At 63.6% G+C, this 55,550-nt stretch carries 57 protein-coding genes and 2 pseudogenes (1 of these 59 cut by a window edge); 28 read left to right on the top strand and 31 right to left on the bottom strand.

From position 1 onward, the window contains the following. From FXV83_RS14360 to FXV83_RS14315, 10 genes are all read right to left on the bottom strand, one after another. A protein-coding gene (locus tag FXV83_RS14360) for a hypothetical protein (protein WP_148739945.1) crosses the window boundary here: on the bottom strand, window positions 1-380 show its 5' portion. The gene continues 271 nt to the left of window position 1, outside the view; 380 of the gene's 651 nt are visible here — the first part of the coding sequence; the start codon lies at window positions 378-380; the stop codon falls past the left edge of the window. 45 nt (window positions 381-425) lie between these two features. Then, a complete protein-coding gene (locus tag FXV83_RS14355) occupies window positions 426-623 on the bottom strand; it encodes a hypothetical protein (RefSeq protein WP_148739943.1) in 198 nt (65 codons plus the stop codon). Between the two features lie 166 nt (window positions 624-789). Beyond that, window positions 790-1,506 carry a hypothetical protein gene (locus FXV83_RS14350; RefSeq protein WP_148739941.1) on the bottom strand — a complete coding sequence of 239 codons (717 nt, stop codon included), beginning with the start codon at window positions 1,504-1,506 and terminating at the stop codon, window positions 790-792. A gap of 173 nt (window positions 1,507-1,679) precedes the next feature. Continuing rightward, a complete protein-coding gene (locus FXV83_RS14345; protein WP_148739939.1) occupies window positions 1,680-2,468 on the bottom strand; it encodes a fumarylacetoacetate hydrolase family protein in 789 nt (262 codons plus the stop codon). Next, complete coding sequence (locus tag FXV83_RS14340) at window positions 2,465-3,484, bottom strand: 2-dehydropantoate 2-reductase (protein WP_148739937.1); 1,020 nt, start codon at window positions 3,482-3,484, stop codon at window positions 2,465-2,467. Before FXV83_RS14340 ends, FXV83_RS14345 begins: the two co-directional genes overlap by 4 nt. 99 nt (window positions 3,485-3,583) lie before the next feature. Further along, the gene (locus tag FXV83_RS14335; protein ID WP_148740064.1) at window positions 3,584-4,009 is read right to left on the bottom strand and encodes a CBS domain-containing protein; all 426 of its coding nucleotides are present in this window, start codon (window positions 4,007-4,009) and stop codon (window positions 3,584-3,586) included. 183 nt (window positions 4,010-4,192) lie between these two features. Continuing rightward, window positions 4,193-5,515, bottom strand: a complete 1,323-nt coding sequence (gene oxlT / locus FXV83_RS14330; protein ID WP_148739935.1) for an oxalate/formate MFS antiporter — start codon at window positions 5,513-5,515, stop codon at window positions 4,193-4,195. 260 nt (window positions 5,516-5,775) lie between these two features. Further along, window positions 5,776-7,062, bottom strand: coding sequence for an oxalate/formate MFS antiporter (gene oxlT, locus FXV83_RS14325; RefSeq protein WP_148739933.1), 1,287 nt, complete (start codon window positions 7,060-7,062; stop codon window positions 5,776-5,778). 247 nt (window positions 7,063-7,309) lie between these two features. Beyond that, complete coding sequence (locus FXV83_RS42660; RefSeq protein WP_187435905.1) at window positions 7,310-7,477, bottom strand: hypothetical protein; 168 nt, start codon at window positions 7,475-7,477, stop codon at window positions 7,310-7,312. Between the two features lie 187 nt (window positions 7,478-7,664). Then, entirely contained in the window at window positions 7,665-8,060 is a 396-nt protein-coding gene (locus FXV83_RS14315) for a DUF2147 domain-containing protein (RefSeq protein ID WP_187435892.1), read from the bottom strand. A 140-nt stretch (window positions 8,061-8,200) separates the two neighbouring features. Between FXV83_RS14315 and FXV83_RS14310 the strand changes: the two genes are divergently transcribed. From FXV83_RS14310 to FXV83_RS14300, 3 genes are all read left to right on the top strand, one after another. Continuing rightward, a complete protein-coding gene (locus tag FXV83_RS14310) occupies window positions 8,201-8,767 on the top strand; it encodes a DUF2975 domain-containing protein (protein WP_148739931.1) in 567 nt (188 codons plus the stop codon). Window positions 8,768-8,778: 11 nt separating this feature from the next. Continuing rightward, window positions 8,779-9,021 (top strand): helix-turn-helix domain-containing protein, encoded by a 243-nt coding sequence (locus FXV83_RS14305; RefSeq protein WP_148739929.1) that lies wholly within the window; start codon window positions 8,779-8,781, stop codon window positions 9,019-9,021. 141 nt (window positions 9,022-9,162) lie between these two features. Then, the gene (locus FXV83_RS14300; RefSeq protein ID WP_148739927.1) at window positions 9,163-10,494 is read left to right on the top strand and encodes an Hsp70 family protein; all 1,332 of its coding nucleotides are present in this window, start codon (window positions 9,163-9,165) and stop codon (window positions 10,492-10,494) included. Window positions 10,495-10,526: 32 nt separating this feature from the next. Here the strand turns inward: FXV83_RS14300 and FXV83_RS14295 are convergent, their stop codons facing one another. The 5 genes from FXV83_RS14295 to FXV83_RS14275 form a co-directional block, all read right to left on the bottom strand. Then, window positions 10,527-10,970 carry an SRPBCC family protein gene (locus tag FXV83_RS14295; protein WP_148739926.1) on the bottom strand — a complete coding sequence of 148 codons (444 nt, stop codon included), beginning with the start codon at window positions 10,968-10,970 and terminating at the stop codon, window positions 10,527-10,529. 159 nt (window positions 10,971-11,129) lie between these two features. Then, complete coding sequence (locus tag FXV83_RS14290; RefSeq protein WP_148739924.1) at window positions 11,130-11,819, bottom strand: hypothetical protein; 690 nt, start codon at window positions 11,817-11,819, stop codon at window positions 11,130-11,132. A gap of 115 nt (window positions 11,820-11,934) precedes the next feature. Beyond that, window positions 11,935-12,519, bottom strand: a complete 585-nt coding sequence (locus FXV83_RS14285) for an amino acid synthesis family protein (protein ID WP_148739922.1) — start codon at window positions 12,517-12,519, stop codon at window positions 11,935-11,937. Window positions 12,520-12,526: 7 nt separating this feature from the next. After that, entirely contained in the window at window positions 12,527-13,390 is an 864-nt protein-coding gene (locus tag FXV83_RS14280) for a fumarylacetoacetate hydrolase family protein (protein ID WP_148739920.1), read from the bottom strand. 102 nt (window positions 13,391-13,492) lie between these two features. Then, on the bottom strand, window positions 13,493-14,194 hold the full coding sequence (locus tag FXV83_RS14275) for an FCD domain-containing protein (protein ID WP_148739918.1): 702 nt from the start codon (window positions 14,192-14,194) through the stop codon (window positions 13,493-13,495). Window positions 14,195-14,300: 106 nt separating this feature from the next. Here FXV83_RS14275 and FXV83_RS14270 point away from each other — a divergent pair, with 106 nt between their 5' ends. The 7 genes from FXV83_RS14270 (at window position 14,301) to FXV83_RS14240 (ending at window position 18,746) form a co-directional block, all read left to right on the top strand. Then, window positions 14,301-15,293, top strand: a complete 993-nt coding sequence (locus FXV83_RS14270; RefSeq protein ID WP_148739916.1) for a zinc-dependent alcohol dehydrogenase family protein — start codon at window positions 14,301-14,303, stop codon at window positions 15,291-15,293. An 89-nt stretch (window positions 15,294-15,382) separates the two neighbouring features. After that, window positions 15,383-16,213 carry a VOC family protein gene (locus FXV83_RS14265; protein ID WP_235939560.1) on the top strand — a complete coding sequence of 277 codons (831 nt, stop codon included), beginning with the start codon at window positions 15,383-15,385 and terminating at the stop codon, window positions 16,211-16,213. Window positions 16,214-16,295: 82 nt separating this feature from the next. Next, the gene (locus FXV83_RS14260; RefSeq protein WP_148739914.1) at window positions 16,296-17,276 is read left to right on the top strand and encodes a Bug family tripartite tricarboxylate transporter substrate binding protein; all 981 of its coding nucleotides are present in this window, start codon (window positions 16,296-16,298) and stop codon (window positions 17,274-17,276) included. Window positions 17,277-17,306: 30 nt separating this feature from the next. After that, the gene (locus FXV83_RS42655) at window positions 17,307-17,447 is read left to right on the top strand and encodes a hypothetical protein (protein WP_187435891.1); all 141 of its coding nucleotides are present in this window, start codon (window positions 17,307-17,309) and stop codon (window positions 17,445-17,447) included. Window positions 17,448-17,923: 476 nt separating this feature from the next. Next, window positions 17,924-18,133: a cold-shock protein gene (locus tag FXV83_RS14250; protein WP_148739912.1), complete on the top strand. Its 210-nt coding sequence runs from the start codon at window positions 17,924-17,926 to the stop codon at window positions 18,131-18,133. A 94-nt stretch (window positions 18,134-18,227) separates the two neighbouring features. After that, a complete protein-coding gene (locus tag FXV83_RS14245) occupies window positions 18,228-18,470 on the top strand; it encodes a transcriptional regulator (RefSeq protein WP_148739910.1) in 243 nt (80 codons plus the stop codon). Window positions 18,471-18,524: 54 nt separating this feature from the next. Next, the gene (locus tag FXV83_RS14240) at window positions 18,525-18,746 is read left to right on the top strand and encodes a hypothetical protein (RefSeq protein ID WP_148739908.1); all 222 of its coding nucleotides are present in this window, start codon (window positions 18,525-18,527) and stop codon (window positions 18,744-18,746) included. A 289-nt stretch (window positions 18,747-19,035) separates the two neighbouring features. On the opposite strand, the gene FXV83_RS14235 is transcribed toward FXV83_RS14240, so the two are convergent. The 5 genes from FXV83_RS14235 to FXV83_RS14215 all read right to left on the bottom strand — a co-directional run bounded on the left by FXV83_RS14235 (window position 19,036) and on the right by FXV83_RS14215 (window position 24,293). Then, a complete protein-coding gene (locus FXV83_RS14235; RefSeq protein ID WP_148739906.1) occupies window positions 19,036-19,236 on the bottom strand; it encodes a hypothetical protein in 201 nt (66 codons plus the stop codon). 406 nt (window positions 19,237-19,642) lie between these two features. After that, window positions 19,643-19,825, bottom strand: a complete 183-nt coding sequence (locus FXV83_RS14230; RefSeq protein ID WP_148739904.1) for a hypothetical protein — start codon at window positions 19,823-19,825, stop codon at window positions 19,643-19,645. A gap of 619 nt (window positions 19,826-20,444) precedes the next feature. Beyond that, window positions 20,445-21,722, bottom strand: coding sequence for a formyl-CoA transferase (gene frc, locus FXV83_RS14225; protein ID WP_148739902.1), 1,278 nt, complete (start codon window positions 21,720-21,722; stop codon window positions 20,445-20,447). Between the two features lie 64 nt (window positions 21,723-21,786). After that, complete coding sequence (oxc, locus tag FXV83_RS14220) at window positions 21,787-23,520, bottom strand: oxalyl-CoA decarboxylase (protein WP_148739900.1); 1,734 nt, start codon at window positions 23,518-23,520, stop codon at window positions 21,787-21,789. 77 nt (window positions 23,521-23,597) lie between these two features. Next, complete coding sequence (locus FXV83_RS14215; RefSeq protein WP_187435903.1) at window positions 23,598-24,293, bottom strand: GntR family transcriptional regulator; 696 nt, start codon at window positions 24,291-24,293, stop codon at window positions 23,598-23,600. 348 nt (window positions 24,294-24,641) lie between these two features. Between FXV83_RS14215 and FXV83_RS14210 the strand changes: the two genes are divergently transcribed. The 5 genes from FXV83_RS14210 to FXV83_RS14190 all read left to right on the top strand — a co-directional run bounded on the left by FXV83_RS14210 (window position 24,642) and on the right by FXV83_RS14190 (window position 30,932). Then, window positions 24,642-26,771, top strand: coding sequence for an acetate--CoA ligase family protein (locus FXV83_RS14210; RefSeq protein ID WP_148739896.1), 2,130 nt, complete (start codon window positions 24,642-24,644; stop codon window positions 26,769-26,771). 253 nt (window positions 26,772-27,024) lie between these two features. After that, a complete protein-coding gene (locus FXV83_RS14205) occupies window positions 27,025-27,867 on the top strand; it encodes an IclR family transcriptional regulator (protein ID WP_148739894.1) in 843 nt (280 codons plus the stop codon). 115 nt (window positions 27,868-27,982) lie between these two features. Further along, entirely contained in the window at window positions 27,983-28,951 is a 969-nt protein-coding gene (locus FXV83_RS14200) for a Bug family tripartite tricarboxylate transporter substrate binding protein (protein WP_187435890.1), read from the top strand. Beyond that, window positions 28,948-29,433 carry a tripartite tricarboxylate transporter TctB family protein gene (locus tag FXV83_RS14195; protein WP_148739891.1) on the top strand — a complete coding sequence of 162 codons (486 nt, stop codon included), beginning with the start codon at window positions 28,948-28,950 and terminating at the stop codon, window positions 29,431-29,433. The genes FXV83_RS14200 and FXV83_RS14195 overlap by 4 nt, the downstream gene beginning before the upstream one ends. After that, entirely contained in the window at window positions 29,433-30,932 is a 1,500-nt protein-coding gene (locus tag FXV83_RS14190) for a tripartite tricarboxylate transporter permease (protein WP_148739889.1), read from the top strand. The genes FXV83_RS14195 and FXV83_RS14190 overlap by 1 nt, the downstream gene beginning before the upstream one ends. Here FXV83_RS14190 and FXV83_RS44025 read toward each other — a convergent pair. After that, a pseudogene (locus FXV83_RS44025) lies at window positions 30,929-31,090 on the bottom strand (IS5/IS1182 family transposase); the annotation flags it as partial. The gene FXV83_RS14190 and the pseudogene FXV83_RS44025 overlap by 4 nt on opposite strands. Window positions 31,091-31,170: 80 nt before the next feature. Next, window positions 31,171-31,280, bottom strand: a pseudogene (locus tag FXV83_RS45420) (IS5/IS1182 family transposase); the annotation flags it as partial. Between the two features lie 201 nt (window positions 31,281-31,481). Here FXV83_RS45420 and FXV83_RS14180 point away from each other — a divergent pair. From FXV83_RS14180 to FXV83_RS14145, 8 genes are all read left to right on the top strand, one after another. Beyond that, window positions 31,482-32,294 (top strand): FTR1 family iron permease, encoded by an 813-nt coding sequence (locus FXV83_RS14180; protein WP_148739887.1) that lies wholly within the window; start codon window positions 31,482-31,484, stop codon window positions 32,292-32,294. A 63-nt stretch (window positions 32,295-32,357) separates the two neighbouring features. Continuing rightward, window positions 32,358-34,502 carry a heavy metal translocating P-type ATPase gene (locus FXV83_RS14175; RefSeq protein ID WP_235939555.1) on the top strand — a complete coding sequence of 715 codons (2,145 nt, stop codon included), beginning with the start codon at window positions 32,358-32,360 and terminating at the stop codon, window positions 34,500-34,502. Window positions 34,503-34,643: 141 nt separating this feature from the next. Beyond that, window positions 34,644-35,444, top strand: a complete 801-nt coding sequence (locus FXV83_RS14170; protein ID WP_148739885.1) for an NYN domain-containing protein — start codon at window positions 34,644-34,646, stop codon at window positions 35,442-35,444. An 85-nt stretch (window positions 35,445-35,529) separates the two neighbouring features. Further along, complete coding sequence (locus FXV83_RS14165) at window positions 35,530-37,332, top strand: adenine deaminase (RefSeq protein ID WP_148739883.1); 1,803 nt, start codon at window positions 35,530-35,532, stop codon at window positions 37,330-37,332. Window positions 37,333-37,483: 151 nt separating this feature from the next. After that, window positions 37,484-39,274, top strand: coding sequence for a glyoxylate carboligase (gene gcl, locus FXV83_RS14160; protein ID WP_148739881.1), 1,791 nt, complete (start codon window positions 37,484-37,486; stop codon window positions 39,272-39,274). Window positions 39,275-39,286: 12 nt separating this feature from the next. Beyond that, entirely contained in the window at window positions 39,287-40,072 is a 786-nt protein-coding gene (hyi, locus tag FXV83_RS14155; protein WP_148739879.1) for a hydroxypyruvate isomerase, read from the top strand. A 241-nt stretch (window positions 40,073-40,313) separates the two neighbouring features. Continuing rightward, a complete protein-coding gene (locus FXV83_RS14150; protein WP_148739877.1) occupies window positions 40,314-41,201 on the top strand; it encodes a 2-hydroxy-3-oxopropionate reductase in 888 nt (295 codons plus the stop codon). A gap of 112 nt (window positions 41,202-41,313) precedes the next feature. Further along, window positions 41,314-41,697: a DUF1236 domain-containing protein gene (locus tag FXV83_RS14145; RefSeq protein ID WP_148739875.1), complete on the top strand. Its 384-nt coding sequence runs from the start codon at window positions 41,314-41,316 to the stop codon at window positions 41,695-41,697. 42 nt (window positions 41,698-41,739) lie between these two features. Here the strand turns inward: FXV83_RS14145 and FXV83_RS14140 are convergent, their stop codons facing one another. The 3 genes from FXV83_RS14140 to FXV83_RS14130 form a co-directional block, all read right to left on the bottom strand. Next, window positions 41,740-42,117 carry a VanZ family protein gene (locus FXV83_RS14140; protein WP_148739872.1) on the bottom strand — a complete coding sequence of 126 codons (378 nt, stop codon included), beginning with the start codon at window positions 42,115-42,117 and terminating at the stop codon, window positions 41,740-41,742. 76 nt (window positions 42,118-42,193) lie between these two features. Beyond that, window positions 42,194-42,802, bottom strand: a complete 609-nt coding sequence (locus FXV83_RS14135) for a thiamine pyrophosphate-dependent enzyme (RefSeq protein WP_148739870.1) — start codon at window positions 42,800-42,802, stop codon at window positions 42,194-42,196. A gap of 11 nt (window positions 42,803-42,813) precedes the next feature. After that, entirely contained in the window at window positions 42,814-43,380 is a 567-nt protein-coding gene (locus FXV83_RS14130) for a thiamine pyrophosphate-binding protein (RefSeq protein ID WP_148739869.1), read from the bottom strand. Window positions 43,381-43,642: 262 nt separating this feature from the next. Between FXV83_RS14130 and FXV83_RS14125 the strand changes: the two genes are divergently transcribed. Together FXV83_RS14125 and FXV83_RS42650 are read left to right on the top strand one after the other, a co-directional pair. After that, on the top strand, window positions 43,643-44,692 hold the full coding sequence (locus tag FXV83_RS14125; protein ID WP_148739867.1) for a hydroxyacid dehydrogenase: 1,050 nt from the start codon (window positions 43,643-43,645) through the stop codon (window positions 44,690-44,692). 156 nt (window positions 44,693-44,848) lie between these two features. Beyond that, window positions 44,849-45,061 carry a hypothetical protein gene (locus FXV83_RS42650; protein WP_187435889.1) on the top strand — a complete coding sequence of 71 codons (213 nt, stop codon included), beginning with the start codon at window positions 44,849-44,851 and terminating at the stop codon, window positions 45,059-45,061. A gap of 3 nt (window positions 45,062-45,064) precedes the next feature. On the opposite strand, the gene FXV83_RS14115 is transcribed toward FXV83_RS42650, so the two are convergent. From FXV83_RS14115 to FXV83_RS14090, 6 genes are all read right to left on the bottom strand, one after another. Beyond that, entirely contained in the window at window positions 45,065-45,643 is a 579-nt protein-coding gene (locus FXV83_RS14115) for a GNAT family N-acetyltransferase (protein WP_187435888.1), read from the bottom strand. A gap of 6 nt (window positions 45,644-45,649) precedes the next feature. Further along, window positions 45,650-48,007, bottom strand: coding sequence for an Orn/Lys/Arg family decarboxylase (locus FXV83_RS14110; RefSeq protein ID WP_148739864.1), 2,358 nt, complete (start codon window positions 48,005-48,007; stop codon window positions 45,650-45,652). Window positions 48,008-48,108: 101 nt separating this feature from the next. Next, window positions 48,109-50,313: a xanthine dehydrogenase family protein molybdopterin-binding subunit gene (locus FXV83_RS14105; protein ID WP_148739862.1), complete on the bottom strand. Its 2,205-nt coding sequence runs from the start codon at window positions 50,311-50,313 to the stop codon at window positions 48,109-48,111. A gap of 7 nt (window positions 50,314-50,320) precedes the next feature. Next, the gene (locus FXV83_RS14100; protein ID WP_148739860.1) at window positions 50,321-51,337 is read right to left on the bottom strand and encodes an FAD binding domain-containing protein; all 1,017 of its coding nucleotides are present in this window, start codon (window positions 51,335-51,337) and stop codon (window positions 50,321-50,323) included. Then, on the bottom strand, window positions 51,334-51,825 hold the full coding sequence (locus FXV83_RS14095; RefSeq protein WP_148739857.1) for a (2Fe-2S)-binding protein: 492 nt from the start codon (window positions 51,823-51,825) through the stop codon (window positions 51,334-51,336). Before FXV83_RS14095 ends, FXV83_RS14100 begins: the two co-directional genes overlap by 4 nt. 157 nt (window positions 51,826-51,982) lie before the next feature. Further along, window positions 51,983-52,462 (bottom strand): Lrp/AsnC family transcriptional regulator, encoded by a 480-nt coding sequence (locus FXV83_RS14090; protein WP_187435887.1) that lies wholly within the window; start codon window positions 52,460-52,462, stop codon window positions 51,983-51,985. Between the two features lie 142 nt (window positions 52,463-52,604). Here FXV83_RS14090 and ald point away from each other — a divergent pair, with 142 nt between their 5' ends. From ald to FXV83_RS14075, 3 genes are all read left to right on the top strand, one after another. Then, window positions 52,605-53,720 (top strand): alanine dehydrogenase, encoded by a 1,116-nt coding sequence (ald, locus tag FXV83_RS14085; RefSeq protein WP_148739853.1) that lies wholly within the window; start codon window positions 52,605-52,607, stop codon window positions 53,718-53,720. 298 nt (window positions 53,721-54,018) lie between these two features. Further along, window positions 54,019-54,237 (top strand): hypothetical protein, encoded by a 219-nt coding sequence (locus FXV83_RS14080; RefSeq protein ID WP_148739852.1) that lies wholly within the window; start codon window positions 54,019-54,021, stop codon window positions 54,235-54,237. A 129-nt stretch (window positions 54,238-54,366) separates the two neighbouring features. Next, window positions 54,367-55,425: a YeiH family protein gene (locus FXV83_RS14075; protein ID WP_148739851.1), complete on the top strand. Its 1,059-nt coding sequence runs from the start codon at window positions 54,367-54,369 to the stop codon at window positions 55,423-55,425. Window positions 55,426-55,550 lie beyond the last annotated feature (125 nt).

Below are 55,550 nucleotides of genomic sequence, written 5' to 3'. Positions count from 1 at the left end.
TAGCTTGCGCCGGTCTCGGATGGCACCCAGGTGAGGTGACCGAGTACGTATGCAAGCGTGTCACCCGCGGGCGTAAGGCCGGCGACCTCGACGGCCTTCTCGCTGGTCTTGCCGTACCAGACGAAGGCATGGCCCCAGCTCGCGGCCGTACGGGCGCGGAAGTCGACGTAGTACGGACCTTTCTCCACGCGCGCGACCGGGCGCCTCGTCGATTGCGGCGCCGGTCGTGATGCGGTGTCGGCCGGGACAAGCGCATTTGCCTCGGCAATGCGCTTGTTCGCTTCGTGGGCCGAGGCCGATGGCGTCGTGCACGCGATCATGGTCGCGAGGGCGAACCCTGCGAGCAGGCAGTATCCCGATCGATCAGGTTTGTTATTCACGTCGTGCCCCTCGACTGTCGGTCGTTCACACAACCAAGTTGCGCGTCAGTAGCGCGACACGACCGGGCCGGGCGCCTTGCCGATCGGGCTCTTTCCGATCGGGCTCTTGCCAATCGGCATCTTGCCGATCGGCGCCTGCTCCTGGGCATAGACGGGCTGCCGGCGCGGCAGATCCGCAGCGTTCGCAGCCGTCACCAGAGCAAACGTAGCACCCACGACAAATACAATCTTCTTCACAGTCATACCCCTGAAGGTTTGGTCCAAACACGGCAGTGCCGTGCCCCCAGACACGCCCAACAGATGGGCGTCGGAATGCGTCTACAGTGCGGCAGACGCGGGACATGTTGGCGGCATCTGTCGGGCGTGCGGCAGATGTGATGTGCGTCCAGATGTTTCCGCCGCGCGCTCGTCAGCGATCGGCGCTCAGGCGGAAATGCATCTCGATCTTTGTGGGCGATGCTTCGCTGGCAACGTACCAGGGCGAATAGGCGGGCGTGGGATCGGGATCGGAGGAAAGATCAATCGGCCAGGTTTGCGTTGGAATGCCCGGGAGCGTGAGCCTGACGAGGCGGTGGCGCGTCTTGTACGTCAACGAGGCGGAGCCAATGATCGCCCGACGGTCACCATCATGAGCGCGCCAATTCGCGGCCGGCGATGCCATCGCATGTCCCCGCGCTTCCTCGACCTCGATCCGCACGTCGTCCTTGTTATCCGGCAGGGTCATTCCGGCAGGTAGCCGGAATTCAAGCTCGAGCGTCATGAAGCCGTGGCTGAGATAAGGAGAGCGGATCAATTCGTACCACGCCCACCAGGCCAAGCCTGCTGTAATGACCAGAAGCGTGACGGCAAAGGGGAACGACAGCCGCGTCTCGGTGCGAATTGCGGCGCTGGATGTGTCCGCAACGGACGGAGCCGCACTGTTTCGAGCGAAGCCAATGCGCGTGAACAGCCAGATGCCAGCGATCAGGCCGACCACGCCGCCTATCGGGCCGACGTCGAAGAATGCACCCATGGCGATGCCGCCATCGTGGCCCGGCCCCGCCAGCATGATCACCAGCGCTGCAAGCGCGGACCAGCCGGCGAGCATTCCGAGCAGAGCGGAGAGGAGGCCGAGGACGAAGCGCATCCGGAGTTGGTCGCACCGATTTGGATCGCGGTTCGAACCCCGGTGCGTGTTTCAGCCAATCCGGTTCAAGCTGTTTCCGATCGTCGAGAAGATGCCGCAGTCCTTGCCGCCCGATGGATTCCGGGCTCGCGACGTCGTCGCGCCCCGGAATGACGGCGGTGCTTGGGAAAGCCCTACAGCCGAAACTCGTTGGTCAGCTCGCCGATGCCATCGATCGCCACCGTCACAATATTGACCGGCTCTTTCATCACGCCGACACCGACCGAGGTGCCGACGGCGATGAGGTCGCCGGGAAGCAGCGTCATGTCGTGCGAGATTTTGCTGACCAGCTCCTCGGCGCTGAAAATCATGTCGGCGATCGGATAGTTTTGACGCTCCGCGCCGTTGAGAATGGTGCGGACCGTGAGCTTGGCCGGGTCGAGGCCGGTCGCGATCACCGGACCGAACGGGCCGTAATCGTCGATGCCCTTGGCGCGCGCCCATTGGGCGAAGGTGGGATCGCGGGTGAGGATGTCATTGGCCGTGATGTCGTTGACGCAGGTGTAGCCGAAGATGAAGGCGCGGGCCTCGGCGGGAGAGGCGCGGGCGCAGGTCTTGCCGATGACGATGCCGAGCTCGCCCTCATAGGTGGTCTTGCCATCGTAGGAGGTGGGGCGGCGGATCACGGCGCCGGGCGCAGCGATGCTGGTGGTGGCCTTCAGCAGATAGAGCGGCTCCGGCGGCTCGGGCTGGTTGAGCTTTGCGGCGAGTGCGTGAAAATTGTTCCAGAGCGCGACGATCTTGCTCGGCGCGCAAGGTGCCAGCAGCTCGACCTCGGCCAGCGCCAGCGTTTTTCCGTTCGCCGCGTTGCGGCCGAACATCTCGCCCTCATGCACGCTGATGCCGTACGGCGTCAGCGTGCCGAAGCCGGTTGCGCCGCCGTGGCAGAAGCGCAGCCATTTGGTCACTTCGCCAGCCATCATGCCACCGCCAATGCGCGCGGATCCGCCGGCGTCGAGACGCCGTCATAGAGCCCGGCGATGCGGGCGCGCTGGGTCACCATCGCCAGCACCGAGTCCAGCGCAGGCGTGGCGATCCCGGTCAGGCGGCCCATCTCCTGCACGACGGTGACGAGCGGATCGATCTCCATCGGGCGGCCGCGCTCGAGGTCCTGAAGCATCGAGGTCTTGTGCGCGCCGACCTTGCGGGCGCCTTCGATGCGGCGTTCGACATCGACGCGGAATTTGACGCCAAAGGTCTCGGCGATGCCTTGCGTCTCCACCATGATCGCCCGCGACAGCGCCCGCGTCGCGGGATCGGTGCAGATCACGTCGAGGGTCGCATGGGTCAGGGCGCTGATCGGGTTGAAGCAGACGTTGCCCCACAGTTTTAGCCAGATCTCGTCGCGGATCCGGTCGAGCACCGGTGCTTTCATGCCGGCAGCGACGAAAAGATCGGCGAGGCGCTGCACATCCGGCGTGATCTCGCCGGAGGGCTCGCCGAGCGGGAAATTGTTGCCGTAGACATGACGGATCACGCCGGGCGCCTCGATCTCGGTCGCGGGATAGACGATGCAGCCGATGGCGCGTTCGGCGCCAAGCTCGCGCCACTGCCGCCCGCCGGGATCGATGCTCTCCAGCGTCGCGTTCTCGTAGGGGCCGCCATGCTTGTGGAAGTACCAATAGGGAATGCCGTTGACCGCGGTAACGATGCGGGTGTGGGGCCCGAGCAGCGGCTGCATCTTCTCGATCACGCCGGTGATCGAATGCGCCTTCAGCGTGATGATGACGTAGTCCTGCACGCCAAGCTCGGCGGCATCGTCGGTGCAACGCGGATGGACGGTGTGCTTCTCCTCGCCCGCAAGCAGCGTCAAGCCGCGCTCGCGCATCGCGGCAAGGTGCGCACCGCGTGCGATCAGGCTGACATCGGCTCCCGCGCGTGCAAGCTGAACTCCGAGATATCCGCCGATGGCGCCGGCGCCGTAGATGCAGATCTTCATGAAATCCTCGCGAGAGACCGGATTTTGGGGACGAAAGCTCCGGTCCGGCTCGGAAGAATCCGAGTCGGGGCCGGCAGTCGCAGGGGAAGGTCTTGCCGCTTAGGCTGCTTGCGGAGTGCCGTTGATCGCTTCGTCCATGGCAGCGGCGATGTCGCGCATGCTGATGACGGAGACGAGGCTGTAATCGTCGATCACCGGCAGATGGCGGATGTGATTCCGGTTCATCAAGTGCCGGACGTGCTCGATCGTGTCGCTTGAGGTGCAGGAGACGAGTTGCTGTACCGAGACGAGCTGCGAGACCTTGACGTTGACGGCGCCCGCGCCGTGCTCGGCGACGGCGCGCACCACGTCGCGCTCGGTGAACATGCCGACGGCGGTGTTTCCTTCCGAGCGGACCACGTCCTTGACCACCAGCGCGCTGATGTTGTTGGCGCGCATCAGCTTGGCGGCGATACCCACCGTTTCGTTCATTCGCACCGTGACAACGCGCGGCGTCTTCTTGCGCAGAATGTCTCCGACCAGCATTGCAACCTCCCTGGGTGAAATGATGCGAGGGAGTGTGGTATACATAATGCCAATCGTCAAGCGCTGGATTTGGTTGATCCGAAAAAATCTTCCGGCAGGAATGCTGACGTTTATCGCCAGTCCCAAAACAAAAGGGGCGCATTGCTGCGCCCCTTTTTTCAACTGTGCAAAGGCCTGTGGCCGCTACGCCGTCTCGGTCTTGGCGTTGCCCGTCGCGGGGCTGGCGCGTTCGGCTTCCTTGCCGAGGATGAAGGAGCGGCGCAGCGGCTTGATGACGAACAGCGCCATCAGCGCTGCCGTCGCGTTCAGCGCGACCGCCACAACGAACACGGCTTTCCAGCCATAGGCGGCCGAGATCACGCTCGCCAGCGGGACCAGGAGCGAAGCGGTGCCCTTCGCGGTGTAGAGCATGCCGTTGTTGGTGGTCGCGTATTTCGAGCCGAAGGTGTCGCCGCAGGTAGCGGGGAACAGCGAGTAGATCTCGCCGAACACGCCGAAGTAAATTGCGGTCGCGAGCACGAAAACGATCGGAACGTGACCGTAGGTCGATAGCGCCAGCAGCATCAGCGCGGCCGTGCCGAAGGCGATGAACATGGTGTGCTCGCGGCCGATCGTGTCGGAGACCCAGCCGAAGAACGGCCGGCCGAAGCCGTCGAAGATGCGGTCGAGCGAGATCGCAAAGGTCAGCGCCGCCATCTGAAAGCCTGCCAGCGTCACCGGTGTGTTGGCGATCTTGAAGTCATGCGCGATCGGCGCGATCTGTGCCGCGGTCATCAGACCGCCGGAGGCGACCATGACGAAGACCAGATACATCGCCCAGAAAATAGGGGTGCGCAGCACCTGCGGCGGCGTGAAGTCGATCTTGGTCTGCGGCAGATTGAGCTGCTTCTTCTTGGGCGGGATCGCGAGCCGCGGCGGCTGGATGAAGAAAGCGAGCACGAACACGATCAGGCCTTGGCCGATGCCAAAGGTGAAGAACGCGCTCTGATAGCCGCTGGCGACAATCATGCCGGCGATCGGCACCACGGTGATTGCGGCGCCTGCGCCAAAGCCTGCGGCAGTCGCGCCGGCGGCGAGGCCGCGGCGATCCGGAAACCATTTCAGCGCGTTGCCGACGCAGGTGCCGTAGACGGCGCCTGCGCCCATGCCGCCGATGATTGCGGCCGCGTAGAGCAGCGTGAGCGAGTCTGCATAGGAATTGAGAATCCAGGACAGCGCGATCATGACGCCGCCGAACATGATGACGATGCGCGGGCCGTATTTGTCGACGAACCAGGCTTCGATCGGCACCAGCCAGGTCTCGGTGACGACGAAGACGGTGAAAGCGAGCTGGATTGCGGCGCGTCCCCAATGGTGGGCCGCATCGATCGGATCGACGAACAGCGTCCAGCCATATTGCAGGTTGGCAATCATCGCCATGCAGACGATGCCCATGCCGAGCTGAAGCCAACGGAAACCGGTTCGAAGGGGCGCAGCGGTCACGGCGCCGTCCGTGCTGGAAATCATCAACAACCTCCCAAGGCGCCTGTTTGGTCGCGAGCACTTCTGGCAAGATGACCTAGTGTCGCAAATATTGTGGCTTATCGTCGCAAGCGCTCGGGGACCTTGGTATACCATATTCCAGAATGCAAGATTTATCTGCGGCCCGATGCAAGAAAGTGCTCGGTTCCGTTCGGTTTAAGAGAATTGAGAGAGCGTCGCGCCAAACGAAAAACGCCCGGCCGTGAGGCCGGGCGTCATGTGCGAGACAGCGCTGGTGATACGCGTCAGACGGTCGATTGGGCGACCACGATCTTGCGCCAGGGTTTCAGCACCGCGATCGCGAGCAGCGAAGCCAGGATGTTGGCGCCGGCCGCGATCATGAACACGTTGTCCCAATGACCCGAGCCCTGCTGCATCAGGTTTGCGACCGGAACGAGCAGCGCGGCGGTGCCCTTTGCGGTGTAGAGCAGGCCCGCATTGGTGGTCGCGAATTTCGCGCCGAAGGTGTCGGTGCAGGTCGAGGGGAACAGCGAGTAGATCTCACCCCAGGCGAAGAACACGAAGCCCGACAGGATCACGAACCAGATCGGGTCGTGGCCCCAGAGGTAGAGCATCCAGATGCCGATGCCTTCCAGGCCGAAGGCGATGAACATCGTGTTCTCGCGGCCGATATTGTCGGAGATCCAGCCGAAGAACGGCCGCGTCAGGCCGTTCAGCACCCGGTCGATGGTCGCTGCGAACGTCACCGCCGTCATGGTCATGCCGATCAGCGTGACCGGGATGGCATCGACCTTCCAGTCGACCGCGATCGGCTTCAGATTCGCCGTCACCATCAAGCCGCCCGCGCCGACGATCACGAACATGAAGTACATCAGCCAGAAGATCGGCTGACGCAGCACCTCGGTCGGCTGGTAGTTGCGGCGCGTCTGCTGCAGCGTCGCGTTCTGCACGGCGGGAGGCGTTTGTCCGGCTTTCGGTGCAATCAGGAAGAAGGCAAGAATCGCGACGATGATGCCTTGTCCGAGGCCGAAATAGAGGAACGTGGCCTGGAATCCACTGTCCTTGATCATCGCCTGGATCGGCGCGACCGTCAGTGCCGAGCCTGCGCCGAAACCTGCGGCCGTGATGCCGGCAGCCAGGCCGCGCTTGTCGGGAAACCATTTCAGCGCGTTGCCGACGCAGGTGCCGTAGACGCCACCTGCGCCGATGCCGGCGATGATCATGCCGAGATAATAGCCGTTGAGGGACGTCGCTTCCGCATTGATCGCCCAGCCGATGGCGCAAAGGATGCCGCCGATGAGCACGACGACGCGCGGGCCGTATTTATCGACGAACCATCCTTCGATCGGCACGAGCCAGGTCTCGAACAGCACGAACAACGTAAAGGCCCACTGGATCGAGGCGCGATCCCAGCCAAACTTCTTCTGGATGTCGGGGACGAAGAACGTCCAGCCGTATTGATAGTTGGCGATCATCACCATCGCCGCTACACCGACCGCCAGTTGCGCCCAGCGATACGTGTCGCTGACGCGCGTGGCGGTAGGGGCCGTTGCTTGCACCATGTCCGTCATAAAGCCTCCCGTGGCGCCTCTCATTTTTCTGCGAGCGCTGGAACGGCATTCTTGTATTCATTATGCCAAGGTACAAGCGCTGGTCCGGCCACCGTGCGCAAATGCCGCAGGCCTTCTGGTTGCGGCTCTGACTCGGGACAACGCAAATAGAAATGGCCCCGTCGTGCGGGGCCATTCACCAAAAGTCGTATGTGGACGATTTTGAAATCGGCGCGGCGTACCGCGCTTGCGGTGCAGGAAGCGCTGGTTACAGGCCGAAGCGGGGCAGGTCGCCATTGTGATTCGAGATCTCGGCGCTCGCCATCAGGAGGCGGTCCACCGCGGCCATAAAACGGGCGAACAGCGAGGAGGAGGGGGCGAGAGCGACGGAAGCGGTCTTGGACATCGGAATTCCCTTTCTTGAGACGGTCAGCATTGCTGTCTCATTTCAAGGGGCAATCTATGTATACCAGATGCCACTGTCCATGCATGCCATTGCATAGCAGCATGCGACGTATTGCATTGCAGCAAAAGGCCGCCGATCCTGGCGGCCCTGTCATTCCACGGCCGGCTTTCGCCCCTCACCGCGTCCAGTCTTCGCCCGCGCAGAGGGTTCCCACGCATCACTGGACGCTGAGATTGCCGGACGGCACCAAGGTCACGGTGCTCGCATAGGTCTTGCCATCGTCGGCATTGTAGATCTTGCCAGACCATTTGTTGGGGCCGGCCGCCTGCATGTTGATGAACAGGGAGATCCCGATGATCCGCCGGCCACGCAGCGCCGGGTCTGCATTGCGGTCGTCGAGCTGCGGCTTTCCCGTCTTCTTGTCGAGTGGTTCTTTCAGCCAGACGACGCGCCCGCAAAGCGCGGTGCCGCAATGGCTGACCTTGATCTTCGCGTCGCCAGACTGGGTCAGCCAGACACCGGCGGCATCAACGGCCTTTGCCGCCTCGGCATTTCCAAGGGGCGCGATCGACAACAACGCGGCAAGCAGGTGACGCGCGAGATGGGAACGCATGCGCTGGCTCCATATTATTCCAATGATCATGAAATATTTCATGATAAACGATCAATAAATAGCGTTTAGAGTTGAGTCAAGCACGACAACGTGCATATTGGCCGCTCGCCCCGTGGGCGGGATCGGCGGAGACATTCAGAATGACGATGGTGGGAAAATCGGTTCGCGAAGCCCGGCAACGCTGGTTTCGCCGGCTTGATCTTGCCTTCTGGGCGATCTGGGCGGCCTTGCCGGTGATGGTATGGCTCGCCTATCGGGCGAACACGACGGCGTCGGCTGCGATTGCGGCGAGCCTCAGCCCCGACCAGGCGCCGTGTGCCGGGATCGTCGCCAACCCCCTTCACATGTCGCTTCCAGGCAAGCTGCTGTTCTGGACGCTGTTTACGCTTCAGCTCTCGTTCTTCGCCGTGTTGATCGGCATCCTTCACCGCATGGTGCATCGATTCGCGCGCGGTCGTATCTTCGTCTCCGAAACCCTCCAGGGCGTGTGGTGGATGGCGATCATTCTGGTGATATGGCCGTTCGTCGACGTGATCACCAGCAACGCGGTGGCCTACGCCTTGTATGAGATCGGCGACGTCAAGTTCCACCTGCCAACCTACAATATCGACGTCGGCACGATTGCAGGTGGCGTGTTCCTGATGGCGCTCAAATTCGTCATCGAGCAAGCCATCCTGCTGCAGTCCGAAAACGAGCTGACGATCTGAGGTGATCGCTGGTGCCCATCGTGGTGAACCTCGATGTCATGCTCGCGAAGCGGAAGCGTCGCCTCGGGGACCTCGCTGATGCGATCGGCATTTCCATTCAGAACCTGTCGATCCTGAAAACGGGCAAGGCGAGGGCGATGCGGTTCTCGACCTTGGCCGCGATCTGCCGCGAGCTCGACTGCCAGCCCGGAGATATCCTGGAATATGTCGGGGGTGACGAGGTCGGCGAAGGCGAGGCCGGCGAGGGGAGCTGATGCGTGGGGTTGGTTAGTTCCCTTGCGAGCCGGCGGTTGGCCGCGAAGTTCGACCGCTCCGCAGTTCGACGGGGTCTTGGCAGGGCAATGCAAAGCCGCTAGTGGTCTGCCCCCTTTTCCAATCATCTGCCAGAGTGGTTCATGTCGAGCGCCTCGCCCGCCGTCTCGATCGGCATCGATTTTGGGACCAGCAATACGGTCGTCGCGCTCGCGGCGGACGATCGCCGGGTCGAGGCCATCCGCTTCGATCATGGCGGACAACGGCACAGCGTTTACGTATCGGCCCTGTGCTTCTGGGAGGACCGTCCGGGAGCCGGAGCCCAGGCTGAAGGCGGCCCGTGGGCGATCGAACAATTTCTCGAAGGACGCCACGTCAACCGCTTCCTGCAGTCGTTCAAGACCTTCGCTGGAAGTGCCAGCTTCAATTCCACCCAGGTGTTCCGGCAGCGCTACAGCTTCGAGGATCTTCTGGCGGCCTTCCTGCGCACGCTGGCGCGCCATGGTGGCGACAGGTTCGGCTTCGAGGCGTCGAACATCACGGTCGGCCGTCCCGTGCGCTTCGCCGGCGGCAATCCGGACGAAGAGCTGGCGATGCAGCGTTATCGCGCCGCGTTCGAACGCCTCGGCGCCGGCCACGCGCGCTATGTCTACGAGCCTGTGGGAGCAGCGTTCTCGTTCGCCCGCCGGCTCGAACGCGATGCCACCGTGCTGGTTGCCGATTTCGGCGGCGGCACCAGCGATTTCTCCGTGATGCGTTTCTCGCACGCGGGCGGCAGCTTGCGTGCCGAGCCGCTCGGCCATGCCGGCATCGGAATCGCCGGCGACACGTTCGATTACCGCATTGTCGACCACGTGGTGTCGCCGCGGCTGGGTAAAGGCTCCAGCTTTCGCTCGTTCGACAAGGTGCTGCCGCTTCCCAACAGCCACTACACCAATCTCGCGCGCTGGCATCAACTCGCGTTGATGAAGAGCAACGGCGATCTGCGCGAACTGCGGGAGCTGTCGCGCACCGCACTGAAGCCGGCCCTGCTTCACGACTTCATCACCATCGTCGATTTCGACCTCGGCTTTTCGCTGTACCGCGCGGTGTCCGACGCCAAGGTTGCGCTGTCGGCCCGCGATGAGGTGGACTTCCATTTCAAAGGCGGCGGGGTCGACATTCGCTCGACCATCGCCCGAAAGAGCTTCGAAGCCTGGATTGCCGACGATATCGCCCGGCTCGGTGCCACCGTCGACAAGGTACTTGGCGAGGCCGGCATCACCGCGCGTGAGGTGGAGAAGGTGTTCCTGACCGGCGGCACCTCGTTCGTGCCCGCCGTCCGAAAGCTGTTCGCCGAGCGGTTCGGCAACGAGCGATTGATGTCCGGGGACCAGTTCGAATCGATCGCCTACGGCCTCGCCTTGATCGGGCACAGCCCGGACCCGGACCGCTGGACCGCAGCCGGCGGGCTGAAGTCGAGGGCGGGCGCGTAGCCCCGAGATACGCGGCCGCCCGTCCTGAGAGCCTATTGGTTGATCTCGGGCTCGACCAGCCGCGCCAGGTTCCGCAGCGATTCCTGCCAGCCGAGATAGCAGGCTTCCGGCGGAATCACGTCCGGTATGCCGGTCTGCGTGACCTCCAGCTCGGTGCCGACCGATACTTTCTTCAACGTCACGGTCACCTGGATTTCGCCGGGCAGATTGGGGTCCTCGAATTTGTCGGTGTAGCGCAGCCGTTCGCCCGGGACGAGCTCGACATATTCGCCGCCGAAGGCGTGGCTGTTGCTCGTGGTAAAATTGCGGAAGGACATTCTGAATGTGCCGCCAACCTTGGGCTCGAGATGATGCACGGTGCAGGTAAAGCCATTGGGCGGAAGCCATTTCGCAAGCGCGTCCGCCTCGAGGAAGGCGCGATAGATTTTCTCTGGGGTGGTCGTCAAAACGCGGTGCAGGCGGACAGTGCTGGGCATGTTCTTTCATCCTCATGTATTGATGGTGCGGCGTCGATGTCCGTGGCCGATCCATGCCCCGAGGACGAACGGCACATTGCCGGGCCGACACGACATCGCGGATTTTCTTGCCGGATTTTGTTGAGAGCGCGGCCGGAAGATTGTTCCGCGACAGGGCGGCTAAACTGCCGACACATCCAGCGGCGTCATCGTGAACGCAAGCCGATAGTGGTTGACCGTCGGATTGTCCCGCGCGCCCGCGATGCGAAGCGCTGACGGCGAAATCTGGCCGGCGACCGCGCGCTCGACCACCTCGGCATCGTAGCCGGAGAGAAGGACGATCCAGTCGGCGGCGCCGTCCTGCCCGCGGATCTGCTGCTCGGTCGTGGGCGAACTGGTCCTCGGTGTGTCGGTCAGGAGGAGGTGGGCGCCTGTCAGTCCCGGTTGCGGCGCCAGCGCGCGCAGCGTGTCGGAGAGATGTGTCTGTAACTCAGTCTCTCGGCTGGTCTCCGGCGAAAGTCTGATGGTGGCAAGCGCTGTCGCGACGCCGCCGCCAAAGCTCGCCACCACTCGGCACTGGCTGCGGACCATGCCGAGGTGGTGCGGCATCATCTTGGTCGACCATGGTGTCGGCGCGTTGAGCCGATCGAGATATCCACTTGATGTGAGGACGTCGTACTGCTCGAGCTCGTAGAGCACGAAGAAGCCATCAGCACCATCGGTGCCGGTCCACCGCGAGCCGCGCCGGAAGCCGGGAATGCTCATGCGTTCCGGAAAGTGCTCGTGCGAATGCCAATCGCCGAATTCCGCGCGCTGCTCGGGGCGGACATTCCACCACATTGCGACGGCTGCCTTGCCCAACAATGACATGCTGACCTCGACTGCTTCCCCGGCGATTTCTTTACAGCAGCGCCGCCGAGATCGAAAGGTCGGCTGCGAAACGCCGCGGGCCTCGCCGATCCAGGTTATCCCAAGTCCAGGTGTCTTAACGCTGCCCGTCGTGGACCGATATCTCCGACACGGAAAGCCCACCGATCCGCGCATGCGGCCGTCCACCGGTTGCCATGACAAGGCCAAAAGCGATTTCGTCGCGCCGGGGCGCATCCCACAGCGTCATCTCGGCCGTGCCGAAATGACTTCGGACATAAGCAGCATGAATGTGCCCGAGCGGCACCATGAGGCGCGTGCCTGCACCGCCGATGGTCTTTGCCGCCGGAACGATCGCCTTCGGCTGTCCGAGCACCTCGCGCATGCCCTGTCCGCCTGCTTCGTGCCAGACGGCGCCGTGCTCGAGCTCGCCGTCTTCGCCGACGATGATGCCCTTGCCATAGGCCTCGATGTGCGATGCGCCGCCAAGCTGCGCGAGCAGCTTCGTCGCGAGTTCGCGCCCGAGCTCACGCAAGGCAGCCTGAAACGGCATCAGGTCCGGCTCGTAGCGCCCCGCAAACGGATTGCGGATCACGGCAATGGCGGTGCCGACGAGGACGGGCTTTTCTAGCCGGGGACCGCGCTCATGCCAGACGGTCTCGATGCTGAGCGCGGTCTTGCGAACGTCGTAGCTGGAGGTCATCCGACGTCTATGCCTCGTCGACTACGGGGTTGCGCAGCACGCCGATGTTCTCGATCTCGACCTCGACGATATCGCCGGGCTTGAGAAAGATCGGCGGCTTGCGGGTGAAGCCGACGCCGGCCGGTGTGCCGGTGGCGATCACGTCGCCCGGCACGAGGTCGAAAATGGTCGAGCAATATTCGATCAGCCGCGGAATCGAGAAGATCAGCATCGAGGTGGTGGAGGACTGCATCGCGGTGCCGTTGACGCGCGTTTCTAGCTTCAGATTGGTGGGATCGCCGATCTCGTCGGGGGTGACGAGCCACGGCCCGAACGGACCCGTGCCGACGAAGTTCTTGCCGGAGGCGATCTGCTGCGCGTGCCGTTGCCAGTCGCGAACGCTGACGTCGTTATAGATCGAGTAGCCCGCCACATGGTTCCAGGCATCGGCCTGGCTGATATGGCGGCCGCCTTTGCCGATGATGACGGCGAGTTCGCCCTCCCAGTCGAAATTGTCCGACACTTTCGGCCGGATCACGGGCGCGTCGTGACCGACCTGGGAGCGCCAGACCCGAAGGAAAATCGGTGGAAATTCCGTGATCTCGCGCTTCATGCCGAACGCCACTGCTTCTTGGTGGTGGTCGAGATAGTTGCGCACCGCACAGACGATTTTCTCGGGCCGTGGGATCACGGGAAGGTATTTGATGTCGTTAAGCTTCAGGTCGGGCTTGTGCTGGCCGACGATGGCGTTCCGGCGCTCGTAATCATTGCTGCCGACGAAATCCGCAAGCGTCGGATACTGGGGCAGGGCGCGGCCCAGATCCACGACACCGTTTTCGACAACGGCCCCCCAGCTTTCCCGATCTCTATCGGCAAACGACAGCAGTTTCATGGTCCGGCCTCGAGATTTGGCAGAAGGTGACAGTTTTCGATCTTGTGCATTATTTTCGAAAATTTGTCCGCACGCAAGGCCGTGGCGAGAGAAATCGGACGCCTATCCCGCTTCGAGCAGGTGCCCGGCGTATTTGGCGACGTTGTCGGCGGTGCTGCGGATGTGGGTCTCGATCAGCTCTGCGGCCTGCTCGGCATTGCGTGAGATCGCCGCCTGCATGATCGCCTGATGCTCGCCGGCCTTGTCGCGCGGACGCGGCCGGAAATTGGCAGAGAGATACCGGTAACGCTCGGCGCGGTCGAACAGTTCGGCGCGGATCGCCAGCAGCGTCGCGGAGCCGCAGGCCGAGACCAGCGCCTGGTGGAATTGGCGATGGGCGATTTTCCATTCGGCATCGCGCAACGCTTGCTCGGGATCGCGCTGCTCGATGCGCTTCAATCTATGCAGTGTCGAGATGACGGCGATTTCCCAGTCGTCATCGCCTTTCTGGATTGAACGTCGGATCAATTCGACGTCGATGAGAACGCGGGCATCGGTCACTTCCACCAGATCCTGGCCGGAGACCGGCGCGACCCGGAATCCGCGCTGCTCCTGCGCATCGACCAGCCCCTCCGCGGACAGCGCGGTCAACGCCTCCCGCAACGTGGTGAAACTGGCGCCGAACCGTTCGCGCAGCACGTCGAAACGCAAGGGCTCGCCCGGCAGCAGGCCGCAGGCAATGATCTCCTCGCGCAGTCGGTGCGTGATGTCCGCGGCGATGGTCTTACCGAATTCCTTGCGGGGGCGAATAGCTCTGTCAGGCATGGTTCTGCCAATGAATCGATCCCGCAACATGCCGTGCAAACGAGCAGCTTGCAATAATTTTCGTAAACGATATTATTTTCGAAAATAAGGGTGAGGGAATCAATTCATGAAGGCGGTTCTGGTGCGTCAGCCGGGCGGGCCGGATGCACTCGAGATGGTCGAGCTTCCGGAGCCATTGCCGGCGGCGGGGCAGGTGCAAATCCGTGCCGAGGCGTTCGGCGTGGGGCAACCCGACGTTCTGATCCGCCGCGGCGTCTACAAATGGATGCCTCCGCTCCCGGCCAATCCCGGCAATGACGTCGCCGGCCGCATTTCGGCGATCGGCCCCAGCGTCGAGGGCTTTGCCATCGGTCAGAAAGTCCTGCTCAGCGCGCGGGACCTTGCCCAGCGCGGCGGCTGCTACGCCGAGTATGTCGTTGCCCCCGCAGACGCTGTGCATTTGCTTTCCGAGGATGTCGATCTGCATGCGGCTGTCTGCCTCTCGAACTACCAGGTGGCTTACGCCCTGCTGCACGAGTGCCGTCATCCGCGCGCGCCCGCAAGCGTGCTGGTGATTGGAGCGGCCGGCGGCGTCGGAACGGCGCTGGTGCAACTGGCCAAGCTGGCCCAGATGACGGTCATCGGCACTGTCTCAACCGAGGAGAAGGCGGAGTTCGCGCGCCGCAACGGCGCCGATCACGTCATCTTCTACCGCCGTGAAGATGTCGTGGCGCGAACCCGCGAACTGACGAAGGGCGAGGGCGTAGGCCTCGTGCTCGATCACGTCTGCGGGCCGGAGTTCACAGGCTATCTGGGTGCGCTCGGCAAGTGGGGCACGCTGTTGTCCTACAACGCATTTGCCGGACTGCCGGAAGAGAACCTGATGGCGGCGATGCGCAATCATCTCGATATCTGCCCCGCGGTGCGCTGCTTCTCCTTCCATATCTACGATCACGACCGCGAAGGGCGCCGTGCGCTGATGCGCAACGTGATCGATGCGCTGAGCCGCAACGCGATCAGGCCCGCGATATCGGCGCGATTGAAGCTTGACGACGTCAGGAATGCCCACGCGCTGCTCGAGCAGGGCTCCGCGCTGGGCAAGATCATCATGACACCATGAGCGGCAGCAAGGCGATGACGACACAGGCTCCCATAGCGCGATTCACCAGACTCCGGCATGCGACCTTCGCTTCACCGGATACGGAACGAATGCTCGACTACTACCGGGCGGTCATCGGTCTCGGCCTGGTCGGCCGGGACAAGGATCGCATCTTTCTCGCCAGTGATTCAGAGCAGCTTTCGCTCGTGATCGGGGCGGGCGATGCGGCGCTCACGAGCGTCGCCTTCGAGATATCTCCCGATGTCGAGCTGGAGATTCTCGGTGTTGCTCTGAAGCAATCCGGCTTGCGGCCGGAGTTCCAAAGCGATCCGCTGCCCGGCATATCGAGGCTGCTCTCGTTCGTCGACCCCGAAGGCACGCGCTTCGAGTTGATCCAGGGCTGGACGCCGACGCCGGCACAGGAACGGATCGGCGCACTCGCCGTCACCAAGCTTGGCCACGTCGCGCTTCGCACGCCTGATCCGCTCGCGACGTCGAAGTTTTGCGCAAGCGTGATGGGCCTGCGGGTCTCGGACTGGGTGGAGGACCGCTTCGTCTTCATGCGCAGCGGCTACGAGCATCACACCCTGAACTTTGTGCGTGCTCCAATGCGCAGCCTGCATCACCTGGCATTCGAGATGCGCGGTGCCGCCCACATGCAGCAGGCCTGCGACCATCTCGCCCGGCACAAGCTCGCAATTCTCTGGGGACCCGTTCGCCACGGTCCCGGGCACAACACTGCCGTCTACCACCGCAATCCCGATGGGCACCTGATCGAGCTGTTCTACGATCTCGATCGCATGATCGATGAACAGCTCGGCTATTTCGATCCACGCCCATGGCATCGCGATCGTCCGCAGCGGCCAAAAGTGTGGGTCGGGTTGCCGCGCGATATCTGGGGGCTGCCGCCGTCGCCGGAATGCGTCGAGTTCGCCCGCTAGGTGCTTCGACGATCGAAAGACTTCCGCATCGCTGCGGCCAAGAAAAAAGACCGAGAAAAAAACAGTCAGGGAGGATGCGTCCATGCGGTGGATGAAGCGGCTTGCTGCGGCGACATTTCTGGTCGGCACCTTGTTTTCAGCCGGGCCCGCGGCGTCGGCGGACAACTATCCATCACGCCCGATACGGCTGCTGCACGGCTTCGCGGCCGGCGGCGCCGCCGACACCTTGTCGCGCATCATTGCCGATGGGCTCTCGAAAAAGCTCGGGCAGCCGATCATCGTCGAAGCCAAGCCGGGGGCGGGCGGAAACCTTGCGGCGGATGCTGTCGCGAAAGCGGCGCCCGATGGCTACACGATCGGGCTCGTCACCGGCGCTCACGCGATATCCGCGGCGACCTACAAGAGCCTCAGCTACCAGCCGGCTGCAAGCTTCGATATGATCTCGACGATGGTCTATTACGCGCTCGTCATCGCGGTGCGTGACGACCATCCGGCCAAATCGCTGGGCGAACTCATCGCCGTGGCCAAGCAGAAGCCCGGCTCCTTGAGCTTTGGATCGGTCGGCTTCGGCAGCACGCATCACCTCGCCGGCGAGCTCTTGAACGCGATGGCCGGCATCGACATCGTGCACGTGCCTTATCGTGGAGATTCCCAATCCATCACTGCGCTGCTGGGCGGAGAGGTGCCGGTCATCGTCGGCACGCCCGTCCTGCTCGGCCCGCAGATTGCGAGCGGGGCAGTCCGCGGCCTCGCCGTGACCTCGCCAACACGGACCGCCCTATTGCCCAACGTTCCGACGGTGCAGGAAGCCGGAATCAAGGACTACGACGTGCGCACCTGGGCGGGATTGCTGGCGCCCAAGGGCACCGCGCCCGCCATCATTGCCGCGCTCAATAGGGCGACGCTCGAGGCGCTGCGGGATCTCGAGCTCAGGCAGCGTCTGGAAACGGCCGTCGGCGGCGAGGTCAGCGGAAGCACGCCGGAGGAGATGAAGAAGCTGATCGAGACGGAAATCACCAAATGGTCCGCCGTGGTGGACAGAGCGAAGATCCCGAAGATCTGAGCCATCCGGACGACGGCCGAGCCCAGGGCTATGACCGACAAACGCCAGGATCGACTGCGCTTATTGATCGAGTCGAATCTGCGCGGTTTTGACAATGTCCTGCCAGCGCGCGATCTCCTCGGCCATCCGCCGCTTGAGCGGTTCGGGGCCTCGCTGATCTGGTGGCAATAGCGGGAATTCGCGATCTCGCCAACTATGATCGTGTTGGGTTGCAGGTCGGCAGTTCGTTTCAGGCGCGGCGACCGCATGCGAGGCTGGTTTCGATATCAACACGCGTGCATCTGCACAGACGCGCCCGCAGGATTCGACCGGGCAGCTTTTCACGCGAGTTCAACGCGACCGTCGTGCAGCTCTTTCGCGAGCAATTCGCGAGCGGTGATCGTTGAGCGCACTCTCGCAAACGCGCGCGAAGGCTCATTTGCCTCGCTTTTAAGCCTTCTGGGCACGTTCCGGCGACGCCTCGGCCCAATTAAAACCGGGCAAGCCTTGCAAATGACGCTGATGAGGTATACGTTGATGCCGTTCGTTCAGCCGCTGTGCCTTGTTGAATGCGCCCGCGGGCTCCTTTTCCATAGACATCGACGAATTGAATCGAGTTCTGCGTGAGTGTCACGCGGAATGCGCGCATGTGCGCTTTGGAGAAGAAAATGACGACAGGTACTGTGAAGTGGTTTAACGGCCAGAAGGGCTTTGGATTCATTCAGCCGAACGACGGCGGCAACGATGTGTTCGTTCACATCAGCGCGGTCGAGCGGGCTGGTTTGGCGGGTCTCGCCGAAGGCCAGCAGGTCAACTTCGAGGTCAAGACCGACAAGATGCGGGGCAAGGTCAGCGCTGAGAATCTCTCGCTGGCTTGAGTTCCCTGTGCCGTTTCACGGATGTACTGAAACGGCTACGCTGCCCGCTCATTCTCCGGATTGAGCGGGTTTTGTTTGTTACGGAGGGTGAACGATGAGCGCCAGGAAATCGGCAGAACCGTCACCCGAAGGCATCGCGCGCTCCAATCGCCAGCGTCTGGCGTCTGAAGAAGGTGCGCGGGCCATGGCCGATGCCGAAAAGCAGGCCGTCGACGTTCGCAAGAACATGGCGCGGCTTCGAGAGCTGCGCCAGGCCAAGGAAGCGGCCGACGCAACCCTTCAGGCATCGTTGCCGGCGTCCACTCCGACGAAGCGCAAGAAAAAGCTGCCGGAATAGTTGCCTTCAATAGCGCCGACGATAATCTGGAGAGGGCCGATCACATGCCAAAGAGTGCGGGTCGTGCCTAGGGGCAAGCCGGACGGCGGCACAATCACCTTCTTTCTCGCGCTTGGCGCGGGCCGGCAGATGTGCCGCCTTGCGACCACGTTTCAGACGCAGAAGCAGGCCTTCAGCTATCTTCAGAAATATCGGACGGAGTTCGAGCGCGTCGCGCGGACACGGCTGGCTTCGGGCGAGCTCGAAGACGGGATCGTCGTGCTCTCGATGCACTAGGTCGGGGGCCGATTTGGCGCGATCCTCAATCGCCCGGATGGGTAGTGTCTCAGTTTGAATTTTTGCGTGGCTGACCGCTCCAAAACCGGATGCACGCAAATGAATGCGTTCTCAAAGAAGTTTGAGAACCACGGTCACGGGCTGGCGCTCTATTTCTTCTGGTACAATTGGTGCCTGCAATGGCGTCCGGCCTTGTGGATCACGTCTTGAAGATGGAAACGTGCATTGCGCTGATCGATGCGACGCAGGCTCCGAAAGTGCGGGGACCTGACAGAAAGAAGCTGGCAGCCTAGCCAGCTTCTTTCTTGTCTTTCTGCTGCTGCTCAACTTCCCTGTGCCGCGGATGCGGTGCAGTTGGCGCACCAATAGTTTCGCCGAAGCCGTGAATCAGGCCGACGACAGGCGCAAAATATCGGTGAACGGAATCCGTGATGTCATTCGTGATTATCCGGTACACGTCTTTGGAACTGTATTTCTTCCACTCTGACATCGGACAATCCTCAGGGTTTCCAGGCGTTAGCTATGATCTCACGGACTAGTTTGTAGGCCTCCGCAATCACGAACACACCAAAGCACGCAACGTCTATCCAGAAGACAAGTTCAGAAACCGCGTAGCTCACGAACGCTATTTCATCAGGCGCTCCAAGCCCCTTGATCCATTGCGTGAACTACCAGAGACCTAGTGCAGCTAAGGTGACCACGCCGAATAGAAACGAGGCGACCATTAACCATTATATGTATTATAACGAAGTGAATGATTAGTTTTACCGAATCCGGCACTTTTAGGCCGCCCCCCGCCGCCCTACACGTGCGCGCTTTGCTGGCAAGTTCCGCAATTAGGTCCGCATCGGACCTATATTTCAAACTGAGACACTACCCCCGGATGCAAACCCTTCCTATTCGGAGCGGCTTCCCGATTTGGCCTCGCGGGCCAATCGCTCCGCTTTCAGGCGCTCGCGGTTCTCGTGGAAGGAGCGCTGCTCTTTCGCATAGTCATTCATCGGCTTCTGCGTTTTGTCAGGCTTGAACACCTTGTTGGCTTCACGCTTGGCTCGATCAGAGGATTGATCTCTCAACATTGTCGACCTCCATTTGATCAACGAGCGTGGTCCCGGCAAATGCTGGACGCAACGTCTCCCGCTCGCACGCTGATGCGTATCGACTTGTCCCTCGGGGCAACAAGGCGGCCACTTCTTCAGCGTTGGCAGGTCTTGTGCGAGGCGCTTGGTCACTCGCCGTGGGGCGGCGCACTAGCATTTCCGAGCGCGCGCCGGTCGAGAGAGTAACGGCCGGCCAGAGCAGCTGTTCCTCGGCGCCAGTCTTTAATTGCGGAACCGTGAAGCTTAAGGTGCGGGGATCGGACCTCAGGTTGCGGCTTCCGATGGAAATGAAGTGCTGGCGAGAGCAGGGATAGAGGGGGGCGCCTACGGCTCTCAGCGGCGCGCGGCTGCGTCAACGCGCACTCCAATGGCCCGGACATTCGCTTTTTCGAGTCATGGCATAATACCCCTGTTTTGCCCGACGGGTCAAAAGGGATTTCGCAGAATGCGAAATTCTTTTGAAGCCAAAGGGTTAGCTACTGTGCATGGGGTTGATCTTCAGCTTTTTGGTCAGAGCCTGCGGCCGCGCGCCATTCTCGCGCAAAAAAAAGGGCCGCCTCGGAGGGCGGCCCTTCTGTCTCACTCGTTGTGGTGTCGCTTACTCCGCGGCCTGCTTCTGCGGCGGATCAAGCGCGCCGGACTTGTGGATCTCGGCGACCTGATGGTCGCTGAAGCCGAGCACGCTGCGCAGGATTTCGTCGGTGTGCTCGCCGAGCAGCGGCGAGCGCTCCACCTCGCTCGGGGAGTCCGACAGCTTGATCGGGTTGCCGACCGAGATGTACTTGCCGCGGGTGGGGTGATCGACCTCGACCACGGTGCCGGTGGCGCGCAGCGACTGGTCTTCGGCGATCTCCTTCATCGACAGGATCGGGCCGCACGGGATGTCGTCCTTGTTGAGGATCTCCATCGCCTCGAACTTGGTCTTCGTCATCGTCCACTGTTCGATGCGCCCGAAGATCTCGTTCAGGCGCGGCAGGCGCGCCGCCGGCTTGGCGTAGTTCGGATCGGTCTTCCAGGTCGGCTCGCCGATCACGTCGCAGATCTTCTCCCAGACCGGGGCCTGGGTGATGAAGTAGATGTAGGCGTTGGGATCGGTCTCCCAGCCCTTGCACTTCAGGATGCGGCCGGGCTGGCCGCCGCCGGAATCGTTGCCAGCGCGCGGCACGGCGTCGCCGAACGGCACGCCTTCGCCGAACTGGCTGTATTCCCTAAGCGGACCATGGGCGAGGCGCTGCTGGTCGCGCAGCTTGACGCGGCAGAGGTTGAGCACGCCGTCCTGCATCGCGGCGGTGACGCGCTGGCCCTTGCCCGAATGGGTGCGCTGATAGAGCGCGGTGACGATGCCGAGCGCCAGGTGCAGGCCGGTGCCGCTGTCGCCGATCTGCGCGCCGGTCACGAGCGGCAGGCCGTCGCGGAAGCCGGTGGTGGAGGCGGAGCCGCCGGTGCACTGCGCGACGTTCTCATAGACTTTGCAGTCCTCGTAGGGCCCGGGGCCAAAACCCTTGATCGAGGCGACGATCATCTTCGGGTTGATCGCCTGGATCTTCTCCCAGGGGAAGCCCATGCGGTCGAGCACGCCGGGGCCGAAATTCTCCACCAGCACGTCGCACGTCTTGATCAGCTCGGTGAGGACTTCCTTGCCCTTGGGGTTCTTGGTGTCGAGGGTGATCGAGCGCTTGTTGTGGTTGAGCATGGTGAAATACAGGCTGTCCACGTTCGGGATGTCCTGCAGCTGCCCGCGGGTGATGTCGCCGACACCGGGCCGCTCCACCTTGATCACGTCGGCGCCGAACCATGCGAGCAACTGCGTGCAGGTCGGTCCGGACTGGACGTGGGTGAAGTCGAGAATGCGAACGCCCGTGAGCGCTTTGGTCATCATGTTGCTCCGTACTCTGTCTGCCCCTGCTAACCACAGGGAATAAATGGTTGAAGGGGTGGACTTACTTTTTCTTCTGCAAGACGCTCTGCGGATTGAGGTTGCCAATGCGGCCGCTCTCCGAGCCGGCGGCCGGATCGATCACCGCGTTGATGAGCGTCGGCTTGCCCGACGCCATCGCCTCGTTGACGGCGCGCTTGAGCTCGTCGGGCGAGGTGGCATTCACGCCGACGCCGCCGAAGGCTTCCATCATCTTGTCGTAGCGCGCGCCCTTGACGAACACGGTGGTCGCCGGATCGGCGTTGGCGCTGTTGACGTCGGTGCCGCGATAGATGCCGTCATTGTTGAAGATGACGATGCAGATCGGCAAGTTGTAGCGGCAGATGGTCTCGACCTCCATGCCGGAGAAGCCGAAGGCGCTGTCGCCTTCCACCGCGAGCACGGGGTGGCCAGTTTCCAGCGTCGCCGCGATCGCCTGGCCCATGCCGATGCCCATGACGCCCCAGGTGCCGACGTCGAGACGCTTGCGCGGCTTGTACATGTCGATGACACCGCGGGCGAGGTCGAGCGTGTTGGCGCCCTCGTTGACGAGGATGGCGTCGGGATGTTCCTTGATGACGTTCTTCAGCACGCCGAGCGCGCCGTGATAGTCCATCGGCGATTTGTTGTTCATGAGCTTCGGCGCCATCTTGGCGACGTTCTCTTCGCGCTTGGACACGATGGCGTTGGTCCATTCGGCCGGCGGCGCGGTCCAGCTCGCACCCATCGCCTGGTTGAAGGCCGACACGACCGAGCCGATGTCGCCGACGACGGGCGCGACGATCTCGATGTTGGAGTCCATTTCCCTCGGCTCGATGTCGACCTGGATGAACTTCTTGGGCGCCTCGCCCCAGCTCTTGCCCTTGCCGTGCGACAGCAGCCAGTTCAGCCGCGCCCCGATCAGCAGAACGACGTCGGACTCTTTCAGCACCGTCGAGCGGGCCGCGCCTGCGCATTGCGGATGCGTGTCGGCAAGCAGGCCCTTGGCCATGCTCATCGGCAGGAACGGCACGCCGCTCTTCTCGACGAAGTCCTTGATCTCCTCATCGGCCTGCGCGTAGGCCGCGCCCTTGCCGAGGATGATGAGCGGGCGCTTCGCGCTCTTGAGCACGTCGAGCGCGCGCTTCACCGAAGCGGGCGAGGGGATCTGCGCAGGTGCCGCATCGATCACCTTGACCAGCGACTTCCGGCCGGCATCGGCGTTCATCACCTGGCCGAACAGCTTTGCCGGCAGGTCGAGATAGACCCCGCCCGGACGACCCGAGACAGCGGCGCGGATGGCGCGGGCAAAACCGATGCCGATATCCTGGGCGTGCAGCACGCGATAGGCCGCCTTGCAGAGCGGCTTGGCAATCGCGAGCTGGTCCATCTCCTCATAGTCGCCCTGCTGGAGGTCGACGATTTCGCGCTCCGAGGAGCCGGAGACCAGGATCATCGGGTAGCAGTTGGTGGTGGCATGCGCGAGCGCGGTGAGACCGTTGAGGAAGCCGGGCGCGGAGACGGTGAGACAGACGCCGGGTTTCTTGGTGAGATAGCCGGCGATGCCCGCCGCGTAACCGGCGTTCTGCTCGTGGCGGAACGAGATCACGCGGATGCCGGCGGCCTGTGCCATGCGGCCCAAATCCGTGATCGGGATGCCCGGCACATTATAGATGGTGTTGATGCCGTTCAGCTTGAGCGCGTCGATGACAAGATGGAAACCATCCGTCAATTCCTGCTCGGTGCCCGGTGCTTCGGACTTGGTCGCGGTATGCAGCATGGGCCTTGTCTCCCTGGTCTCAAGGTGCCGTTTAGGCTTTGGGGGGGCGAATGGGTTCGCCCTTCTGGTGAAAATTGTTAGCCAAACAGTTCCTGGCCATGCGCTTCGACATAAGCCGCAAGGCCAAGGGTGTGGTCGCGGGCGCGCTTCTCGGCGAGCTCGGTGTCGCGCGCCTCCAGCGCTTCGATGATACCGAGATGCTCGGGCAACGAGGTCGCGGTGCGGTCCTTGCGTCCGATCGTGAGTTGCCGATAGCCACGCACGTGCAGCAGCAGGTCGTTGGTGAGATCGACCAGCACGGGCGATTCCGACAGCGAGATCAGCGCCTGGTGAAAGGCGATATTGGCACGCGAATATTCCTCGACGTGGTCCTGCGGCAGGCGGTCCTTGCCGAAGTCCTTGAAGAAGTCGCGCAGCGCCGTGATGTCCTTCTTGCGTGCCGTGGTGGTGATCAGGCGTGCCGCCATACTCTCCAGCGCCGCCCAGGCGCGGATCATGTCGACGATCTCGCTCTTGGTCCTGCGCACCACCATGATGCCGCGGCGCGGAACCGTCTTGACGAAACCGTCCTGCTCGAGCATCGCGATCGCCTCGCGGATCGGAGTGCGGCTGACACCGAGGCGCTCGGACAGCGCGCGCTCGTCGAGCATCACCGGCTCGGGCGTCGAGTAGATGTCCATCTTGAGGATGGCTTCTTTCAAGGCGTCATACGCCTTGTTCTTGAAGCTGCTCTCCGGGGCAATACGAACGATTGCGATGTCTGCCTCGGCCATGTTCGGCAACGCCTTGGTTGGTTTCCGCAGTGACACGACGATTCTCCTCCAATGGGGAGTCGTCTTTTACAGGAATATTAACTGGAAAGTTTTTGGCATACCACATGCCAGCGTGTCAAGCTGCCTATTTTTTGCAGCGTTCTAGAAGGCGTCGCGGCTTGACAAGTTGGCTTCTGGCATACCAAATGCCATCGCCAGCCATTTTTGATCCAAGCCGGCGGGGTAATCTCGGCTTTATGCCACTCCGTTCCGCGCTGCGGAACAAGGCGCGGCGCATGGCAAGCATGACAGGCAGCCGCAACACGCGCGCTTTGCAAAGCAAGAATTGAAGGTCAAGGGAGAAGCCACATGTCCAATTCCAAAGACGTCGTCCGCAAGGTCCTTGACCAGGTCAAGGCGGACAACCGCACCAGCCTGACGGCGCCTGAGGGCAAGCTCGTCTGCGATGCCTACGGCATTCCAGTACCGAAGGAGGGCGTGGTGAAATCGGCAGGCGAGGCCGGCAAGGTCGCCTCCTCGATGGGCTTTCCCGTCGTCATGAAGATCGTCTCGCCGGACATTCTCCACAAGACCGAGGCCGGCGGCGTCATCGTCGGCGTCAAGACGGTGCAGGATGCCGAGAAGGCCTACGAGACCATTCTCTCCAACGCCAAGAAGTACAAGGCCGACGCCAAGATCGAGGGCATCCAGGTGCAGCAGATGCTGGCCGGCGGCACCGAGGTGATCGTTGGCTCGATCACCGACGGCTCGTTCGGTAAGCTGGTCGCCTTCGGCCTCGGCGGCGTTCTGGTCGAAGTCCTGAAGGACGTCACCTTCCGCCTGGCGCCCGCGACCAAGGAAGATGCGCTCTCGATGCTCGACGGCATCCAGGCGCATGAGATCCTCAAGGGCGTACGCGGCAGCGAGCCGGTCAACCGCACGGCGCTGGCCGACATCATCGTGAAGGTCTCCCAGCTAGTTACGGATTTTCCCGAGATCGTCGAGCTCGACCTCAACCCCGTTTTCGCGACGGCGAAGGACGCGACCGCCGCCGACGTGCGCATCGTCGTCGATTTCGCCTACAAGCCCAAGCCGAAGCCGCGCCCGACCGAAGAGATCGTCGCGGCTATGAGCCGCATCATGCAGCCGAAGGCGGTCGCCGTGGTCGGCGCCTCCGCCGAGGACGGCAAGATCGGCAACTCCGTGATGAAGAACCTCATCAACGGCGGCTACAAGGGCGATATTTATCCGATCCATCCGAAGGCCGCCGAGATCCTCGGCTACAAGGCCTATAAAAGCGTCAAGGACGTGCCGGGCGTGATCGATACAGCGGTGTTCGCTATCCCTGCGAAGTTCGTCGCGGCTGCGCTGGTCGAATGCGGCGAGAAGAAAATCCCGGGCGCGGTGCTGATCCCGTCGGGCTTTGCCGAAGCGGGCGCGCCGGAACTCCAGGCCGAGATCGTCGAGGTCGGCAAGAAGTACGACATCCGCCTGATGGGGCCGAACATCTACGGTTTCTATTACACGCCGGCAAACCTCTGCGCGACCTTCTGCACCGCTTACGACGTCAAGGGCCATGCGGCGCTGTCGTCGCAGTCGGGCGGCATCGGCATGGCCATCATCGGCTTTTCGCGCTCGGCCAAGATGGGCGTCTCCGCGATCGTCGGCCTCGGCAACAAGTCCGACATCGACGAGGACGATCTGCTCGCCTTCTTCGAGCAGGATCCCAACACCAATCTGATCGCGCAGCACTGCGAGGACCTCAAGGATGGCCGCGCCTTTGCCGAAGCCGCAAAGCGCGTGTCCAAGAAGAAGCCGGTGATCGTGCTCAAGGCCGGCCGCACCTCGGCCGGCGCGAAGGCGGCCTCGTCGCACACCGGCGCGCTCGCCGGCAACGACAAGATCTACGAGGATGTCCTGGCGCAGTCTGGCGTGATCCGCGCTCGCTCGCTCCGGCAACTGCTCGAATTCGCCCGCGGTGTGCCGGTGCTGCCGACGCCGAAGGGCGAGAACGTGTTGATCATCACCGGCGCCGGTGGTTCGGGCGTGCTGCTGTCGGACTCCGTCGTCGACAACGGCCTGTTGCTGATGTCGATGCCGCCGGATCTCGATGCGGCCTTCCGCAAGTTCATCCCGCCGTTCGGAGCTGCCGGAAATCCTGTGGATATCACCGGCGGCGAGCCGCCGATCACCTACGTCAACACCGTGAAGCTCGGCTTGTCGGATGAGCGCATCCATTCGCTGATCCTCGGCTACTGGCACACCATCGTGACGCCGCCGATGGTGTTCGCCCGCAACATGGTCGAGGTGAAGAAGGAGATGGAGGCAAAGGGCTTCGTGAAGCCGATCGTCGCCTCGCTCGCCGGCGACGTCGAGGTCGAGGAAGCCGCCGAATATCTCTACCAGAACGGCATCCCGGCCTATGCCTATTCGACCGAGCTGCCGGTCGAGGTGTTAGGGGCCAAGTACAAGTGGGCGCGCGGGGCAGGGCTGCTCTGAGCGGACGAAAAGGAAATGCCCGCCTCGGAGCAGTCTGGAGCGGCGTTCCGATCTAACGCATGACGAGTTTGAAATGAATTGCTGTCGTATCGGCGGTGCTAAACGTCTCCCATAGGGAGAGGTCGGCGCGAAGCGCCGGGTGAGGGGTCTGCTCTATCGAGGGACCTGCACCCCTCACCCGATTTGCTGCGCAAATCGACCTCTCCCCGACGGGGAGAGGTGGACGGAGATCGCGGACGAAGGGCAGGTCGCGATGAGCAAGAACGTGATCCGGCGCAAATCGCTCGAGCCCAGATCGCCTGCCGAGGCCGATCATGAGGCGCGCGACGGCGGCGTGCAGTCGGTCGACCGCGCGCTGTCGATCCTGGAAACGCTGGCCGAGGACGACGAGGGTTATCGCCTCAGCGATCTCGCGGTGCGCACCGGCCTGTCGGCCTCCACCGTGCACCGCTTGCTGGCAACGCTGGAAAGCCGCCGCTTCGTGCAGTTCGACCGCGCCGAATCCAAATGGCATGTCGGCGTGCGCAGCTTTACTGTCGGTGCGAGCTTCGCGCGGCGTCGTAATTTCACCGCGCAGGCGATCCCCTACCTGCGCAAGCTGCGCGATCTCACCCGCGAGACCGCCAATCTGGCGGTGGTCGACGACGAGTTCATCATCGTGCTCACCCGCATGGAGAGCCGCGAGATCATGCGCTCGCTGACCAAGGTCGGCGGCCGCGTCCCGATGGTGACGTCCGGCGTCGGCAAGGCGGTGCTCGCGACCTACTCCGACGAGGACGTCGGCGCCGTCATCCGCCATCATGGCATGCCTCGCCTCACCGAAAAATCGATTGTGCGGCCGAGCGACCTGTTCAAGGAGCTTGCGACGATCCGCAAGCAGGGCTTTGCGATCGACGATGAGCAGGCCAGCATGGGCCTGCGTTGTATTGCCGCAGTCGTCTACAACGACTGCGCCGAGCCGCTCGCGGCGATTTCCGTCTCGGGCATGACCAGCCGCCTGACCGACGACAGATTGCCGGAAATCGGCCAGATCGTGTGCGAAGTCGCCGGTGAGCTGACCGTCGCGCTCGGCGGGGTGATGCCGAAGTCCGGCTGACAGGAAACTCGGGCGCTATCGCTGGACAGCATCGGCCGTTTTGGCTGATATGCGACCAAACGACACAATGCGGCAAACGATCAACACGTCCGCACGAGCCCTGGAGAATGCCCCGATGTTTCAATTTCCCATGCGCCTTGTCGGCGCAGCCGTTGCGCTGACCCTTGCGGCAGCCACGCCGGCCTTGGCCCAGCAGCTCGAGCTCAAGTTGATGGCCCCGGCGGCGCCGGGCGGCGGCTGGGACCAGACCGCGCGCTCGATGCAGCAGGCGCTGGTTGCCGCGGGCGTTGCGCGCAGCGTCCAGGTCATCAACGTTCCCGGTGCGGGCGGCAGCGTCGGCATCGCGCAGTTCGTCAACGGCGCCAAGGGCGACGGCAACCAGCTGATGGTCAACGGCTTCGTCATGGTGGGCGCGCTCGCCATGAACAGGTCGCCGGTGACGCTCGAGCAGGTGACGCCGATCGCGCGCCTCACCGAGGAAATCCAAGTGATCGTGGTTCCCGCGAACTCACCGATCAAGACGGCGCAGGATCTGGCCACGGCGGTGAAGGCCGATATCGCCAAGGTGACCTTTGCAGGCGGCTCCGCCGGCGGCGTCGACCATGTGATGGCGGCATTGTTCGCAGGTGCCGTCGGCGCTGACGCCAAGAAGATCAACTACATCCCGTTCTCCGGTGGTGGCGAGTCGCTCGCCGCCATTCTCGGCGGCAAGGTCACCGCGGGCATTTCGGGGCTGAGCGAATATGATGGGCAGATCAAGTCCGGCAAGCTGCGCGCGATCGGCGTGACCTCGGAGAAGCGCATCGCTGGCAGCGACATCCCGACTTTCAAGGAGCAGGGTATCGACCTCGTGATCGCCAATTGGCGCTCGGTGGTCGCCCCTCCCGGCATCACGCCGGAGCAGCGCAAGACGCTGAGCGATGCGGTCGAGAAGATGGTGAAATCGGACGCCTGGAAGGAGATCCTCAAGCAGAAGGGCTGGGAGGACGCCTATCTCGGCGGCGACGCCTTCGCCGACTTCCTGAAGAAGGAAACGGTTCGCGTTACCGACGTCCTGAGGTCAGTCGGCCTGGTCAAGTCATGACCTCAGGCGATCCCGTGCAGACGCCGCGGCGCGTCGACCGCGCCGGCATCGTCATTGCCGCGTTACTCGCGGTGCTTGCCGCGGTGCTGCTATGGGACGCGCGCGGCCTGCAAACCACCGCGATGTACGGGATGGGGCCGGAGGCGATGCCGGTCGTGGTCGCAACCGGCGTTGCGCTGCTTGCGATCGGCAATTTCATCGACGCGCTGCGCGGCAATCTGCCGGCGCGTGAGAGCGCCGATCCCGTGCCTGTGGTCTTGATCCTCGTCGGCCTTACGCTTCTGATCGCCATCGTCGGCTTTGGCGGCGGCTTCATTCTGGCGACATCGGCGCTGTTCGTCACGACGTCGGCGGCATTCGGGCGCCGCGCCGTCGTCGTCGACTCCATCATCGCCGTCGTGATGTCGACCCTCATTTATCTCGTGTTCGATCGGCTGTTGACGCTGAGCCTTCCCGCCGGCCCGCTGGAGCGACTGCTGTGATGGACACCTTTGCCGCGCTGGCCCACGGCATGGCGGTCGCTGTCCAGCCGATGAATCTGCTCTATGCCCTGATCGGCGTGTTCCTCGGCACCGCTGTCGGCGTTCTGCCCGGCATCGGCCCGGCATTGACGGTCGCGCTGCTGCTGCCGGTGACCTACAAGCTCGACCCTGGCGGCTCGCTGATCATGTTTGCGGGCATCTATTATGGCGGCATGTATGGCGGCTCGACCACTGCGATCCTCATCAATACGCCCGGCGAGAGCGCGTCCATGGCGACCGCGCTCGAAGGCAACAAGATGGCCAAGGCCGGTCGCGGTGGGCCGGCGCTTGCGACATCCGCGATCGGCTCGTTTGTCGCCGGCACCATCGCAACCATCGGCCTCGCCTTTCTCGCGCCGTGGCTGGTCGATTTCGCGGTGCGCTTCGGGCCTGAAGACTATTTCGCGCTGATGTGCGTCGCCTTCGTCACGGTGTCGGCGACCTTCGGCGATTCCCCGATCCGCGGCCTGACCAGCCTGTTCATCGGTCTGACACTGGGCCTCGTCGGCATCGACAAGCTGACCGGTCAGGCTCGGCTTGCGTTCGGCGTGCCCGAACTGCTCGATGGCGTCGAGGTGACGACGCTTGCGGTCGGCCTGTTCGCGGTGGGCGAGGCGCTCTACGTCGCATCGCGCCGCCACCACACCGAGGAGAAGCTCGAGCCAGTGCGCGGCTCGCTGTGGATGACCAAGCAAGACTGGAAGCGGTCGTGGAAGCCGTGGCTGCGCGGCACCATGTTCGGCTTCCCAATCGGTGCGCTGCCCGCGGGCGGCGCGGAGATCCCGACCTTCCTGTCCTATTCGACCGAGAAACGGCTGACCAAGCACCCCGAGGAATTCGGCAAGGGTGCGATCGAAGGCGTCGCGGGACCGGAAGCCGCCAACAACGCCTCCGCCGCCGGCACGCTGGTGCCGCTGCTCACATTGGGATTGCCCACCTCGGCTACGGCCGCGATGATGCTGGCGGGCTTCCAGCAATACGGCCTCAACCCGGGACCACTGCTGTTCGCCGAGCGGCCTGACCTCGTCTGGGGCCTTATCGCAAGCCTGTTCATCGCCAATTGCATGCTGCTGGTGCTCAATCTGCCGCTGGTGGGACTGTGGGTCCGGCTGCTCGCGATCCCGCAGCCATGGCTCTATGCCGGCATCCTCGTGTTCGCGACCATGGGCACCATTGCCGCAAAGCCGTCGGTGGTCGAATTGTCGATGCTCGCCGGCTTCGGCGTGCTCGGCTTTCTGATGCGCCGGTTCGATTTTCCGATCGCGCCCGTCGTGGTCGGCCTGATCCTCGGCCCGATCGCAGAGAGCCAGCTGCGCAGAGCGCTCGCAATCAGCCTCGGAGATCCCGTGACGCTGCTCCAGAGCCCGATTTCGGCGACGCTGCTCGGCATCGCGCTGGTTGCGCTGCTGGCCCCATTCGTGCTGAAGGGGATGGGTCGTTTCAAGGCGAACGAGGACTAGGGCGCGGACTCATTAACGCGGAGCCAAAGCCTGATTGACGCGAGCTGGATGAAGGCGAGGTAGTTCACCGCGAGCTTGTCGTAGCGCGTTGCGACCCGCCGACATTGTTTGATCTTGTTGAAGAACCGCTCGACCAAATTGCGCGAACGATAAAGGTGGTGGCTGCAGCAGATCGGCTCTGTGTAAGGGTCAAAAATCTCCGGAAGGTCCGCCACGGCGCACCCGAACGCAGTACCTAGAAGATGCCGTTGAGCACGCGCCGGTCGTTCACCCGTGGCACGCCGCGCGGTTGTTCGGCAGGAGCGGCTTGATTGCGGCCCATTCAGAGTCGCTAGGTTCGTAGCGCATGATTCGAGGCTCCGGTTTGGGAGCCTGAATCACGTGCCGGGCGAAACGATCAACCTGCGAAGGCGCACCGAGGCAGATGCCAGCAGCTGATTTCACTTCTTCTTTGTTGCGGCATTTAGACGTTTTCTAAGCAACGTTGGCTGACGGGGACGCCTGATCGGTCTATCTAACCCGTGCGATAACCTGAAGAATGAGCCACAAATGACCAGCGCATTTTTCGAGTCCGCTCTCATCCTCCTGCGCGAAGGCCTCGAAGCCATCTTGGTGATCGCGGCGCTTGCCGCCTATCTGCAAAAGACCGGCGGTGCTGGCCGGGTCGCAAGCTTGTATTGGGGCGCCGGCGTGGGCGTTCTGGCGAGTCTTGGGGCGGCCTGGGCGTTTGAAATCTTCAACGCGGGAATGCACAACGATGTCATGGAAGGCGTGGTGATATTTGTCGCCGCGGGCCTCATGCTCTTTGTCAGCGGGTGGCTCGCGGTCCGGCAGGACCCACGTGCGTGGCAAGCTTACTTGCGCGAGCAGGCCGATCGGGCGAACACGGCCGACACCAGGGTTGCTGTAATGCTATTGTCTTTTTTCGCTGTGTTTCGCGAGGGAGCCGAGACGGTCCTATTTATCCATGTCCTCGCCGGCAAAGGAGGCTGGTCCGCCGGGCTCGTTGGCGGGCTTTTGACGGCTGCTCTTGTGCTCGGCCTGTTGTTCGTCCTCATTGAAAAAGCTGCGAAGAAGCTGCCTTTGCGCGCGGTATTCCTTGTGAGCTCCGCGTTTTTGTTCGTCATGGCCATCAAGTTTATCGGTGACGGCCTTCAGGAATTTCAGGAACAACTGATAGTGCCTTCCACAGCGGCACCGGCTGGTCGCGTCTTAGAAATGCTTGGCCTTAATCCCACATCGGAGGCGCTGGCGGCACAAGGCATCGTGATTGTGCTAGCTGTTAGCACATGGCTCACGGCTCAGCGTCGAGCGCGAGCGACCCGAACGCCCGATATTCCTGCGGCGAAGGCTGCCAAATAAGCCGGGAGATCGCGTTTGCTCCTCGACGCCCGGCTGCTGAGCGTCGAGCAATGAGGTTACGCCATGGAATCGAGTGAAGTCGCTGCAGCTCCTGCCAACGCGCTCAACATGCGCGTGGAAGGCATGGATTGCAGCGCCTGCGCGATCAAAGTCGAGAGTGCGCTCAAGCGGTTGCCGGGCGTCAGCAACATCAGCATGAATTATTCGACCGAGACGCTGTCCGTGCGGCTCGACGAGAACCGAACATCGCAAGAGGTTATTGAAAACAAAATCCGGGCCCTCGGCTACACGCCGAAGGCGTTGAGCGGAATCAGTTCGGGCGCTTCGCCGCTCAACGACCAGGAACGCGGCGAACAGCCCTGGTGGAAGACCCGCAGCGGAGCAATGGCGGTCAGCGTCGCCGCGGCGATTGCGATTGCGTTCGCGATGTCGATTGTAAGGCCCGAACTTTCGTTTTGGGCCTACGGCGCCGCGGCGCTTCTCGGCCTTGTTCCCGTCGCGCGTCGCGCGGCTGTCGGAGCATTGTCGGGCACCCCGTTCAGCATCGAAACTCTGATGACAGTGGCGGCCAGCGGAGCAATCGCCATCGGCGCGGCGGAAGAAGCAGCGGTCGTCCTATTCCTGTTTGCAGTGGGCGAGCTTTTGGAGCGGGTCGCAGCCGGGCGTGCGAGGGCAGGCATCAACACTCTCATCAATCTCGTGCCGCGCACCGCCCGCATTGAGGAGGCTGGCCAAATTCGGGAGGTGCCTGTTGAGCGGTTGTGCCTGGGCGAGATCGCGGTCGTTCGACCGGGCGACAGGGTGCCTTCTGACGGAGAAGTCATCGAAGGTCAGTCCGAGGTCGACGAAGCGCCCGTTACGGGCGAGTCTGTTCCGGTCGCAAAGGGCGTTGGCGACCAAGTTTACGCTGGCAGCATCAATGCCAACGGCGCACTGAGACTTCGGCTGACCCACACGGCTACCGACAACACCATCGCGCGCATCATCCACCTTGTCGAAGAGGCGCAAGGCTCCAGGGCGCCCACCGCCCGCTTCATCGATCGATTCTCTGCCACCTACACGCCCGCCGCCATGGCTGTCGCTGCGCTTATCATCGTTGGACCACCACTTTTCGCTGGAGCCGATTGGTACACCTGGATTTATCGAGGCTTGGCAACGCTGCTCATCGCCTGTCCCTGTGCGCTGGTGATCTCAACGCCCTCCGCGATTGCGTCTGGACTCGCAGCAGGCGCGCGGCGTGGGCTTCTCATCAAAGGCGGGGCCGCTTTAGAGACGCTCGGTAAGGTCAAAACGATTGCTTTCGACAAGACCGGAACCCTTACGGTTGGTAAGCCGAAAGTGACCGATATAATTGCAATCGAAGGTACAGAAGACGACGTTCTGGCAAAGGCAGCGGCGGTCGAGCGTGGGTCAAGCCATCCGTTGGGCGTTTCGATCACGGCCGCGGCAGAGGCGCGCGGGCTTGCAATCCCACAAAGCTTCGGGGGCAGCACCGCCGTCCCGGGCAAGGCCGTGACGGCGCGCTTGAAGGAGGGTTTCGTATCGGTCAGCTCGCCTCGTTACGCCGCCGAAGTCGGAGCGTCCGCTGAGGTTTCGGCGCGGGTCGAGCCACTCGAAGCCGAAGGTAAGACGGTCGTTGTCATTCTTCTTTCGAAGCGCCCGATCGGTCTGGTTGCCCTCCGCGACGAGCCCCGCGAGGACGCGGCCTCCGGCCTAACATGCCTGAACGCGCTTGGCATTCGGACCGTGTTGCTGACTGGCGACAACAGACGCACGGGCGCTGCCATTGGGCGCGCTCTCGGCCTCGAAGTTCAATCCGAGCTGCTTCCGGAGGCCAAGCTCGCCGCCATCAATGACCTCAAGAAAACAGGGCCGGTCGCGATGATCGGCGACGGCATCAACGATGCTCCGGCGTTGGCGACCGCTGACGTTGGCGTCGCGATGGGCAGCGGGACCGATGTGGCCTTGGAGACGGCAGAGGCGGCGCTGCTCAAGAATCGCGTCCTCGGGGTGGCCGAGTTGGTGATGCTTTCGCGGGCGACGCTCGCCAACATTTGGCAAAACATCACTATTGCGCTTGGTCTCAAGGCCGTCTTTCTCATTAGCACGGTATTCGGCGTCACCTCGCTCTGGATGGCAATCTTGGCCGACACGGGCGCCACCGTTCTTGTCACCGCCAATGCATTGCGGCTGTTGCGCTGGCGCTAATGCGCTGGGCCGCCAAGTCCCACGCTTTCGGAGCGAAGCGGACATTCGGGATCGCGCCCACAGAACTGGATTTATGAGTACGCGCCCTAGCCGTCCCGCCTACTTATCTTCCAACGCCGCGTTCATCTCGTGGGGACTATCATGCCTTCTGAACTCCGTTCGCCCCGTCTTGCGGTCCTGATCGATGCCGACAATGCTTCCGCAAAGATCGCGGATGGACTGTTCGAGGAGATTGCCAAGATCGGCGAGGCCAGCGTTCGCCGCATCTACGGCGACTTCTCCCATGCGCGATCCAGGGCGTGGGCCGACATCCTGTCGAAGCACGCCATCATTCCCCAGCAGCAGTTCGCCTACACGACGGGGAAGAATGCCTCCGACATCACGCTGGTGATCGACGCCATGGATCTGCTTCACAGCGGCCGGTTCGACGGCTTTTGCCTGGTTTCCTCCGACAGCGACTTTACTCGTCTTGCCGCCCGCATCCGGGAGCAGGGCGTCGATGTCTTTGGCTTCGGCGAACACAAGACGCCGGAAAGTTTTCGGCAGGCCTGCCGAAGGTTCGTCTACACGGAGAACCTGCTTGCCGCCCCGGCGAACACCCAGGACGCTGCCTCAAGGTCGGCATCGCTCCAGCCCCCCGACGCCGCGACGCCCATCATCAAGAAGGTCATCACCCAGATGGAGAGTGAGGACGGCTGGGTGACGCTCGGCGAGGTCGGGCGGCAGCTTGCCAATCTGGCTTCCGATTTCGATCCGAGGACCTTCGGCTTCCGCAAGCTGAGCGACCTCGTGCGAAAGACCAATTCCTTCGAGATTGACGAGTCGAAGGGCAGGTCGATGCGGATACGGGTCAAGCCCGCTGTCGCATCGCCGCCGAGACGGCGGAACTCGCGCAGACCTGCAAGGTCGGCGTCGGCGGCCGGTTCGGCGCCTAAAGCGTAAGCAGGACGTGCCGTTATATTTGAGCTTGCCCGGTTGGGTGCGGGGCGTAACCATCGCTGGGCCGTAACGCCACGCGAGGGCTCTGATGACCAGACTTACCCGCTTCACCGTCGCCCCGCTGCATTCGATGACCCGGCGTCTGGCCGATGTCGCCTCCGCGCGGCTCGCGCCCGACCTTGTCGTCACGGGCGCGCGGGTTCTCTCGACCTATTCGGAGCGCATTCATCCTGGACGCGAAGTCTGGATCACGGGCGGGCGGGTCGCTGCGGTGAAGCCGGCCGGCGCGGCCAAGAAGGTGTGGAGCGACGTTGCGGTTTACGACGCGGCCGGGGGCATTATCGCGCCGGGACTGGTCGATCCGCACATCCACATCGAATCCTCGATGGTGACGGCCTGCGCCTATGCCGAGGCCGCGCTTCTCAACGGCACCACCACGATTTTCTGCGACAGCCACGAGATCGGCAACGTCATGGACGTGGCCGGCGTCGAGGCAATGCTGGAGGATGCGCGCGAGGCGCCGCTCTCGATTTTCCTGACCGTGCCGAGCACGGTGCCCGCAACCTCGGCCGAGCTCGAGACGGCAGGAGGCGATCTCACGCCGGACAAGATCGCCGGCCTGTTCGACCGCTGGCCCGAAGCCGTGGCGCTCGGCGAGAAGATGGATTTTGTGCCGGTCACCATGGGCGACGAACGCAGCCACGCGATCCTAGCCGCCGCCCTGAAGCGCGGACGGCCAGTGTCCGGTCACGTCTACGGCCGCGAATTCGTTGCTGCCTATGCGGCATCCGGCGTCACCGACACTCATGAGGCGATCGATCGCGACATCGCCGACGATTTGCTCGATGCCGGTGTCTGGGTTTTTCTGCGTGGGGGACCGCCGACCACGCCATGGCACTCGCTGCCGCAGGCGATCCGCACCATCACCGAGCTCGGCGCTTCGCATAAGCGCACCGCAGTGTGCACCGACGACCGCGATGCCGACGATCTCCTGCTGTTCGGCCTGGACTGGGTGGTGCGCGAGGCCGTCAAGGCCGGGATGTCACCCGAGCAAGCCTGGTCGATGGGTTCGCTGCATGGCGCGACGCGCTTCAATATGGATAGCGATATCGGCGGGCTCGGCGGCGGCCGCCGCGCCGATCTCGTGCTGCTGAACGACGATCTGAAGCCGCAATGCACCTGGTATGGCGGCGAGCTCGTGGTCGAGCGCGGCAAGATCACCAAGCTGCTCGACCAGGCCCTGTCGCAGCGCTATCAATATCCAAAGGCGGCGTATGCGACCGTCAAGTTGCCGGAAAAGCTGAAGCTGACGCCGGAGCTGCCGGCCAAGGCCTGCACGGTCAACGCGATCAAGACCGCGCTGCCCGGCATCACGCTGATCCACGAGAAGCTCAGAATCGAGCCCGCAAAAGACTGGCCAAGCTTGTTCGCGCGCTACGGCCTGTGCTTCGTCACGGTGGTCGAGCGCCATGGCAAATCGGCCGGCAACGTCGCTTACGGCCTGCTCAAGGATTTTGGCCTGAAACGCGGCGCGGTCGCCTCCAGCGTCGGGCATGACAGCCACAACATTATCGTCGCCGGAACCAATGAGCCCGATATGCAGGTGGCGATCACCGCCATCAAGGAGCATCAGGGCGCCGTCTGCGTCGTCGCCGGCGGCAAGGTGAGGGCGCTGGTGCCGCTGCCGATCGCTGGGCTGCTCTCTGACAAGCGCGTCACGGAGGTGGCCGAACAGGTCAAGGTGCTGAAGACCGAATGGGCGGAGGCGGGCTGCACCATCCCCTACATGGGCTTCAATCTGATTCCGCTATCGGTTATTCCGGAAATTCGCATCACCGACAAGGGCCTGGTGCTGGTGCCGCAGATGGAGCTGGCGCCGCTGTTCGAGTGATCGCTTTCACGCGCCTCTCGATCTAACCGATTGAGAGGCCCACTATTTTTCCACGGCTGCCGCATCGTGGAAAATAAAATCGATCTCGTTGAGATCGCATCTTGCGCATCCGATGATCTCGCTCGCTGACGCAACTTGAGCGAGGTCCGATATGGCGAAGATGCGAGCTGTCGATGCAGCCGTCCGTATTCTGGAGAAAGAGGGCATCTCCACTGCCTTCGGCGTTCCCGGGGCAGCGATCAATCCGCTTTACTCCGCGCTGAAGAAGCGCGGTTCGATCCGCCATATCCTTGCGCGCCATGTCGAGGGCGCCTCGCACATGGCGGAAGGTTATACGCGGGCCAAGGCCGGCAATATCGGTGTTTGCATCGGCACGTCGGGGCCGGCCGGCACCGACATGATCACCGGGCTCTATTCGGCGATCGCCGATTCCATTCCGATCCTCTGCATCACCGGGCAGGCACCGCGGGCGCGGCTCTACAAGGAGGACTTTCAAGCCGTCGACATCGAATCGATCGCAAAGCCGGTGACCAAATGGGCGGTCACGGTGCGCGAGCCGGCATTGGTGCCGCGCGTGTTCAGCCAGGCGTTTCACGTCATGCGTTCGGGCCGGCCGGGGCCGGTGCTGATCGACATGCCGGTCGACGTGCAACTCGCCGAGATCGAGTTTGACGACGAGACCTATGAGCCGCTGGCGGTCTACAAGCCGGCCGCGACCCGCAAGCAGGTCGAGAAGGCGCTGGAGATGCTCAATGCCGCCGAGCGGCCGCTGATCGTGGCGGGCGGCGGCATCATCAACGCCGATGCCTCGGATCTGCTGGTCGAATTTGCCGAAATTGCCAACGTGCCGGTGGTGCCGACGCTGATGGGGTGGGGCGCCATTCCCGACGACCACGTGCTGATGGCCGGCATGGTCGGTCTTCAGACCAGTCACCGCTACGGCAATGCCACGATGCTCGAATCCGATTTCGTGCTCGGCATCGGCAACCGCTGGGCCAACCGCCACACCGGCTCAGTCGAGACCTACACCAAGGGCCGCACCTTCGTGCATGTTGATATCGAGCCAACCCAGATCGGGCGGGTATTCAATCCCGATCTCGGCATCGTCTCGGACGCCAAAGCCGCGCTCGAGCTCTTCGTCTCCGTCGCCAGGGAGTGGCGGCGGTCAGGCAGGCTCCGCGAGCGCCAGGCGTGGCCCGCGGCTTGCCGCGACCGCAAGCGCTCGATGCTGCGCAAGAGCCATTTCGACAATGTTCCGATCAAGCCGCAGCGCGTCTATGAGGAGATGACCAAGGCCTTTGGCCGCGACACGTGCTATGTCACCGTGATCGGCCTGTCGCAGATCGCCGGCGCGCAATTCCTGGGCGTCTACAAGCCACGCAACTGGATCAATGCGGGACAGGCGGGACCGCTCGGCTGGACCTTGCCCGCCGCGCTCGGCGTGCGCGCAGCATGCCCGGATCGCGATATCGTCGCGCTCTCCGGCGATTATGACTTCCAGTTCCTGATCGAGGAGCTCGCGGTCGGCGCGCAGTTCAATCTGCCCTATATCCACGTCGTCGTGAACAATTCCTATCTCGGCCTGATCCGCCAGGCCCAGCGCGGCTTCGACATGGACTATCACGTCCAGCTCTCGTTCGAGAACATCAACGCACCGGAGCTCGGCGGCTACGGCGTCGACCACGTCGCGGTCGCCGAGGGACTCGGCTGCAAGGCGATCCGCGTCACAGATCCCAAGGACTCGCAGGCGGCGTTCGCAACCGCGCGCGAGCTGATGGCGAAGCACCGCGTGCCCGTGGTGGTCGAGTTCATCCTCGAACGCGTCACCAACATCGCGATGGGAACGGAGATCGACAACGTCGTCGAATTCGAGGAGGTGCTGGATCTGCCGCTCGACGAGGTCGCAACCACGCGACCCGGCGTGCTTCAGCCGGCGGAATAGGGAGACCGCATCATGCCGAAATTCGCCGCCAATCTCACCATGCTCTTCAACGAGATGCCGTTTCTCGACCGCTTCGCTGCGGCCAAGGCCGCAGGCTTCAGCGGGGTCGAGTATCTCTTTCCCTATGATTTCGACAAGGCGCAGCTGCGCGAGCAGCTTGAAGCTCACGGTCTGACACAGGTGCTGCATAATCTGCCCGCCGGCAATTGGGCGGCGGGCGAGCGCGGCATCGCGATCCTGCCCGATCGTGTCGCCGAATTTCGCGATGGCGTGTTCCGCGCGATCGACTATGCCAAGGCGCTGGATTGCGAGCAGCTCAACTGCCTGGTCGGCATCGCGCCTGATGATGCCGATCCACGCGAGCTTCAGGAGACGCTGGTCGGGAATTTGCGCTTTGCGGCTTCGACCCTGGCGCGGGAGGGCATCAAGCTGCTGGTTGAGCCGATCAACACGCTCGACATTCCCGGCTTCTACCTGAGCGGCACCGAGCAGGCGGTGCAGCTGGTCTCCGAGGTACGCTCGAACAACCTCTTTATCCAGTATGACATCTATCACATGCAGATCATGGAGGGCGATCTCGCCCGCACCATGCAGGAATATCTGTCCCGCATCGCCCATATCCAACTCGCCGACAATCCGGGCAGGCATGAACCCGGCACCGGCGAGATCAACTATCCCTTCCTGTTCCGCCATCTCGACGCTATCGGCTATCGCGGCTGGATCGGCTGCGAATACAAGCCGCGCACCACGACGCTGGAAGGCCTGTCCTGGCACGCGGCGCAGACGTTTGAGACGTAGCGAACTTTAGCCACGCTCGCGGTGCGCTCCCTCTCCCGCTTGCGGGAGAGGGGTGGGGAGAGGGTGTCTCCGCAACGGGATTTGCTGAAGCACGCCGAGAAAATCCCCCAGTGGACAGAGCCCTCACCCGGCGCGCGGGACGATGCTTCGCATCGCCCGGACGCGCCGACCTCTCCCGCAAGCGGGAGAGGTGCACCGCGCGCGCGGATGAATTTTGCAAACACAACTGAGGGAAAATACCATGATCGACATCGGCTTCATCGGACTTGGCACCATGGGACGGCCGATGGCCGGCCATCTCCTTAGCGCTGGCCATCGCGTCCTGCTGCATGACGTCGCGCCGGTCGCGCCCGAGCTGATTGCGGCGGGCGGTGTTGCCTGCAACTCGGGCATGCAGGTTGCCGAGAAGGCGGATGCGGTCATCATCATGGTGCCGGACACGCCGCATGTGGAGGCCGTGCTGTTCGGCAAGGACGGCGTCGCCGCCGGCATCTCCAAGGGCAAGATCGTCGTCGACATGAGCTCGATCTCGCCGCTGGCGACCAAGGAGTTCGCCAGGAAGATCGAGGCGCTGGGCGCGGACTATCTCGATGCGCCGGTGTCGGGCGGCGAGGTCGGTGCCAAGGCGGCCAGCCTCACCATCATGGTCGGCGGACCCGAGCGCGCCTTCAACACCATGAAGTCCGTGTTCGACAAAATGGGCAAGAACGTCACCCGCGTCGGCGCCAATGGCGACGGCCAGACGACCAAGGTCGCCAACCAGATCATCGTCGCGCTGACGATAGGGGCGGTGAGCGAGGCGCTGCTGTTCGCATCGAAAGCCGGCGCCGATCCCGCGCTGGTCCGGCAGGCCCTGATGGGCGGCTTTGCCTCGTCGCGGATTCTGGAGGTGCATGGCGAGCGTATGGTGAAGCGCAATTTCGATCCGGGCTTTCGTATCGAGCTGCACCAGAAGGATCTCAACCTCGCCCTCGAGGGCGCGCGCACGCTCGGCCTGTCGCTGCCGAGCACGGCTGTGGCGCAGCAGCTGTTCTCGTCCTGCGCCGCGCATGGCGGCAAGGCCTGGGATCACTCCGCAATGCTGCGCGCGCTGGAACTGATGGCCGGCCACGAAATCGCCGCGCCGTAAATCGTTACCCGGAACGTTCCTCGGTGCCATGCACCTTTCGCCGCGCGGGAACCGGAACAACGACCGGACCCCGCGGGTTGAAAACGCATAACAAACACTGGAGACCGAGGACATGAAAACCCGTCTTGCGATTTCGTTGGCTGCCGCCTCGCTGCTGGCGTCAAGTGCAGCCTTTGCTCAGTCGACGACCGAAGAAGGCGCCAGGAGCGGCGCACGCGCGGGCGGCGATATCGGCGGCCCGGTCGGCGCGATGGTCGGCGGCACAGTTGGTGCGGCCGTGGGCGCGGGCCTCGAAATCCCGAATGCGATTCTCGGCGGAATCCCGCGCGATAATTCAGTGGTGGTTCACGAGCGCGTCGTGGTCGGCGAGCCGCTGCCTCCGACCGTGGTGCTGCGCCCCGTGCCAAACTACACGGAGTACCGCTACGCGGTCGTGAATGACCGGCGCGTCATCGTCGAGCCGCAGACACGCCGCGTCGTCAAAATTATCGACTGATCGAGGCGCCCGTCGGCGAAACAGATCTGGCCCTGCGGAGTGTCACTCCGCGGGGCCTTCGCTTGTGACGGCCTGGCTTGCGCGAAAGCGCGTCATGACCCAATCGGCGGTAGCCGCGAGCGCAAAGCCGAGGCACGCCGTGAGCGCGTCGACCAGAAAATCCTCCAGCCGCGCATGACGCCCCGGCGCCCAAAACTGCATCAACTCGAGCAGTCCGATCAGGACCACCGCGACCGCTGCGGTTGCCAGGCGGCGGTGCGGATAGGCGAGGCCAAAAGCCAGTCCGAGCAGGACGAAGGCGAGCGCATGTTCGCCGTCCTGGCCGAGCTCGGAATGCGGCCGCAGGCCAGGCGGCCCGAGGGTTGAAAAAGTCACGGCGGCGGCGATCAGCCAGGCAAAAGTGCGAACCAAAATGGACATCCGGCCCGCATAGCACGAATTGCATCTGCCTGTCGCGCGGCAGGGATCAGATCGCCGTGTGGTTAATGACGAAACGTTAAAGCGGCTCGCGCACGCCGAGGCCGTGCATGAAGCGCTCACGGATCTGCACGGGATCGCGGCGGGTGGTGCCGACCCCGGGCTTGTCGTCGATGCGGACGGCGATCAGCCTCGGCTCGGAGGCGGACATCGCCTCTTCGACCAGGCGCTCGAAATCCTCCTCATCTGCGGCCCAGGCGCTGTTGGCGAGCCCCGAGCCGGCGGCGATGGCGACCACGTCGGCGACGCCGGCGGCAGGCGTCGGCTGCGCGCCGGTGATCTGGTAGATGCCGTTATCCATCACGATCATGATGAGGTTCTTCGGCTTCAACGCCGCAATCGTCGAGAGCGCGCCGAGCTGCATCAGCAGCGAGCCATCGCCTTCGAGCGCGAATACGCGGCGCTCGGGCTGGGCCAGCGCCACGCCGAGCGCGATCGGAAATGCAAGGCCCATGCTGCCGAGCATGTAGAAATTTTGCGGGCGATGGCCGGCGGCCCACAGGTCGAAATTGGTGTTGCCGATGCCGCCGATCACGGCCTCTTCGTGCTTGAGCTTCGCGATCAGGCGCGAGGTGATATCGAACCGGTTCATGACTTTGGTGTTGCGCGTGTCCAGGTCTTTGTTCATTTGGGCCGGCCTCACTTGTCGAAAACCTTGCCGCCGGTGAGCAGCGGGTTGAGGATCAGCGCCACCGGCGCTTGCGTGGTGACGGCCTGCTTGATCGAGCGGTCGGCGATGAATTCGAGCTCGTCGAGGCGGGTGATGGTGTGGTGCTCCAAAGCCAGCGAATCCAGCACCGGGCGCATGGTGCGGCAGACCAGGGACTGACCATAGTTGAACTCGCCGAGCGTGCCGCGCTCGGAGACGAACATGATCAGCGGAATCTGGTAGGGCACCGCGAGCGAAGCCAGCACGTTGGCGAGCGTTGCAAAGCCGGAGGTCTGCATCAGCACGGCGCCGCGCCGCCCGCCCATCCAGGCGCCCGCGACGACGCCGACCGCCTCTTCCTCGCGGGCGGTGGCAAAGGTGGTGAAGAAGGGATCGGCGTGCAGGTTCTTGATCAGCGGCGTCAGCACGCGGTCGGGCACGTAGGGGATCAGGCTGATCGCGTTCCGCTTCAAGGTTTGCAGGACGATGCCGTGCCAGGTTTTGTCGCCGGATGCCTGCGCCGCCTGGGGCGAGGCCTGCTGTTCCGCAATCGCCATTGCGTTCTCCCTTCAGCCGCGCATGCTTCTTGGTCTTTGCCATTGTCTTAGGCGTGTCCGTCGCGGCGGTCCGCCGAACTTGACGGAGCGAGCGGGATTGTCAACATGTCCGAGCCGGCACCGTGACCTGCGCCAGATCGCCTGCCGCGGCCGGCGCCGCCATGTCATAGGTGGTGGCAACGACAAGAAGCGGGAGTGACGCATGGAGGGGGCGCGACGCGCTGGCCCTGCGGATCTCCTCGAGAGAGCCGGAAGGGTCCTGATGTCCGTCAACAGCAAGCGCGTCTTCTACGTCAAATATCTGGCCAATCCGATCTACATCGACATCCTGAAGGCGCGGCCCGATCTCCGGCTCGACCGCATCGAGAACGAGAGCCTCGAAGACTTCTATCTGCCGATCATCGAAGCGGCCCATGTCTACCAGATCGGCGCTGCCCGCGACGAGCTCGCGCCGCATTTCCATGTCGATGCCGCCTTCCTGAAGCGCACGCCGAACCTGCTGCTCGTCTCCAGCAATGGCGCGGGCTTCGATCCCGTCGACGTCGCGGCTTGCACGGATGCGGGCGTGCTGGTCGTCAACCAGTCCGGAGGGAATGCCCATTCGGTCGCCGAGCACGCGCTGGCGATGATGCTGACGCTGTCCAAGCGCATCATCCAGTCCGACCGCCGCCTGCGCCGCGAGCGCGGCGTCAACCGCAACGAGCTGGTCGGCAACGAGGTCGAGGGCAAGACCGTCGGCATCGTCGGGCTCGGCAATGTCGGTCGGCGCATCGCTGCGCTGTGCAAGGGCCTGCTCGGCATGACGGTGCTGGCCTATGACCCGTACCTCACGGCCGAGGTCATGGCGAATCGGGGCGGGGAGAAGGTCGAGCTCGACGAGCTCTTGCGTCGCGCGGATTTCGTCTCGATCTCATGTCCGCTCGACAAGGGCAGCCGCGGCATGATCGGCGTGCGCGAATTTGCACTGATGCAGCCGCATGCCTATTTTATCACCACGGCGCGCGGCTTCATCCATGACGAGGACGCGTTGCTCCAGGCGTTGCGCGACAAGCGCATCGCCGGCGCCGGCCTCGACGTCTGGTCCAAGGAGCCGCCGCCGCCGGAACATCCGCTGCTCCAGCTCGACAACGTGCTGGCAAGCCCGCACACCGCGGGCGTGACCATTGAGGCGCGCCGGAACATGGGCCGGATCGCCGCCGAACAGGTGTTGGACACGCTCGACGGCAAGCGCCCGCCGCGCATCATCAATCCCGAGGTCTGGCCGCGATATGCCGAGCGTTTCAAGCAGGCGTTCGGCGTGATGCCGGGGTAGGGACGCTGTCCAATGGCTTCTCAGCTCGCGCTCCGCGCGCCCCGGAATGACGCGGGCTGGAACCGCTGCTTCCCTGATTTTGATCCGCGTCAAAATCCCTCTCCCGCATTGAGGCTAAACAGGATTAGAGTGCCGCCGGGGAGAGCAGGAGGTCCCATGTCAACTTATGTCGTCAGGTTCATGAAGGACGTGCTCGGCGAGTACGGCCGGCAGATCGAGGTGTGCCAGGGCACGCTCGAGATCGACGCCTCCGATGAGGATGAAGCCAAGGAGCGGGCAAAGGCCAGGTTCTGCAAGGACCAGGCGTTGCATCACTGGTCGCTGCACGCCGACCGCATCCAGATAAGAGCGGCCGATTTTCCGTCCTGAAGCCTATCGGCCGGGAGTCGTTGCCGGCGGCGGCGCGGTTGCGCCGGTGCCGAGCGAGCGCTGCATCATGACGGTGTCGGACCAGCGGCCGTGGCGATAGGCGACGCCGCACAACAGGCCGGCGCGCGCGAAGCCGAACTTCTCGTGTAGCGCCAGCGAGGGCGCGTTGTCGGCATCGATATATCCGATCATCTGGCGGAAGCCGGCCGCAGCGCAGTTGTCGATCAACTCCTGCAGCAACAGCCGTCCGACACCGTGGCCGAGATAGTCGTGGTGCACATAGATCGAGTGCTTGGCCGTGTAGCGATAGGCGGGGCGCTTGCGGAACAACACCGCGTAGGCATAGCCCACCACCTCGCCGCGAAAAGTCGCGACCAGGTGCGGCAGGCGGGTCTGCTTCAGGTTCTTGCGCCGGTCGCGCAAATCGTCAGGCTCCGGCGCGCCGGTTCCCTCGACGTCTCGGGGCACCCCGCTGCGGACGTGATGGCGGTAGATCGCCAGCATCGCCTCGATATCGGCTTCGCGTGAGGGCCGGACCAGGACCGGCTCGTCATCCGCGCGCATTGCGGCTGTTTCGTTCATCAGCACCTACTCGGCAACGACATAGGTATAGAGCCCGATGCGGCCGTTGGCATCGACCTCCTTGTAGACGCCCTGGATTTCGACGTCGAAGCCCGGAAAAATATTGAAGCAGGCCTCGAACATCTTGAGGTAATCGACCATGGGCTTTGCCCGTTCCGTCAGCCGCTCGCCGGGCACAATGGTGGCGATGCCGGGCGGATAGACCACGAAAGGCGTGGTGGCGATGCGGCCCGCGATCGCCTCGATCGGCAAATAGTCGACGTCGTTGCGGAACAGGAAGCGCGCGGCATCGCGCGGCGACATCCCGATTTCCGGCATGTGCTCGGGCATGAACTGCCGCGACTGGAGCGCGCTGACGTCGGCGGCGCGGAAGAAGCGGTGCATCTCGCCGCAGAGATCGCGCAGCCGCATGCCGGCATACCGCGCCTGCCGCCGCTGGTAAAATTCCGGAATTGCGTCCGCCAGAAGCGCATTGTCGTCATGCAGCTTCTTGAAGGCGACGAGGCCCGAGATCAGCGTGCCGGCCTTGCTCGCCTCGACGCCCGGCGTGAGCAGGAAGAGCAGGGAGTTGAGGTCATTCTTTTCGGGAACGATGCGGTTCTCGCGCAGATATTGCGCGACGACCGGCGCGGGAATGCCGTGCTCGGCATAGGCGCCGGTGACGCGGTCGAAGCCGGGGGTGAGCAGCGTCAGCTTGTTCGGATCGGTCATGGCAAAGCCCTCGCTGAGGCCAGGGAAGCCATGCCAGGTGCTGTCGGGCGAGAGCTGCCACAGAGCGGGATTGGTGGCGAGCTCGTCGGTGGAGAGCGTCTCCCAGGCAACGTTGTGCGCAGCGCCCGGGCGGCTGACGTCGGGAATGGCGACACGATCGGGAACGAAGGGTTCGAAGAACCAGCGCCGATCGGGATTCTGCTCCTTCTCCTCGAACTCCCGGCGCATGGCGCGGATCTTCTTGCGCAGCTCGATGCCGAGCCGGATCGTATCGTCCCACAAAACCTCGCCGGAGCGGCCCTTCATCATTTGCGCTCCGACGTCGAGCGAGGCGAACAGCGGATAGAACGGCGAGGTCGAAGCGTGCTGCATGAAACTCTCGTTGAAGCGGCGGTGCTCGACGCGGCGTTTCTGGCCGCGGATATGGCGGTCCTTGATGTGGATCTGCGAGGCCTGCGAAAAGCTCGCGAGCTGCTTGTGCGTCGATTGCGTCGCGATGATGCCGGGCGCTTCGGCGGGAAGGTTCGCCAGCCCCATGGCGAAGCGGCCGGCATAGAGCGGGTGGAATTTCATGAAGCCGGCCCAGGCCTCGTCGAACAGGATGTACTCGCAGAGATGGCCGATGCGCTTCAAAATCATTTCGGCGCTGTGGATCGTGCCGTCATAGGTGCATTGCTCGACGACGGCGACGCGGAACGGCCGCTCCTTGCGCCAGGCGTCGCGATCCTCGACCAGCGGATGGTTGCGGATCGCCTCGCGTAAGGCTTTCTCCTCGAGCGCGTCCCAGCGCATCGGGCCAATCAGGCCCCAGGCGTTGCGGATAGTCGGCACGTAGACCGGGACGCCGCCATTGATCATCAGCGCGCCGTGATGGGCGGCCTTGTGGTTGTTGCGGTCGAACAGCACGAGGTCGCCGTCGGTGACAAGCGCGCCGAGCGCGATCTTGTTCGAGGTGGAGGTGCCGTTGAGCACGAAATAGGTCTTCTCCGCGCCAAAGATCGCGGCGGCTTCCTTCTGCGCCTTCAGCGCCGGGCCCTCGTGGGTGAGGAGGTCGCCGAGATCGAGCACGGAATTGTCGAGGTCGTCGCGGAACACGGACTCGCCGAGATGCTCGACGAAGACGCGGCCGATCGGGCTGCGATTGTAGAATACGCCGCCATTGTGGCCCGGACAGGTCCAGAGCTGGTTGCCTTCCTCGGCGTAGTCGACCAGCGCGCCGAAGAATGGCGTCTTCAGCGTCTCGGCATATTGCTTCAGCCGGCTGATCAGGTTCTTGGCGATGAAGGTCGGCGTTTCCTCAGACAGGAAGACATAGCCGTCGATGAAATCGAGCACCTCGACCGGCAGATCCTCGAAACGTTTGCGCCGGATCAGCAGAATGATCGGGAAGTCGAGTCCGCGGCGGCGCATCAGGTTGATCAGCGACGAGGTCTTGCCCTCCAGGCCCTTCTTGCCCCAGTCCACCACCATGCAGCCGATCGCGGCATCGGTCTGCACCGCCATCTCGGCATCCTCCAGCTTGCGGGCCCGGACCACCTCGAAGCCGGAGCGCTGAATCTCCTCGATGATCTGGTTGAACCGGACCCCTTCGAGGTCGTCGGCGTCGAACACAGGTGCGGCGAACAGGAAGTTGAAGCGCTTGAAATAGTCCATGTCATGTCCCGAATGTGCGAGAGAAACAGCTCTCGGCACATTCGATGACAATCAGATGACAGCGGATCGGGCCTGTCGGATGCGGTCCGGATGACCGGCGCTCAGCCAAGCAGCTTGTCCAGCGTGATCGGGAACCGGCGGATGCGCTTGCCGGTGGCGTGGTAGACGGCGTTCGCGATCGCCGCGGGGACGCCGACGATGCCGATCTCGCCGAGCCCCTTGACGCCCAATTTGTTGATGTGCGCGTCCGGCTCGTCGACGAAGATCACGTCGATGTCGTGAACATCGGCATTCACGGGGATGTGGTACTCCGCGATGTTCGCGTTCATGATCCGGCCGAAGCGGTGGTCCATCACCGTCTCCTCGTGCAGGGCCATGCCGATTCCCCAGACCACGCCGCCCATGATCTGGCTGCGGCCGGTCTTAGTGTTGAGGATCCGCCCGGCGGCGACGGCGCTCACGATCCGGGTGACGCGGATGACGCCGAGCTGCTCATCGATCTTCACCTCGGCGAACACCGCCGAATGGGTGTTGCGCGCGTGCTTCTTGTCTTCGTCGAAGTGGTTGAGTTTTTCTTTCGCAATGCGTTCGATATTGCCATGGCGCATCGCGTCGGCGATCGAGACTGCGCGGCTGTGGTCGCTGATCCCTGCAATGTTGCCGTCGATCAGGACCGTATCGGCCAACTCGGCGTTGGCGAGCGGCGAGCCAGGCATTTTCCCGGCCAGGCTCAGCAGCTCCTTGCGCACCTCCTCAGCCGCTGCAAGCACGGCATGTGCGCTTGAGGCGGCCATCCAGGAGCCGCCTTCGACCGGCGCCTGCGGCAGGGTGGAGTCGGCGAGCCTGACGCTGATGTTCTCGATTGGCAGGCCGAGCGCATCGGCGGCAACCTGCGCCACGACGGTGTAGGTGCCGGTGCCGATATCGGATGCGGCACAAGACACCTCGGCATGGCCGTTCGACGTCAGCGCGATACGGACTGCGACCGGCATCTGGAGGGCTTCCCAAACGCCTGTCGCCATGCCCCAGCCGACCAGCTCATGGTTGTCGTGCATCGAACGCGGCGCGGGATTGCGCCGGCTCCAGCCGAAGGCCTCCGCGCCGCGGGCGTAGCATTCGCGCAGCTGCTTGCTGGTGTAGGGCAGGTTTTCGCTCTGGTCGCGATCCGAATAGCAGTTCAGCCGCAGTTCGATCGGGTCGAGCTTGAGCGCGACGGCGAGTTCGTCCATGGCGCATTCGAGCGCGCAGACGCCGGACGCGGCACCCGGTGCGCGCATGTCGCAGGGCGTGGCAACATCGAGGTGGACCAGCTTGTGGGAGAAACGGCTGTTCGGGCTCTTATAGAGCTGTTCGGCCCAGCCGGTGTCGTTGCGTGCAAAATCCTCGTAGCGCGAGGTGATGGCAATGGCCTCGTGCGTGACCGCGTCGAGGGTACCGTCGGATTTTGCGCCGAGCCCGACGCGCTCGATGGTCATCGGCCGGTAGCCGAGCCCATACATCTGCTGCCGCGTCAGCACGACGCGAACGGACCGCTTTAGCGCGAGCGCGGCGAGTGTTGCCAGCACCACCTGGTGTTGCGGCCGCAGGCCGGAGCCGAAAGCGCCGCCGACATAGGGCGAGACCACACGGATATCATCCGGCTTCTTGCCGAACACGGCGCAGAGAAATTTGTGGACGTTCTGGACGCCCTGCGTCTTGTCGTACACCGTGAGCTTGCCGCCGCCGTCCCAGACCGCCGTGGTCGCGAACAGCTCCATCGGGTTGTGATGCTCGGTCGGGATGACGTAGTCGGCCTCGTGGCGCACGGCCGCTCGAGCAAGGGCCGCTGCGGCGTTGCCCCGCGGCTTGAGCGGTTTGTCCATCTCGGCGGCGCTGCTGCGCTCGCCCTCGAGATCGGTGGCAAAGCTGCTCGGCTTATATTCGACCCGCACGAGCGTGGCCGCGAATTTAGCGGTTTCCCAGTCCTCCGCGACGACCAGCGCGATCGGCTGGCCGCTGAACTTGATCGTATCGTCATACAGCGGACGGAACGGCGAACCTTTCTCTGGCGCCACCTCGTCCTTCCAGGCCTCGTCGTTGCCCGCGAGCGGCGGGCGGTTCGCATGCGTCAGCACGTCGAGCACACCGTTCACCTTCAGCGCTGCGCTGGTGTCGAGGCGGGCAATGCGCCCGCGTGGAATGGTGGCTTCGACGATGAAGCCGTGGACGAGCCCGTCGGCGGGAAATTCGCCGGCGTATTTGGCGGCCCCGGTGACTTTGGCCCGGCCGTCGACGCGGGACGTTGGTGTTCCGACATAGGCGTTCATCGGTCCCTCACGCGATCTTCTTGTGAGACTGGGATTGCGGCGTGGCGTCCGCGGCCTGCGTCAGCGTGCGCACGATGGCGCGGCGCGCGAGCTCGATCTTGAAGCCGTTATGCGCACGGGCGGTCGCGCCCTGAAGCAGCAGATCCGCAGCGTGCGAGAAATGATCCGGCGTTGCCGCCTTGCCGCGCAACGCCGCTTCGGCTTCGAGGCTGCGCCAGGGCTTGTGAGCCACGCCGCCGAGCGCCAGGCGCGCTTCGCGGATGGCGTTGCCGTTCAGATCGAGCGCGGCCGCAACCGAGATCAAAGCAAAAGCATATGATAGCCGGTCGCGGATCTTCAGATAGCTGTAGTTCTGAGCAAAGCCGCGCGACGGCAGTTCGATGGCCGTAATGATCTCGCCGGCGCCAAGATTGGTGTCGACATGCGGCGCGTCGCCGGGAAGCCGATGGAAATCGGTCAGCGCGATGACGCGCTCGCCGGCGGGCCCGGCGATATGCACCAGGGCATTAAGGGCGGCCAGGGCTACACTCATGTCGGACGGGTTGGTCGCGATGCAGGAGGCGCTGGTCCCGAGGATCGCATGGTTGCGATTGAGGCCGTCGAGTGCCGAGCAGCCGCTGCCGGGATTCCGTTTGTTGCAGGGCGTCGCCGTGTCATAGAAATAGGCACAGCGCGTTCGCTGCATCAGATTGCCGCCGACGGAGGCCATGTTGCGCAATTGCGCCGAGGCGCCGGCCAGGATCGCGCTGGCGAGCAGGGGATAGCGCTGCTCGATCAGCGGATGGTAGGCGAGGTCCGAGTTGGGCACCAAGGCACCGATGCGCAGGCCGCCGTCGGCCGTCTCCTCGAACTTGCGCAGCGGCAGGCGGGAAATGTCGATGAGCCGGGACGGACGCTCGACATTCTCCTTCATCAGGTCGATCAGGTTGGTGCCGCCGGCGATGAGCCTGGCGCCGGGATTGGCGGCCAGCAGGCGGATGGCATCGGTGACGTCAGTGGCGCGGGAGTACTGAAAATTGTTCATGGCCGGCCCATTGCCTGCTGGATGGCGGCGACGATGTTCGGATAGGCGCCGCAGCGGCAGAGATTTCCGCTCATCAGCTCCCGGATCTCGCCGGCGTCTCGGGCATGGCCCTCGGCGAGCAAGCCGGCCGCCGAACAAATCTGGCCCGACGTGCAATAGCCGCACTGGAATGCGTCCTGGTCGATGAAGGCTTGCTGCAGCGGATGCAGCGTGCCGTCGCTGGCGAGGCCTTCGACAGTGGTGACTTCGGCGCCGTCCATCATGACCGCGAGCGTCAGGCAGGAATTGACGCGACGGCCGTCCACCAGCACAGTGCAGGCGCCGCACTGACCATGATCGCAGCCCTTCTTGGTGCCGGTTAGCGCGAGATGATCGCGCAACGCGTCCAGGAGCGTGGTCCAGGGTACGAGGTTGAGCGTGCGCCCGACGCCATTGACGACAAGATTGATCGGAATGCGTTCGGCGATCTGATGTGCGGCTTCGGCCATGTCGTTTTCCCTGCAAGGGGCTCGTGTTCCCTGCGATGGAGGCCGAGTCGGAGTCAGGCATGCTGACGCGAGGGCGCGTCGTCTCCGCTGACCAATAGCGCCCAACGGACGACCGGCGGCTTGGTTCCAGAGTCGGATTATCTCGCGGAGAAGCGGGTCAACGCTTCGCCTCCCCGAACACCACGGTCGGCACGGCGCGGTTGACGACCTCGCGCAGCGCGAAGCTCGATTGCACCCGCGCCACGCGCGGCAGGCGCGACAGTTCGGTGCGATGGATGCGCTCGAAATCCTGGATGTCGCGGGCAAGCACGATCAGGATGTAATCGTCGGTGCCCGACATCAGGAAGCAGCGCACCACGGACGGGCACTTGACCACCTCCGCCTCGAACGCCTTCAGCGCCTCGTCGCTCTGGCTCTCCAGCGCGATGCGCACCAGCACCGTTGTAGTAAGGCCGAACTGTGCCAGATCGAGCGCGGCCTGGTAGGCCTGGATATAACCGTCGTCCTCCAGCGCCTTCTGCCGCCGCGCCAGCGCCGTGCTCGACATCCCGACCTTGCTGGCAAGCTCGGTGTGGCTCGCCCGCGCATTGGCCGTGAGTTCCGCGAGGATGGCGAGATCTTTCCGGTCGAGGGCCAAGGTTTGGTTTCCAGCGTGAAAGGGCTCTGCCACGCCCGAAACCGGCGTGGGGATGCCGAACCTAGCGGATATTTGCACGAAACCAAACCGGCCACGTCGCTACGATCACGAGGAGAATCAGAGACCTTGGAAGGAGCTCAAGATGCGTGTCGGTGTGCCGAGGGAGATCAAGGTGCAGGAATATCGCGTCGGGCTCACGCCCGGGGCGGTTCGCGAATATGTCGCGGCCGGGCACCAGGTGACGGTCGAGACCGGCGCCGGCAGCGGCATCGGCGCCTCGGATGATGTCTATCGGCGGGCAGGGGCCACCATCGCCGACAGCGCTGTCGACGTCTTCGCCAAGTCCGACATGATCGTGAAAGTGAAAGAGCCGCAGAAAAGCGAGTGGGCCCAGCTTCGCGAAAACCAGATCCTGTTCACTTATCTTCACCTCGCGCCGGATCCCGAACAGGCCAAGGGCCTGCTCGCGTCCGGCTGCACCGCGATCGCCTATGAAACCGTCACCGACGCGGCCGGTCACCTCCCCCTGCTGGCGCCGATGAGCGAAGTCGCCGGCCGCCTTGCCATCGAGGCAGCCGGCGCCGCGCTCAGGCGTTCCGCCGGCGGCCGCGGCTTACTGCTCGGCGGCGTGCCCGGCGTGCAGCCAGCGCGCTTGGTCGTGCTTGGCGGCGGTGTGGTGGGAACGCAGGCCGCGCGCATGGCCGCAGGTCTGGGCGCGGAGGTCACGGTGATTGACCGTTCAATCCCCCGGCTGCGCGAGCTCGATGATCTCTTCACGGGGCGCGTCCGCACCCGCTTCTCGACCATCGAGTCGGTAGAGGAGGAGGTATTCGCGGCCGACGTCGTGATCGGCGCGGTGCTGGTGCCGGGCGCCAGCGCGCCAAAGCTCGTCACCCGCGAGATGTTGAAATCGATGCGGCGTGGCGCGGTGCTAGTCGACGTCGCGATCGACCAGGGCGGCTGCTTCGAGACCTCGCGTCCGACCACCCACACCGACCCAACTTACGAGGTCGACGGGGTCGTGCATTATTGCGTCGCCAACATGCCGGGCGCGGTGCCGGTGACGTCGAGCCAGGCGCTGAACAATGCGACGCTGCCGTTCGGATTGATGCTGGCGAACAAGGGATTTGCGGCGGTGCTGGAAAATCCTAACTTGCGCAACGGGCTCAACGTCCATCGCGGCCGCATCACCAACAAGGCGGTGGCGGAGAGCCTGGGCCTGGAGTTCGCGCCGGTCGGAGGCGGGCTGGCGGCGTAGACGCTATGTGGCGCTTGTTGGCGAGGAGCGCGTAGGAGTTCTTGTAGTCGGTGAGATGCGAACACGCGGCTTGGGCATGGCAACCCTCTAGCGATCTCACGGGGCTATCCGGCGGCGTTATCTGGCGTCGTAGCCGGCTCCTGGGCCGCCAAATCGCTCAAAAGAAGAAAACTATTGCCGCGGGCATCTCAGGCGGAAGGAGTTTTCTCTCCGGGGGGCAAAAACGCCAATCGCTTCCATTGCTGTTTGGGGCCGAAACGACGACATTTCCGGCACAGATTGATGGATTGGTCCTGTTATGGAACGCATTGGATTTGAGCCCTTCGGCGAGCGCCTGGTGTCCGCGACGGACACCCAGCCGCAGTCGCGCGCGTCAAAGCTCCTGCTGCGGGCCGGGACCGGCCTGTTCTGGTCGCTGGTGGCGGGGATCGTTCTGGCGCGTGCGGCCTTCTTTGAGCCGGGCGTCTATGACGGTTTCAGCCGCGTCGCCTCGCTCGCCAAGAGCCTGATCTTCTGAGGCCAGCCTAGTTTCTGTGGCGATCCGTCCGGGCTGAGGATAGAACTTCCCCTCGGCCCTGATATGTCGAAAACATATTCCCCAATCGAACCGCGCTGCGTATAAATCCTTCTCCTCCGGGAGAGATTTGTGTCGCAGAATCAAGCATCCAGTTCGGCCGAGGCCAAACCGACCACCGCCGCAAGCCGCATTGTTGCGCTGATTCCCGGCATTCTCCTCTGCATCGCCGTGGCCGGCGTTTCGGCCCTGTTGGAGCGGGCGGAGCTGGGCGTGTTCCAGCACCCCTATGTCGAGGCGCTGGTGATGGCGATTCTGCTCGGCATGGCGCTGCGTAGCTTCTGGAAGCCCGCGCCGCGCTGGCAGGCCGGCATCGCCTTCAGCGCCAAGCAGCTGCTCGAAGTCGCAGTGATGCTGCTGGGGGCCTCCATCAGCTTCGCCGCCATTGCGGCTTCCGGCGTCGCGCTGCTGGCGTCGATTGCGGCTGTGGTCGTGGTCGCGCTCAGTGTCAGCTTTGGCTTGAGCCGCATGCTCGGCCTCTCGACGCGGCTGTCGATCCTGATCGCCTGCGGCAACTCGATCTGCGGCAATTCGGCGATTGCAGCCGTAGCGCCGATCATCGGCGCCAACAACGACGAGATCGCATCCTCGATCTCCTTCACGGCGATCCTCGGCGTGATGATGGTACTGGGCCTGCCGCTCCTGATTCCGCTGCTGCAGCTGTCCGCCACACAATACGGCATTCTCGCCGGCCTCACCGTCTACGCCGTACCGCAGGTGCTGGCGGCGACGGTCCCGGCGGGCCTCGTCTCGACGCAGATCGGCACGCTGGTCAAGCTGATGCGCGTGTTGATGCTGGGGCCAGTCGTCGTCGGCCTCTCTCTCGCGGCCTCGCGCTGGCAGACCGGCGCCAAGAAGACCAATGTCGGCTTCTTCCGCTTAGTCCCGTGGTTCATCCTCGGCTTCCTCGCGCTCGCGACGTTGCGCTCGCTGGAGATCGTGCCCGGCACCGTGGTGGGACCGGTGACGAAGATCACGAGCTTTCTCACGGTGGTGTCGATGGCGGCGCTAGGCCTCGGCGTCGACGTCCGCGTGCTCGCCAATGTCGGCGGCCGCGTCACAGCCGCAGTGACACTGTCGCTGATGCTGCTGCTCGGCATCAGCATCGCGCTGGTGCATTGGTTTAAGTGAGGGACGGACAGTGCACCCTCTCCCCTTGTGGGAGAGGGTGGCTCGCCGCATGGCGGCGAGGCGGGTGAGGGGTTCTATCCGCGAATGAATCTCTTGCAGTGAATGCGCGGATAGAACCCCTCATC

Origin of the sequence: Bradyrhizobium hipponense (assembly GCF_008123965.1) — a bacterium.
In the GTDB taxonomy this organism is placed as follows: domain Bacteria; phylum Pseudomonadota; class Alphaproteobacteria; order Rhizobiales; family Xanthobacteraceae; genus Bradyrhizobium; species Bradyrhizobium hipponense.
Note: the sequence above shows the minus strand (reverse complement) of the source record. Positions and strands in the feature narration are given on the sequence as shown.

Coding starts and splice junctions, on each gene's coding strand:
- FXV83_RS14355 (WP_148739943.1), bottom strand. CDS start 623: ATGACTGTGAAGAAGATTGTATTTGTCGTGGGTGCTACGTTTGCTCTG.
- FXV83_RS14350 (WP_148739941.1), bottom strand. CDS start 1,506: ATGCGCTTCGTCCTCGGCCTCCTCTCCGCTCTGCTCGGAATGCTCGCC.
- FXV83_RS14345 (WP_148739939.1), bottom strand. CDS start 2,468: ATGATGGCTGGCGAAGTGACCAAATGGCTGCGCTTCTGCCACGGCGGC.
- FXV83_RS14340 (WP_148739937.1), bottom strand. CDS start 3,484: ATGAAGATCTGCATCTACGGCGCCGGCGCCATCGGCGGATATCTCGGA.
- FXV83_RS14335 (WP_148740064.1), bottom strand. CDS start 4,009: ATGCTGGTCGGAGACATTCTGCGCAAGAAGACGCCGCGCGTTGTCACG.
- oxlT (WP_148739935.1), bottom strand. CDS start 5,515: ATGATTTCCAGCACGGACGGCGCCGTGACCGCTGCGCCCCTTCGAACC.
- oxlT (WP_148739933.1), bottom strand. CDS start 7,062: ATGACGGACATGGTGCAAGCAACGGCCCCTACCGCCACGCGCGTCAGC.
- FXV83_RS42660 (WP_187435905.1), bottom strand. CDS start 7,477: ATGCTGACCGTCTCAAGAAAGGGAATTCCGATGTCCAAGACCGCTTCC.
- FXV83_RS14315 (WP_187435892.1), bottom strand. CDS start 8,060: ATGCGTTCCCATCTCGCGCGTCACCTGCTTGCCGCGTTGTTGTCGATC.
- FXV83_RS14310 (WP_148739931.1), top strand. CDS start 8,201: ATGACGATGGTGGGAAAATCGGTTCGCGAAGCCCGGCAACGCTGGTTT.
- FXV83_RS14300 (WP_148739927.1), top strand. CDS start 9,163: ATGTCGAGCGCCTCGCCCGCCGTCTCGATCGGCATCGATTTTGGGACC.
- FXV83_RS14295 (WP_148739926.1), bottom strand. CDS start 10,970: ATGCCCAGCACTGTCCGCCTGCACCGCGTTTTGACGACCACCCCAGAG.
- FXV83_RS14290 (WP_148739924.1), bottom strand. CDS start 11,819: ATGTCATTGTTGGGCAAGGCAGCCGTCGCAATGTGGTGGAATGTCCGC.
- FXV83_RS14285 (WP_148739922.1), bottom strand. CDS start 12,519: ATGACCTCCAGCTACGACGTTCGCAAGACCGCGCTCAGCATCGAGACC.
- FXV83_RS14280 (WP_148739920.1), bottom strand. CDS start 13,390: ATGAAACTGCTGTCGTTTGCCGATAGAGATCGGGAAAGCTGGGGGGCC.
- FXV83_RS14275 (WP_148739918.1), bottom strand. CDS start 14,194: ATGCCTGACAGAGCTATTCGCCCCCGCAAGGAATTCGGTAAGACCATC.
- FXV83_RS14270 (WP_148739916.1), top strand. CDS start 14,301: ATGAAGGCGGTTCTGGTGCGTCAGCCGGGCGGGCCGGATGCACTCGAG.
- FXV83_RS14265 (WP_235939560.1), top strand. CDS start 15,383: ATGCTCGACTACTACCGGGCGGTCATCGGTCTCGGCCTGGTCGGCCGG.
- FXV83_RS14260 (WP_148739914.1), top strand. CDS start 16,296: ATGCGGTGGATGAAGCGGCTTGCTGCGGCGACATTTCTGGTCGGCACC.
- FXV83_RS42655 (WP_187435891.1), top strand. CDS start 17,307: ATGACCGACAAACGCCAGGATCGACTGCGCTTATTGATCGAGTCGAAT.
- FXV83_RS14250 (WP_148739912.1), top strand. CDS start 17,924: ATGACGACAGGTACTGTGAAGTGGTTTAACGGCCAGAAGGGCTTTGGA.
- FXV83_RS14245 (WP_148739910.1), top strand. CDS start 18,228: ATGAGCGCCAGGAAATCGGCAGAACCGTCACCCGAAGGCATCGCGCGC.
- FXV83_RS14235 (WP_148739906.1), bottom strand. CDS start 19,236: ATGTCAGAGTGGAAGAAATACAGTTCCAAAGACGTGTACCGGATAATC.
- FXV83_RS14230 (WP_148739904.1), bottom strand. CDS start 19,825: ATGTTGAGAGATCAATCCTCTGATCGAGCCAAGCGTGAAGCCAACAAG.
- frc (WP_148739902.1), bottom strand. CDS start 21,722: ATGACCAAAGCGCTCACGGGCGTTCGCATTCTCGACTTCACCCACGTC.
- oxc (WP_148739900.1), bottom strand. CDS start 23,520: ATGCTGCATACCGCGACCAAGTCCGAAGCACCGGGCACCGAGCAGGAA.
- FXV83_RS14215 (WP_187435903.1), bottom strand. CDS start 24,293: ATGGCCGAGGCAGACATCGCAATCGTTCGTATTGCCCCGGAGAGCAGC.
- FXV83_RS14210 (WP_148739896.1), top strand. CDS start 24,642: ATGTCCAATTCCAAAGACGTCGTCCGCAAGGTCCTTGACCAGGTCAAG.
- FXV83_RS14205 (WP_148739894.1), top strand. CDS start 27,025: ATGAGCAAGAACGTGATCCGGCGCAAATCGCTCGAGCCCAGATCGCCT.
- FXV83_RS14200 (WP_187435890.1), top strand. CDS start 27,983: ATGTTTCAATTTCCCATGCGCCTTGTCGGCGCAGCCGTTGCGCTGACC.
- FXV83_RS14195 (WP_148739891.1), top strand. CDS start 28,948: ATGACCTCAGGCGATCCCGTGCAGACGCCGCGGCGCGTCGACCGCGCC.
- FXV83_RS14190 (WP_148739889.1), top strand. CDS start 29,433: ATGGACACCTTTGCCGCGCTGGCCCACGGCATGGCGGTCGCTGTCCAG.
- FXV83_RS14180 (WP_148739887.1), top strand. CDS start 31,482: ATGACCAGCGCATTTTTCGAGTCCGCTCTCATCCTCCTGCGCGAAGGC.
- FXV83_RS14175 (WP_235939555.1), top strand. CDS start 32,358: ATGGAATCGAGTGAAGTCGCTGCAGCTCCTGCCAACGCGCTCAACATG.
- FXV83_RS14170 (WP_148739885.1), top strand. CDS start 34,644: ATGCCTTCTGAACTCCGTTCGCCCCGTCTTGCGGTCCTGATCGATGCC.
- FXV83_RS14165 (WP_148739883.1), top strand. CDS start 35,530: ATGACCAGACTTACCCGCTTCACCGTCGCCCCGCTGCATTCGATGACC.
- gcl (WP_148739881.1), top strand. CDS start 37,484: ATGGCGAAGATGCGAGCTGTCGATGCAGCCGTCCGTATTCTGGAGAAA.
- hyi (WP_148739879.1), top strand. CDS start 39,287: ATGCCGAAATTCGCCGCCAATCTCACCATGCTCTTCAACGAGATGCCG.
- FXV83_RS14150 (WP_148739877.1), top strand. CDS start 40,314: ATGATCGACATCGGCTTCATCGGACTTGGCACCATGGGACGGCCGATG.
- FXV83_RS14145 (WP_148739875.1), top strand. CDS start 41,314: ATGAAAACCCGTCTTGCGATTTCGTTGGCTGCCGCCTCGCTGCTGGCG.
- FXV83_RS14140 (WP_148739872.1), bottom strand. CDS start 42,117: ATGTCCATTTTGGTTCGCACTTTTGCCTGGCTGATCGCCGCCGCCGTG.
- FXV83_RS14135 (WP_148739870.1), bottom strand. CDS start 42,802: ATGAACAAAGACCTGGACACGCGCAACACCAAAGTCATGAACCGGTTC.
- FXV83_RS14130 (WP_148739869.1), bottom strand. CDS start 43,380: ATGGCGATTGCGGAACAGCAGGCCTCGCCCCAGGCGGCGCAGGCATCC.
- FXV83_RS14125 (WP_148739867.1), top strand. CDS start 43,643: ATGTCCGTCAACAGCAAGCGCGTCTTCTACGTCAAATATCTGGCCAAT.
- FXV83_RS42650 (WP_187435889.1), top strand. CDS start 44,849: ATGTCAACTTATGTCGTCAGGTTCATGAAGGACGTGCTCGGCGAGTAC.
- FXV83_RS14115 (WP_187435888.1), bottom strand. CDS start 45,643: ATGAACGAAACAGCCGCAATGCGCGCGGATGACGAGCCGGTCCTGGTC.
- FXV83_RS14110 (WP_148739864.1), bottom strand. CDS start 48,007: ATGGACTATTTCAAGCGCTTCAACTTCCTGTTCGCCGCACCTGTGTTC.
- FXV83_RS14105 (WP_148739862.1), bottom strand. CDS start 50,313: ATGAACGCCTATGTCGGAACACCAACGTCCCGCGTCGACGGCCGGGCC.
- FXV83_RS14100 (WP_148739860.1), bottom strand. CDS start 51,337: ATGAACAATTTTCAGTACTCCCGCGCCACTGACGTCACCGATGCCATC.
- FXV83_RS14095 (WP_148739857.1), bottom strand. CDS start 51,825: ATGGCCGAAGCCGCACATCAGATCGCCGAACGCATTCCGATCAATCTT.
- ald (WP_148739853.1), top strand. CDS start 52,605: ATGCGTGTCGGTGTGCCGAGGGAGATCAAGGTGCAGGAATATCGCGTC.
- FXV83_RS14080 (WP_148739852.1), top strand. CDS start 54,019: ATGGAACGCATTGGATTTGAGCCCTTCGGCGAGCGCCTGGTGTCCGCG.